The sequence below is a fragment of the Streptomyces sp. NPDC057486 genome (assembly GCF_042802415.1).
Taxonomy (GTDB): domain Bacteria; phylum Actinomycetota; class Actinomycetes; order Streptomycetales; family Streptomycetaceae; genus Streptomyces; species Streptomyces yanii.
The window spans coordinates 1-57,261 of the sequence record NZ_JBHVEE010000040.1; the positions used below are offsets into that span (position 1 = coordinate 1).

At 70.6% G+C, this 57,261-nt stretch carries 50 protein-coding genes (1 of these 50 only partly in view); 28 read left to right on the forward strand and 22 right to left on the reverse strand.

Annotated elements, in window-relative coordinates; genetic code table 11:
* Positions 1–58: 58 nt before the first annotated feature.
* The 4 genes from ACFU6I_RS19965 to ACFU6I_RS19980 all read right to left on the reverse strand — a co-directional run bounded on the left by ACFU6I_RS19965 (position 59) and on the right by ACFU6I_RS19980 (position 4,358).
* Positions 59–517 (reverse strand): MaoC family dehydratase, encoded by a 459-nt coding sequence (locus tag ACFU6I_RS19965; protein ID WP_384368274.1) that lies wholly within the window; start codon positions 515–517, stop codon positions 59–61.
* Positions 518–556: 39 nt separating this feature from the next.
* Positions 557–1,900, reverse strand: a complete 1,344-nt coding sequence (locus ACFU6I_RS19970) for an MFS transporter (protein ID WP_384368423.1) — start codon at positions 1,898–1,900, stop codon at positions 557–559.
* Between the two features lie 214 nt (positions 1,901–2,114).
* Positions 2,115–3,344, reverse strand: coding sequence for an acetyl-CoA C-acetyltransferase (locus ACFU6I_RS19975; RefSeq protein WP_384368277.1), 1,230 nt, complete (start codon positions 3,342–3,344; stop codon positions 2,115–2,117).
* Between the two features lie 102 nt (positions 3,345–3,446).
* A complete protein-coding gene (locus ACFU6I_RS19980) occupies positions 3,447–4,358 on the reverse strand; it encodes a LysR family transcriptional regulator (RefSeq protein ID WP_384368280.1) in 912 nt (303 codons plus the stop codon).
* Positions 4,359–4,525: 167 nt separating this feature from the next.
* On the opposite strand from ACFU6I_RS19980, the gene ACFU6I_RS19985 reads away from it, so the two are divergent.
* From ACFU6I_RS19985 to ACFU6I_RS20000, 4 genes are all read left to right on the forward strand, one after another.
* A complete protein-coding gene (locus ACFU6I_RS19985) occupies positions 4,526–5,443 on the forward strand; it encodes a CoA transferase subunit A (RefSeq protein ID WP_384368426.1) in 918 nt (305 codons plus the stop codon).
* Positions 5,444–5,475: 32 nt separating this feature from the next.
* On the forward strand, positions 5,476–6,252 hold the full coding sequence (locus tag ACFU6I_RS19990; protein WP_384368283.1) for a CoA-transferase subunit beta: 777 nt from the start codon (positions 5,476–5,478) through the stop codon (positions 6,250–6,252).
* Between the two features lie 62 nt (positions 6,253–6,314).
* The gene (locus tag ACFU6I_RS19995; protein WP_384368286.1) at positions 6,315–7,907 is read left to right on the forward strand and encodes a 3-hydroxyacyl-CoA dehydrogenase; all 1,593 of its coding nucleotides are present in this window, start codon (positions 6,315–6,317) and stop codon (positions 7,905–7,907) included.
* A gap of 156 nt (positions 7,908–8,063) precedes the next feature.
* Positions 8,064–8,726 (forward strand): hypothetical protein, encoded by a 663-nt coding sequence (locus ACFU6I_RS20000; RefSeq protein WP_384368289.1) that lies wholly within the window; start codon positions 8,064–8,066, stop codon positions 8,724–8,726.
* Between the two features lie 483 nt (positions 8,727–9,209).
* Here ACFU6I_RS20000 and ACFU6I_RS20005 read toward each other — a convergent pair whose 3' ends face one another.
* Both ACFU6I_RS20005 and sigJ read right to left on the reverse strand, forming a co-directional pair.
* The gene (locus ACFU6I_RS20005) at positions 9,210–11,321 is read right to left on the reverse strand and encodes an MMPL family transporter (RefSeq protein WP_384368292.1); all 2,112 of its coding nucleotides are present in this window, start codon (positions 11,319–11,321) and stop codon (positions 9,210–9,212) included.
* A gap of 16 nt (positions 11,322–11,337) precedes the next feature.
* Positions 11,338–12,237, reverse strand: coding sequence for an RNA polymerase sigma factor SigJ (gene sigJ / locus ACFU6I_RS20010; RefSeq protein ID WP_384368295.1), 900 nt, complete (start codon positions 12,235–12,237; stop codon positions 11,338–11,340).
* A 474-nt stretch (positions 12,238–12,711) separates the two neighbouring features.
* Here sigJ and ACFU6I_RS20015 point away from each other — a divergent pair, with 474 nt between their 5' ends.
* Entirely contained in the window at positions 12,712–13,158 is a 447-nt protein-coding gene (locus ACFU6I_RS20015) for a VOC family protein (RefSeq protein ID WP_384368298.1), read from the forward strand.
* Here the strand turns inward: ACFU6I_RS20015 and ACFU6I_RS20020 are convergent.
* A complete protein-coding gene (locus ACFU6I_RS20020; RefSeq protein WP_384368301.1) occupies positions 13,095–13,838 on the reverse strand; it encodes a DUF6597 domain-containing transcriptional factor in 744 nt (247 codons plus the stop codon). The two genes, ACFU6I_RS20015 and ACFU6I_RS20020, sit on opposite strands and share 64 nt — an antisense overlap.
* 190 nt (positions 13,839–14,028) lie before the next feature.
* Positions 14,029–15,204: a YihY/virulence factor BrkB family protein gene (locus ACFU6I_RS20025; protein WP_384368303.1), complete on the reverse strand. Its 1,176-nt coding sequence runs from the start codon at positions 15,202–15,204 to the stop codon at positions 14,029–14,031.
* A 17-nt stretch (positions 15,205–15,221) separates the two neighbouring features.
* Here ACFU6I_RS20025 and ACFU6I_RS20030 point away from each other — a divergent pair, with 17 nt between their 5' ends.
* The 14 genes from ACFU6I_RS20030 (at position 15,222) to ACFU6I_RS20095 (ending at position 28,946) form a co-directional block, all read left to right on the forward strand.
* Positions 15,222–16,859 carry an acyl-CoA dehydrogenase family protein gene (locus tag ACFU6I_RS20030; RefSeq protein WP_384368306.1) on the forward strand — a complete coding sequence of 546 codons (1,638 nt, stop codon included), beginning with the start codon at positions 15,222–15,224 and terminating at the stop codon, positions 16,857–16,859.
* A 291-nt stretch (positions 16,860–17,150) separates the two neighbouring features.
* Positions 17,151–18,392: a GAF domain-containing protein gene (locus ACFU6I_RS20035; RefSeq protein ID WP_384368309.1), complete on the forward strand. Its 1,242-nt coding sequence runs from the start codon at positions 17,151–17,153 to the stop codon at positions 18,390–18,392.
* Positions 18,393–18,470: 78 nt separating this feature from the next.
* On the forward strand, positions 18,471–19,061 hold the full coding sequence (locus ACFU6I_RS20040) for a GNAT family N-acetyltransferase (RefSeq protein WP_384368311.1): 591 nt from the start codon (positions 18,471–18,473) through the stop codon (positions 19,059–19,061).
* 342 nt (positions 19,062–19,403) lie between these two features.
* Entirely contained in the window at positions 19,404–19,487 is an 84-nt protein-coding gene (locus tag ACFU6I_RS20045; protein WP_309486338.1) for a putative leader peptide, read from the forward strand.
* Between the two features lie 115 nt (positions 19,488–19,602).
* On the forward strand, positions 19,603–21,300 hold the full coding sequence (locus tag ACFU6I_RS20050; protein WP_345514005.1) for a nitrite/sulfite reductase: 1,698 nt from the start codon (positions 19,603–19,605) through the stop codon (positions 21,298–21,300).
* A complete protein-coding gene (locus ACFU6I_RS20055) occupies positions 21,297–21,476 on the forward strand; it encodes a hypothetical protein (protein WP_384368314.1) in 180 nt (59 codons plus the stop codon). Before ACFU6I_RS20050 ends, ACFU6I_RS20055 begins: the two co-directional genes overlap by 4 nt.
* The gene (locus ACFU6I_RS20060; RefSeq protein ID WP_384368317.1) at positions 21,473–22,189 is read left to right on the forward strand and encodes a phosphoadenylyl-sulfate reductase; all 717 of its coding nucleotides are present in this window, start codon (positions 21,473–21,475) and stop codon (positions 22,187–22,189) included. Before ACFU6I_RS20055 ends, ACFU6I_RS20060 begins: the two co-directional genes overlap by 4 nt.
* A 33-nt stretch (positions 22,190–22,222) precedes the next feature.
* A complete protein-coding gene (gene cysC, locus ACFU6I_RS20065; protein WP_030917145.1) occupies positions 22,223–22,768 on the forward strand; it encodes an adenylyl-sulfate kinase in 546 nt (181 codons plus the stop codon).
* Positions 22,765–23,700 carry a sulfate adenylyltransferase subunit CysD gene (gene cysD / locus ACFU6I_RS20070; RefSeq protein WP_266980093.1) on the forward strand — a complete coding sequence of 312 codons (936 nt, stop codon included), beginning with the start codon at positions 22,765–22,767 and terminating at the stop codon, positions 23,698–23,700. The genes cysC and cysD overlap by 4 nt, the downstream gene beginning before the upstream one ends.
* Before the next feature lies 1 nt (position 23,701).
* Positions 23,702–25,048 (forward strand): sulfate adenylyltransferase subunit 1, encoded by a 1,347-nt coding sequence (locus ACFU6I_RS20075; RefSeq protein WP_384368320.1) that lies wholly within the window; start codon positions 23,702–23,704, stop codon positions 25,046–25,048.
* A gap of 245 nt (positions 25,049–25,293) precedes the next feature.
* Entirely contained in the window at positions 25,294–26,409 is a 1,116-nt protein-coding gene (locus tag ACFU6I_RS20080; RefSeq protein WP_384368323.1) for an ABC transporter substrate-binding protein, read from the forward strand.
* Positions 26,410–26,449: 40 nt separating this feature from the next.
* Entirely contained in the window at positions 26,450–27,241 is a 792-nt protein-coding gene (locus ACFU6I_RS20085) for an ABC transporter ATP-binding protein (RefSeq protein WP_384368326.1), read from the forward strand.
* On the forward strand, positions 27,228–28,148 hold the full coding sequence (locus tag ACFU6I_RS20090; RefSeq protein ID WP_384368329.1) for an ABC transporter permease: 921 nt from the start codon (positions 27,228–27,230) through the stop codon (positions 28,146–28,148). The genes ACFU6I_RS20085 and ACFU6I_RS20090 overlap by 14 nt, the downstream gene beginning before the upstream one ends.
* 33 nt (positions 28,149–28,181) lie before the next feature.
* Complete coding sequence (locus ACFU6I_RS20095) at positions 28,182–28,946, forward strand: sirohydrochlorin chelatase (RefSeq protein ID WP_384368332.1); 765 nt, start codon at positions 28,182–28,184, stop codon at positions 28,944–28,946.
* Between the two features lie 120 nt (positions 28,947–29,066).
* Here the strand turns inward: ACFU6I_RS20095 and ACFU6I_RS20100 are convergent, their stop codons facing one another.
* The 3 genes from ACFU6I_RS20100 to ACFU6I_RS20110 all read right to left on the reverse strand — a co-directional run bounded on the left by ACFU6I_RS20100 (position 29,067) and on the right by ACFU6I_RS20110 (position 31,432).
* Entirely contained in the window at positions 29,067–29,699 is a 633-nt protein-coding gene (locus tag ACFU6I_RS20100) for a DsbA family protein (RefSeq protein ID WP_384368335.1), read from the reverse strand.
* Between the two features lie 68 nt (positions 29,700–29,767).
* Positions 29,768–30,352 (reverse strand): TIGR03086 family metal-binding protein, encoded by a 585-nt coding sequence (locus tag ACFU6I_RS20105; RefSeq protein WP_384368338.1) that lies wholly within the window; start codon positions 30,350–30,352, stop codon positions 29,768–29,770.
* A gap of 78 nt (positions 30,353–30,430) precedes the next feature.
* Positions 30,431–31,432, reverse strand: coding sequence for a ketopantoate reductase family protein (locus tag ACFU6I_RS20110; protein ID WP_384368341.1), 1,002 nt, complete (start codon positions 31,430–31,432; stop codon positions 30,431–30,433).
* 294 nt (positions 31,433–31,726) lie between these two features.
* On the opposite strand from ACFU6I_RS20110, the gene ACFU6I_RS20115 reads away from it, so the two are divergent.
* Positions 31,727–32,596, forward strand: a complete 870-nt coding sequence (locus ACFU6I_RS20115) for an aldo/keto reductase (RefSeq protein WP_384349296.1) — start codon at positions 31,727–31,729, stop codon at positions 32,594–32,596.
* A gap of 14 nt (positions 32,597–32,610) precedes the next feature.
* Positions 32,611–33,447 carry an ABC transporter ATP-binding protein gene (locus ACFU6I_RS20120; protein WP_384368344.1) on the forward strand — a complete coding sequence of 279 codons (837 nt, stop codon included), beginning with the start codon at positions 32,611–32,613 and terminating at the stop codon, positions 33,445–33,447.
* A 26-nt stretch (positions 33,448–33,473) separates the two neighbouring features.
* On the opposite strand, the gene ACFU6I_RS20125 is transcribed toward ACFU6I_RS20120, so the two are convergent.
* Entirely contained in the window at positions 33,474–33,857 is a 384-nt protein-coding gene (locus ACFU6I_RS20125; protein WP_384368347.1) for a DUF4440 domain-containing protein, read from the reverse strand.
* A gap of 127 nt (positions 33,858–33,984) precedes the next feature.
* Positions 33,985–35,187: a S8 family serine peptidase gene (locus ACFU6I_RS20130; RefSeq protein WP_384368350.1), complete on the reverse strand. Its 1,203-nt coding sequence runs from the start codon at positions 35,185–35,187 to the stop codon at positions 33,985–33,987.
* Between the two features lie 727 nt (positions 35,188–35,914).
* On the opposite strand from ACFU6I_RS20130, the gene ACFU6I_RS20135 reads away from it, so the two are divergent.
* Positions 35,915–38,302 (forward strand): MMPL family transporter, encoded by a 2,388-nt coding sequence (locus tag ACFU6I_RS20135; RefSeq protein ID WP_384368353.1) that lies wholly within the window; start codon positions 35,915–35,917, stop codon positions 38,300–38,302.
* Positions 38,303–38,309: 7 nt separating this feature from the next.
* Here ACFU6I_RS20135 and mgt read toward each other — a convergent pair whose 3' ends face one another.
* Genes mgt through ACFU6I_RS20155 form a run of 4 tightly spaced genes read right to left on the reverse strand, consistent with a single transcriptional unit; the run spans position 38,310 to position 42,657 of the window.
* Positions 38,310–39,500 carry a macrolide-inactivating glycosyltransferase gene (mgt, locus tag ACFU6I_RS20140; protein WP_384368356.1) on the reverse strand — a complete coding sequence of 397 codons (1,191 nt, stop codon included), beginning with the start codon at positions 39,498–39,500 and terminating at the stop codon, positions 38,310–38,312.
* 54 nt (positions 39,501–39,554) lie between these two features.
* Entirely contained in the window at positions 39,555–40,862 is a 1,308-nt protein-coding gene (locus ACFU6I_RS20145) for an ABC transporter substrate-binding protein (protein WP_384368359.1), read from the reverse strand.
* The gene (locus ACFU6I_RS20150) at positions 40,862–41,701 is read right to left on the reverse strand and encodes a carbohydrate ABC transporter permease (protein ID WP_384368362.1); all 840 of its coding nucleotides are present in this window, start codon (positions 41,699–41,701) and stop codon (positions 40,862–40,864) included. The genes ACFU6I_RS20145 and ACFU6I_RS20150 overlap by 1 nt, the downstream gene beginning before the upstream one ends.
* Complete coding sequence (locus ACFU6I_RS20155; protein ID WP_384368365.1) at positions 41,698–42,657, reverse strand: carbohydrate ABC transporter permease; 960 nt, start codon at positions 42,655–42,657, stop codon at positions 41,698–41,700. The genes ACFU6I_RS20150 and ACFU6I_RS20155 overlap by 4 nt, the downstream gene beginning before the upstream one ends.
* Before the next feature lie 126 nt (positions 42,658–42,783).
* On the opposite strand from ACFU6I_RS20155, the gene ACFU6I_RS20160 reads away from it, so the two are divergent.
* Positions 42,784–43,650, forward strand: coding sequence for a phosphotransferase enzyme family protein (locus ACFU6I_RS20160; RefSeq protein ID WP_384368368.1), 867 nt, complete (start codon positions 42,784–42,786; stop codon positions 43,648–43,650).
* Between the two features lie 300 nt (positions 43,651–43,950).
* Here ACFU6I_RS20160 and ACFU6I_RS20165 read toward each other — a convergent pair whose 3' ends face one another.
* Together ACFU6I_RS20165 and ACFU6I_RS20170 are read right to left on the reverse strand one after the other, a co-directional pair.
* Entirely contained in the window at positions 43,951–44,679 is a 729-nt protein-coding gene (locus tag ACFU6I_RS20165) for a 3'-5' exonuclease (protein WP_384368371.1), read from the reverse strand.
* 105 nt (positions 44,680–44,784) lie between these two features.
* Entirely contained in the window at positions 44,785–46,017 is a 1,233-nt protein-coding gene (locus ACFU6I_RS20170; protein ID WP_384368374.1) for an SAV2148 family HEPN domain-containing protein, read from the reverse strand.
* 541 nt (positions 46,018–46,558) lie between these two features.
* On the opposite strand from ACFU6I_RS20170, the gene glgX reads away from it, so the two are divergent.
* Positions 46,559–48,712, forward strand: coding sequence for a glycogen debranching protein GlgX (glgX, locus tag ACFU6I_RS20175; RefSeq protein WP_384368377.1), 2,154 nt, complete (start codon positions 46,559–46,561; stop codon positions 48,710–48,712).
* Between the two features lie 97 nt (positions 48,713–48,809).
* Positions 48,810–51,185, forward strand: a complete 2,376-nt coding sequence (gene treY, locus ACFU6I_RS20180; protein ID WP_384368380.1) for a malto-oligosyltrehalose synthase — start codon at positions 48,810–48,812, stop codon at positions 51,183–51,185.
* A gap of 39 nt (positions 51,186–51,224) precedes the next feature.
* Here treY and ACFU6I_RS20185 read toward each other — a convergent pair whose 3' ends face one another.
* Together ACFU6I_RS20185 and ACFU6I_RS20190 are read right to left on the reverse strand one after the other, a co-directional pair.
* Complete coding sequence (locus ACFU6I_RS20185; RefSeq protein WP_384368383.1) at positions 51,225–52,274, reverse strand: cytochrome P450; 1,050 nt, start codon at positions 52,272–52,274, stop codon at positions 51,225–51,227.
* Between the two features lie 191 nt (positions 52,275–52,465).
* Entirely contained in the window at positions 52,466–53,059 is a 594-nt protein-coding gene (locus ACFU6I_RS20190; RefSeq protein WP_384037448.1) for a DUF1707 and FHA domain-containing protein, read from the reverse strand.
* Positions 53,060–53,241: 182 nt separating this feature from the next.
* On the opposite strand from ACFU6I_RS20190, the gene ACFU6I_RS20195 reads away from it, so the two are divergent.
* Positions 53,242–54,195, forward strand: a complete 954-nt coding sequence (locus ACFU6I_RS20195; RefSeq protein ID WP_384368386.1) for a GNAT family N-acetyltransferase — start codon at positions 53,242–53,244, stop codon at positions 54,193–54,195.
* Between the two features lie 214 nt (positions 54,196–54,409).
* Complete coding sequence (locus ACFU6I_RS20200; protein ID WP_384368389.1) at positions 54,410–55,321, forward strand: GNAT family N-acetyltransferase; 912 nt, start codon at positions 54,410–54,412, stop codon at positions 55,319–55,321.
* On the opposite strand, the gene ACFU6I_RS20205 is transcribed toward ACFU6I_RS20200, so the two are convergent.
* Complete coding sequence (locus ACFU6I_RS20205; RefSeq protein ID WP_384368392.1) at positions 55,293–56,423, reverse strand: alpha-L-fucosidase; 1,131 nt, start codon at positions 56,421–56,423, stop codon at positions 55,293–55,295. The genes ACFU6I_RS20200 and ACFU6I_RS20205 overlap by 29 nt on opposite strands.
* Positions 56,424–56,532: 109 nt before the next feature.
* On the opposite strand from ACFU6I_RS20205, the gene ACFU6I_RS20210 reads away from it, so the two are divergent.
* Positions 56,533–57,261, forward strand: partial view of an MFS transporter gene (locus ACFU6I_RS20210; RefSeq protein ID WP_384368395.1) — the 5' portion only. It continues 498 nt past the right edge of the window; only the first 729 of its 1,227 coding nucleotides appear in the window; the start codon lies at positions 56,533–56,535; its stop codon lies off the right edge, out of view.

Sequence of the window (57,261 nt, forward strand, 5' to 3'; positions counted from 1 at the left end):
GCCGGGCTCGGACGGAGCCCGGCCGAGGGGGTCGCGGCCATGGAAAGGCGGGGCGCGGCTACGGGTAGAAGTGCGTCAGCGACTCCGCCACGCACGCCGGCTTCTCCGACCCTTCGAGCTCGAAGGTGAAGGCCCGGACCATCTGAACGCCGCCCCGCGCGACCTCCTTCACCTCGGCGACCGAGGCATGCAGCCGCACCCGGCTGCCGACCGGCACGGGAGCCGGGTAACGGACCCGGTTGACGCCGTAGTTGAGGGCGCGGCCCACACCCTCGACCCGGAGCAGTTCGCCGAACATCGGGATGCCCCAGCTCAGCACCATGTATCCGTGGGCGATGGTGCGTCCGTACGGGCCGGACGCGGCGCGTTCGACGTCGGTGTGGATCCACTGGTGGTCCCCGGAGACGTGCGCGTACGCGTCGATCAGCTCCTGGGTGATCTCCTTCCAGCCGGAGTGCCCGAGGTCGCGCCCGCTCAGAGCGAGGATGTCCGGGATGCCGTTCACGGTCAGCGGCATGGCGGCCGGCCTCCGTATCTCTTCTCGCAGGGGTGGGGGTCAGGCGGTGGCGGTGGCGGCACGCGGTACGGAGACCGGCTCCGTCGCCTGCTCGTCGTGGTTGGGGCGCTTGAGCAGGAGCAGCATGCAGCCCAGGGTCAGCGCCACCTGGAAGATCGCGTAGACGATGACGGCGGTGATCGAGCCGGTACGGTTCAGCAGGTACTGGCCGATGATCGGGGTCGTACCGCCGAGCAGCGTGCCGCAGAGCTGGTAGCAGAGGGAGATACCGGTGTAGCGGAGGTGGGCCGGGAACCGGCTGGCCAGCATGCCGGCCAGGGCCGCGTAGTAGAGACAGTGCGGGATGGTGGCGACGGCCACGCCGACCATCGCGAGACCGTAGTTCTCGGTGCGGATCAGCAGGAACATCAGCGGCATCAGGATCAGTTCGGGCACCAGCATCACCGTCACCGCGCGGGACCAGCTCTTCATCCGGGTGGCGATGAGCGCACCGAAGGGCTGCACGACGATCTGGGTGATGTTGGCGACGAGGATGATCGTCAGGAACGAGCTGCGGTCGAAGCCGAGCGACGAGGTGGCCCAGGACAGGGCGAACGTCGACTTGAAGTACGTCGCCGACAGACCGATGGTGCAGGCGCCGATGCCGAGGACGATCAGCATGGGGTGGGAGCGCAGGACCTCGGTCAGCGGAACCTTGACGACCTCCTTCTTCTCGATGAGCTTCGCCATCGCCGGGGACTCGGCGACCTTCAGCCGGACGAGGAGTCCGACGACGACGAGGGCGGCGGAGAAGAGGAACGGCACACGCCAGCCCCAGGAGACGAACGCCGAGTCGGGCAGCTGGCTGATGGCGAGGAAGCTCAGGGTGGAGAGCGTGTTGCCGACGGGCGAGCCCTGCTGGGCGAACGCCCCGTACAGCACGGACTTGCCCTTGGGAGCGTGCTCGGAGGCGATCAGGACGGAGCCGCCCCACTCGCCGCCGAGGCCGATGCCCTGCACCATGCGGATGCAGATCAGCAGGATCGGGGCGGCGACGCCGATGGAGGCGTAGCTCGGCAGCAGACCGATCGCGGTGGTCGAGATGCCCATCATCAGCAGGGTGATGACCAGGGTCTTCTTACGGCCGAGGCGGTCGCCGTAGTGGCCGAAAATGATGCCGCCGAGGGGGCGGGCGAGGAAGCCGACCCAGAAGGTCGCGAAGGCGACCAGTGTGCCGATCGGTCCGTCCAGTTCGGGGAAGAACACCTTGTCGAAGACGAGCGCTGCCGCGGTCCCGTAGATGTAGAAGTCGAACCACTCGATGGTCGAACCGATGAAGGCACCGAATCCGGCCCGGTTGGCGGCTCTGGTTCGTTCTCGCGCGGTGGCGGTGGACGCACTCATGGTGGCTCCCGTGAACGTCATGGATCAAGCGGATGGCAGGGGGAAGGGAAGGGGCGTCGCCCGAGACGCCCGTTGCCGCACGGGGAAGTGGGGGACGGCGGCGTGGGTGATGGCGGTTACGGTGCCAGCCGGGACCCAGAGCGGTCCAATACCGAATTGCCGGGGCAGTGAGACGCTGTGCGTCTCACTGCCGATCGGCTGTCGTGCGTGCGCGTCAGGCCGCGATGCGTTCGAAGACTGCGGCGAGGCCCTGTCCGCCGCCGATGCACATGGTCTCCAGGCCGTAGCGGGCCTCGCGCCGGTGCAGCTCGCGGGTCAGTGTGGCGAGGATGCGGGCGCCGGTGGCACCGACGGGGTGTCCCAGGGAGACCCCGGAGCCGTTGACGTTGATCCGCTGCTCGTGGTCGATGTCGCCGAGTCCCAGTTCACGCGTGCAGGCGAGCACCTGGGCGGCGAAGGCCTCGTTCAGCTCGATCAGGTCGAGGTCGGCCAGGGTGAGTCCGGCGCGGGCCAGGGCCGCACGGGTCGCCGGGACGGGCCCTATGCCCATCGTCGCGGCCGGGACTCCGGCTCGCGCGAAGGAGACCAGCCGCACCAGCGGATTCAGCCCGAGACGTTCGGCGGTCGCCGCGCTCGTCACCAGACAGGCGGCGGCCGCGTCGTTCTGACCGCTGGCGTTCCCCGCGGTGACGGTGGCGTCCGGGTCGGACTTCAGCATGATCGGCCGCAGCGCGGCGAGCTGTTCGGCGGTGGTGTCGGGGCGCGGGTGCTCGTCCGCAATGACGGTCGTCTCACCCTTGCGGGTACGCACGGTGACGGGGACGGTCTCCGCGTCGTACCACCCCTCCGCCACGGCGCGGGCGGCGCGCTGCTGCGAGCGCAGGGCGAGGGCGTCCTGGTCGACGCGGCTGATGCCGTACTCCCGCCGCAGGTTCTCCGCGGTCTCGATCATCCCGCCGGGGACCGGGTGGTTGACGCCTCCCGCGGTGACCCGGCCGCGGGCCAGCGAGTCGTGGAGCTGCAGCCCGGGGCCCTTGATGCCCCAGCGGCCGTCCTGCGTGTAGTAGGGGGCGGCGCTCATCACGTCGACGCCTCCCGCGATCACGACCTCACTGAAGCCGGCCCGGATCTGCATCGCCGCGTCGAGCACGGCCTGCAGTCCGGAGCCGCAGCGGCGGTCGATCTGCGCACCGGTCACGGATTCCGGGAGCCCCGCGTCGAGGGCGGCGACCCGGCCGATGGCGGGGGCTTCGGCGGACGGGTAGGCGTGGCCCAGGATGACCTCGTCGACGGCGGCCGGGTCGACGCCGGTGCGGGCGACGATCTCGGCGATGACGCGTGCGGCGAGTGCGGCCGGGGTCTGCTGGGCGAATGCCCCGCCGAAGCGGCCGATGGGCGTGCGCAGCGGTTCACAGATGACGATGTCGAGCTGCTGGTCGGGCACGGCGGGACCTTCCGGTGGCAAGGGGTGTGTGCGCCGACCCTCGCACTTCGCGACTGAGTCGGTCCAATATCCACTTCGCCCTGGTTCAAGACGTTGCGCGTCTCAATCGACTGCGGCCGGGCGCACGGGTGTGGGCAGGGCGTCCTCCGCCACCGCGAGCACCGCCCGCAGAGCGGCGGACGGGTTGTCGGCCCGCCAGGCCAGCGCCGCCTGGAGCCGGATGGGCGGCCCGGTGAGGGGCCGGTAGACGAGCCCGTTCTGCTGGATGTGCTGGACGGAGGTGACCGTGAGCGTCACACCGACGCCCGCGGCGACGAGCGCCAGGATGGTGTACGAGTCGGGGGCCTCCTGCACCACACGCGGGTTGAACCCGGCCGCCTCGCAGGCCCCGACCATCGCGTCCCGCACGGTGGAGCCGGTGTTGGCGGGGAAGGAGACGAAGGGCTCCTCGGCCAGGACCCCGATGGGGACGCTGTCCAGCTGGGCGAGCCGGTGGTCGGAGGGCAGCGCGCACACCAGCTCCTCCTCGTCGATCACCCGGTACGCCACGCCGGGCTGGGTCACCGGGAGCCGGACGAACCCCAGGTCGAGCGATCCGTCGGCGACCCTGCCGAGGGCGACGTTGGCGTACGTCTGCCCCTTCATGACCAGTTCGAGTGCGGGGTGGGCGGCGCGCACGGCCCTCGTGAGGAGCGGCAGCGTCTCGTGACTGGAGGCGCCCGCGAAGCCGATGCTGACCCGTCCGTACTCGCCGCGCCCGGCCGCCTTCGCGGCCCGTACGGCGGTGTCGAGGTCGTCGAGGACGGTCCGCACCGGCTGCAGGAAGGACTCCCCCGCGCTGGTGAGCCGTACCGACCGGGTGTTGCGCTCGAAGAGCTGGACACCCAGCTCCTTCTCCAACTGGCGGATCTGCTGGCTCAGCGGCGGCTGAGCCATCTGCAGCCGCTTGGCGGCCCGGCCGAAATGCAGCTCCTCGGCCACGGCGACAAACGCGGACAGATGACGCAGCTCCATACCCGACCTTCCGCTCACCGGCCTCCGGACCGGATTAATTAATCCATCGTCTCGATGGGACCTTAATTTGGTATTGGACAGCAATCAATAGTCGCTGACACGGTGGGACGACGCGCACGCACCGGCAGAGGAGCACCGTGGCCACGACGGACCGCAGGGACAAAACGATGTCGATGAAGGCGGCGATCGCCGCCTTCGTCCACGACGGCGGCACCGTCTGCCTCGAGGGCTTCACCCACCTGATCCCGACCGCCGCGGGCCACGAGATCATCCGCCAGGGCCGCCGGGACCTCACCGTCGTCCGGATGACCGCGGACATCGTGGTGGACCAGATGATCGCCGCGGGCTGCGTCTCACGACTGGTCTCGTCCTTCGTGGGCAACTCCTCCGCCGGTTCGCTCGGCGAACTGCGGCGGCGCATCGAGACCGGCGACCCGGCACCGCTCGCCTTCGAGGAGTACAGCCACTACGGGATGATCTGCCGTTATCTCGCCGGTTCCCAGCGACTGCCGTTCTATCCGCTGCGCAGCTACGGCGGCAGCGATCTGCCGTCCGTCAACAGCGATCTCCGGAAGGTCACTTCGCCCTACCCGGGGCCGGACGGCGAGGCCGAGCAGATCTATGTCGTCCCGCCCGTCAACCCGGATGTGACGATCATCCACGCGCAGCGCGCCGACCGGAGCGGCAACACCCAGATGTGGGGCCTGACCGGCATCCAGGCCGAAGCGGTGTACGCGGCGGACAAGGCGATCGTCGTCGTGGAGGAGATCGTCGACGACGAGGTGATCCGCTCGGACCCGAACCGCACGCTCGTCCCCGCCCATGCGGTCGACGCGGTCGTCGCCTGCCCGCGCGGCGCCCACCCGTCCTTCGCGCAGGGTTACTACGACCGGGACAACGCCTTCTACCGGGCCTGGTCGCACATCAGCAAGGATCCGGAACGCCTCCAGGAGTGGCTGGACGAGTGGGTGCGCGGCACCGCCGACCATGCCGAGTACGTCGACAGGCTCGGCGAGGAGTTCTGGGCGGGGCTGGCGGTCGGCGAGGCGCTCAGCCGGCCCGTGAACTACGGACGCCGGCTGTGAGTACGGAAACGGGACACGAGAAGGAACGGGTCATGACCACCATCGCACCGGACACCATCACCACGTCTGAGCTGCTCTCCGTCGTCGCCTCCCGCGAACTGGCCGCGCGCCGCACCGTGTTCGCCGGGATCGGCCTACCGACGCTCGCCACCGAACTCGCGCATCTGACGGTGGCCCCGGAGATCGAGGTCGTCTACGAGTCGGGAGTCTGCGGCGCACACCCCTCGCACCTGCCGGAGACCATCGCCGACGCGGTCCTGATCACGGGCGCCGAAGCGGTTCTGTCGATGCCCGCCCTGTTCGGCTGTGTGCTGCAGGGTGGCCACATCGACGTGGGGTTCCTCGGGGCCGCGCAGATCGACCGGTGGGGCAGTCTCAACACGTCCGTGATCGGCGACTGGGACAGTCCGTCGGTCCGGCTGCCCGGCTCGGGCGGCGGTGTCGAGGTGATGGCCAACTCCCGTGAGGTCTTCGTGGTGATGCGCCGCCACAATCCGCGTTCCTTCACCGAAACGCTCGATTTCTGCACCACCCCGGGCCCCGACCGCGCGCTGGCCGAAGGCATCAGGCCGCTGGGCGCCGGTGTCACCCGGGTCATCACCGAACTGGGCATCCTGGCCCGCGAGGGCGTCGGCGAGGAGCTGCGGCTGGTCGCCGTCCACCCGGGCATCACCGTCGAGCAGGTACGGGCGGCCACCGGCTGGGATCTCGAGGTCGCCGACACGGTGGCGACCGTGCCGCCGCCTACCGCGGCCGAACTTCGGCTGCTGCGGGAGGACGTCGACCCCGAGCGCGTCTATCTTCGTTGAGTTCGGGGCAGGCCCCAGCCGTCCCGCCCACCGACAGCACCGCCGAGAGGACCCCAACCGCCATGCGTATCAGGATCGTCGGCGCCGGAGCCATGGGCCGCGGCATCGCCCAGTGGGCTGCGAGCGCCGGACACACCGTCGAGCTGTGCGATGTACGCCCGGAGGCGGTGACGGCCGCCGTCGACTTCGTGCGGTCCATGCTCGACCGCGCCGTACAGAAGGGCAGGCTCTCCGCCGAGGAGTCCGCCGCCACTGTGGAGCGGTTGGTGCCGCTGGACGACCCGTGGGCGGACGGACCGGACTGCGAGCTGGTCATCGAGGCGGTACGGGAGGACCTCGCCACGAAGGCGGAGGTCTTCGGCCTGCTGGAACGGGCGCTGCCCGCCTCTACGGTCTTCGCCACCAACACCTCCTCGCTGCCGGTCACCCGGATCGCGGCAGAGCTGAAGGACCCGACGCGCCTGGCCGGGCTGCACTTCTTCAACCCGGTGCCGCTGATGAAGATCGTCGAGATCGTGCCGGGCGCGGCCACCCGCCCGGAGATCCCGCCGCTGCTCACCGCGCTCGTCGAGGGCTGCGGCCACCGTGCGGTGACGGTCGCCGACACGCCCGGTTTCCTGGTGAACCACGCGGGTCGCGGCCTGGTGACCGAGGCACTCGCACTGCTGGAGGAGTCGGTCGCCGACCCGGCGGGCATCGACCGGATCGCGCGGGACGTACTCGGCCTGCGGATGGGTCCGTTCGAGCTGATGGACCTCACCGGTCTGGATGTGACGGCCGCCGTCATCGACTCGATCTGGCAGGGCTTCCGGTACGCGGACCGGCTCCGTCCCTCCTACCTCACCCCGAACCGGGTGGTTGCGGGGCTGCACGGCCGCAAGACCGGGCGCGGCTGGTTCGCGTACGGCCCCGACGCACCGGCCCCGGTTCCGGAGCCGCCGGTCACGGGGGATACGGACCGCCCGGTGTACGTGGTCGGGAGCGCGGCGGAGCCGGACGCGACCGCACTGCGGCGGACGCTGACCGTGACGGGCGCCGTCGTCGAGAGCGGTGCGGAGCCGTCCGCCGATGCGCTGGTGCTGGTCCCGGTCTGGGGTACGACGGTGGCCGCCGCGGTCGCCGCGCACGGCCTGCCCGCCGCACGCACGTTCGGCGTGGACCCGCTCGCGGCGGACGGGAAGCGCCGGGTACTGGCCGTGACCCCGGCGGCGGACCCGGCTGCCGCACGGGATGCCCGCGCGGTGCTGGCGCGGCCGCCGGAGGACGGCGGCGAGCCGTACGCGGTGTCGGTGGTACGGGACACGGCGGGTTCGGTCGCGCAGCGGCTGCTGGCCTCGATCGTCTCCGTCGCCGCGTCGATCGCCGAGCGTTCGCTCGCCACCCCGGCGGACATCGATCTCGCCGTCACCACCGGTCTCGGCTATCCGGTCGGGCCGCTGGCCTGGGGTGACCTGATCGGCGCGGACCGGATGCTGCGGCTGCACCGGTCGCTGCACACGACGACCGGCGACCCGCGTCACCGCCCGACCCGCTGGGTCACCGAACGCGCCCAGCTCGGCCTGGCGCTGGCGGACCCGGGCACGGTGCCCGCCGACTGCCTGGACCACGCGACGCGTGAGGAGGTGTCCGGCGGATCAGGGCCGGACACGCCCTAGTGCTGCGACCGGTACTCCTCCCGGCAATGTCCGCCTTCTTCGTGGTTGCCCGCTTCGTCGGCCGGGATTCCGGCGTATCCGGATCAAGCCTCCAGTGCTGCGACCGGCAATGTGCGACGGGGCAAAGCTTGCCGGGAGGGGCACTAGGATCGCGGCATGGCGAAGCGCAAGGTGCACCGCAAGGCCGAGAAGGTCCTGGGCAGGGAACCCTCGGCCCTGGTGTGGTGCAGCATCCCCCGGGCCATACCGAAGCCGCCCGAAGACGTGCACCGGGCGGCGGGAAAGGGGCGGTTGAAGGGGCGTCACCACTGGCTGGTGTACGTGGGCGCGGTGGTGTTCTGTGCCGTCGTCATCCCGATCTATCTGATCGACATGCTGGGGAAGCAAATCGACCGACGGTCCGAGGGCCGGTCGCGGCGCAGTGATCCCACCCGGAGGAGAGAGACGTCGGCCAGGGACCGCGGGCCCGGGGACGGTGTCTTCGACGGGGACTGGAATCTGATGGCCGGTCAGTTGCTGCTGCGCTGGTTCTCGCAGTCGCCCAGCCCCCGACGGCTGGTCCTGCTGAACCGGGACCGTATCTGTGTCGCGGCCTCGCCGCGCCGCCGTCTCGCGGCCACCAAGGCCGACGACTTCGAGATCGTGGCGGAATTCAGGGGCGACGAGGCGCGCATCGAGGCGGAGACGGGGCAGCCGCGAGGCTTCGCCGCGTTCCGCATCCGCTTCGCGGACGGCTCCTGGCTGGAGCTCGGTGGCCTGGCCGAGCCCGAGGACGCCGACCACTTCCTGCGGACGGCGGCGGCCGAAGCCGGAGCCTGATCTCGGCTGCGGATGCTCCGATGGTTGCGTCCACCGGTTCGCGGCTCCGGCTCAGGTCTTGAGGAGAGGGCTGTCCGTGGCCACATGCGGCCGGCGGTCGATCACGTGATCTGGGCGCCGCTCTTCCGGCACACCCGGAATCCGCTGATGCCCCGACGCCCGCACCGTCGACCGCAGCCCTTCCCGCCAGGGCGGCACCGTCGAGCCCGGCATGGTCGACGGTGCCGTTCCCTGCTCCGCCCCGGTCCCGGTCCCGGTCATGCATGGGGCCCAATCGCGGACACGGCCAGGGGCTCGACCAACTCCTCCCGCGCGACGACCCGCCGGTCCAGCTCGATCTCCGCGGTCTCCAACACCTCGGCCGACCGCGCGACTTCCTCCCGCAGACCCCACCCGCTCGGCAGGAATCAACGGAGGCCGGGTCCGCGTGTCTTCCGCCACGGGCCTCCCGGCCGGCGCCGGAAGGCCCGTGGCGGAAGGTTGTCACCTGCCCCTGAGAGCGGGTTCGAGGTCGGGCTCGCTCGCCAGTGGCTGGGGGGCGTCGTGATGCCTGAACAGTTTGCTGGGCCACCACATCCATCGACCCATGTCCAGGGTCAGCGCGGTGACCAGCACCGAGCGGACGATCATGGTGTCCAGCAGCACGCCGAACGCCACCGCGAACCCGAGTTCGGCCGCGAACACCAGCGGCAGCGAGGCCATCGCCGCGAAGGTACCGGCCAGCACCAGACCCGCTGAGGTGATCACACCCCCGGTGGTGGACAGACCCATCAGCGCGCCGCGCCGGGTGCCGTGCCGCAGTGTCACTTCGCGCACCCGGGTGACCAGGAAGATGTTGTAGTCGATGCCCAGGGCGACCAGGAACACGAACGTCAGGAGCGGGAAGGAGGCTTCCGCCCCGGCGAAGTGGAACACGTGGTTGAACATCAGACTGCTCACGCCGAGGGCCGCTCCGAACGACAGCACCACCGTCGCCATGAGCAGCAGTGGTGCGACGATCGCCCGCAGCAGCAGCGCGAGGATGACGAACACCATGACCAGCACGATGGGGATGATCACCTTGGAGTCGCGGGCAGCCGCTTCTTGCGTGTCGAGAACGATCGCCGCGTTGCCGCCGACCTGGGCATCCGCACCCTCGATCCCGTGGACCGCGGTTCTGGCCCGCTCGACGGTGCGCATCGCGGCCGTGCTGCTGGGAGCGTCCTTGAGCTCCCCGAGCATGATGGCCTCACCATCCTTGATCATCGGCGTCGAGACGTCAGCGACTCCCGGGATGCCGGACAGCACGGTTCTCACCTGCTCCGCCGAGGCGGCCTCGGCCACGACGTAGACGGGGTCGCCCGACCCGGCCGGGAAGTGCCTGGACTGGATCTCCTCGCCGACGGCCATCTGCGGCTTGTTTGTGAACTGGTCCTTGTTGGAAAGCCCGTCGGCCTTGAGCCCGAACACCCCGATCGCCATGACGCCGAGGGCGAGCGCGGTGCCGATCCACACCATCCGCGGCCGGCCGGAGACGGCGGTGCCGACCCGGGTCCAGATGCCCTCCTTGGCCGCCCCGGCCGATCCGTACGACGGCTTCACCGGCCAGAAGATCCAGTGGCCGCAGATGACCAGCAGGGCCGGCATCAGGGTGACCATGGCGAGCAGCCCGACGAGGATGCCGACGGCACAGGCCGGCCCGAGCCCTTGGGTGGAGTTGAGGGTGGCCAGCATCAGCAGCATCAGGCTGACCGCGACGGTCGCGGCGCTGGCGATGATCGCGGGACCGGAGCGGTGCAGGGCCTCGGCCATCGCCTCGTGCCGGTCCTCGTGCCGTTGCAACTCCTCTCGGTACCGCGAGGTGAGCAGGAGGGCGTAATCGGTGGCGGCCCCGAACACCAGCACGGTCAGGATGAAGCTGGTCTGCTTGTTGACGGTGAGTCCGGCGTTCTTCGCCAGCAGGTAGATCACCGCTTCCGACGTGACCAGGGCACTGCCCACGGTCAGCAGCGGCAGCAGCGGCAGGAACGGGCTGCGGTAGGTGAACAGCAGGATCACGACCACCACCGACGCGGTGATCGTCGTCAGGCCGCCCCCTCCGCTGAAGGCCTTGATCGAGTCGGATGCGTAACCGGCCGGTCCGGTGACGTGGAACCCGAGACCGTTGACGTTCTCTTCGCCGACCTCGTTCATCGCGTCGACGACCTTGCCGATCCCCTCCCAGCCCGTCTTGTCCTTGTGAACCTGGACCACGGTCTGGATGGCCTTGCCGTCTTGGGCCTTCACGGGGCCCTGCGCCTGTCCCACGACGTTCTTGATGCGTGTGAAGGCTTCGGCGTCGGCTCGGGCCTTTGCCATGTCGGCAGGGGTGATGCCCTCGGGCCGGTCGTAGATCACGATCGCGGGCAGGGTGTCGGCGGGCTGGAACTTCTCGGCTCGGTCGACGACCTTGGTCGACTCCGCGTTACCGGGCAGCCAGGCCGAATTGTCGTTCTCCTCGACGTCGCCGAGCCGGCCGGCCAGCAGGAGGGCCGGGACCAGCAGGGCCGCCCAGAGGGCGAGGACGACCCACTTCGCCACCCTGCCACTGGGCAATGACGCCATTTTTCGCACCATGTGGATTCCTCGGTGTTCAGTCGACGTGAGAGAGCTTGTCGGGATTGGCGACGGCGTAGATCCCGCACACCTGACTGCCGTCCGGAGTGAGGTCGAGGACCATGACGGCGTAGGGGGTGTCGCCGGCGAACAGCAGCACCGCCGGGTCGCCGTTGACGCTGCGGTAGGCGATGTCGAGGCCCTCGCCGGAACGGGAGGCGACGGCGGCGAGCAGGCGGGCGACCTTGTCCCGGCCGTGGAGCGGCCGCAGGCCTCCCGCGGCCTTGCCTCCGCCGTCCCCCCACAGCGCCACTCCCGGCGCCAGGATCTGCAGGAGGGCGTCCAGGTCACCGCCGATCGCGGCGGCCAGGAACCGTTCGGTCACCTGCTGCCGGACGTACGGGGCGGGCTCGTAGCGGGGGCGTCGGGCGTGGACGTGCTCGCGGGCACGATGGGCGAGCTGGCGAATCGCCGAAGGACTGCGGCCGAGGATCGCTGCGATCTCGGTGTGGGCGTAGCCGAACACCTCGTGCAGGACGAACACCCCGCGTTCCAGTGGAGTGAGGGTTTCCAGGACCACCAGCAGCGCCATCGACACCGACTCTGCGCGCACTGTCGCATCGGCGGCATCAGCGGGGACGGGAGTGTCGGTGAGGGGGCTGACGAGCGGTTCAGGCAGCCATGGCCCGATGTAGGTCTCACGGCGGCGGCTGATGGCGGCCTGGTGGGCGAGGGCCCGGTTCACCGCGATCCGCACCAGGTAGGCGCGCGGGTTGTCGATCCGCTCCGCGCTCGATGCCCGGTTCCTGGTCGTCCACGACAGCCATGTCTCCTGCAACACGTCCTCGGTGTCGGCGACACTGCCGAGCATGTTGTAGACGATGGAGAACAGCAGCTCACGGTGGTCGTTGAACACCTGTGTCGCGGTGTTCGCCACCGGATCCGACGCCACCTCCCGCGGGCCGCCCTCGGACAAGGCTGCCGGTGAGTCTGGCGGTGGGTAGTACATCGCAGGGCCTCCCGTCGCGGATGCGTTCCGAACTGAGAGCGACCCAGGCACCCGGAGTGTGACATCCACCCCGGAAATGTGATCCACATCTCACCGACGGCCTGCGATGTCATGCTGAGGCGCCGTCCCGATCGGCGGCCGGACGTCTGACTCCGGTAGGCGAAGAGGAGTCTGGTTGCGATCTTGCAGAAGCGCGATCCATGCGTCGGGACCGGTTCGGTGGTGGTTCGGCGTCCTGTCGTCGGCGTCCTCGGCGTCAGGGTCCGGGATGACGTTCACGGTGAACCGGATGGTCCCGCGGGCGATGCCAAGCGGTACTTTGCGGACACCTTGGGCGAGCCCCCTGGTCGCCACCGAAAATCCAGGCCGCCCGACCCGACGCCCCCGCAGCCCGGCGAGGTCATGACCGATTCGTACAAGACCCGTGGTGCGTGTCCGTTCTACGTTCGGACCATGACTCCACAACTCGACGCGATCGGCATCACGACCGCGGATCTGACCGCATCGCTCGCCTTCTACCGCCGGCTCGGGCTCGACATCCCGGCCGAGGCGGATTCCGCACCCCATGTCGAAGTGACCCTGCCGGGCGGGCAGCGCCTCATGTGGGACACCGAGGACGTCATCCGCTCCTACGACCCCGAGTGGTCCGGTGCGCGGGGCGGCGACCGGGTCGGGCTCGCGTTCCGCTGCGACGGTCCCGCGGAGGTGGACGCGGTGTACGACGATCTGACCGGCGCCGGGTACCGGGGCCATCTGAAGCCGTGGGACGCCGTGTGGGGGCAGCGTTACGCGGTGGTCCTCGACCCGGACGGCTGCGCGGTGTCGCTGTTCGCCAACGCCTCGCAGTAGGCGGTCAGGGTGGTACCGGCCAGTTCGCGCATCTCGCGCGCAAGATGCGCCTGGTCGGTACAGCCCGCCGCGAGCGCCGCCTCGGCGTAAGGCGTTCCGCACCGTACGAGAGCGAGCGCACGCTGCAGCCGCAGGACCCGGGCCAGGGTCTTGGGCCCGTAGCCGAAGGCCGCCAGGGAACGGCGGTGCAGTTGGCGGGCGCCGAGACCGGCCGTGTGCGCGGTCTCGGCGACGGACCGGCCCCGCGCCAGCTGCCGGGCGACGAACCGCATCAGCGGGTCCGCCGGCCCGGTCTCGGCCGCCTGCCGCAGCGCCACGGACTCCAGGGCCGCGGCAGGGTCGGCGGCATCGGCGATGCGCTCGGCGAGTACCCGCACCTGGGCGGCGGACCACAGATCAGCGAGCTCGACCCGCTGGTCACGCAGTTCGTCCGCCGGTACACCGAGGAGCGCCGGCGCGGTGCCCGGGGCGAACCGGATGCCGGTGAACCGCCCGCCGGTCGCCCCGGCGGGCTCGTACGCGTGGGTGTCGGGCCCGGCGACGAGCAGCCGACCGTCGATCCAGAGCAGGTCCATGCAACCGTCGGGCAGTACCGGTCGGAGAGGCCCCTCGGGCGCCTGCCGGGTCCAGACGATCGCTCCGCCGAACCGGGACTCCCGCTCCTCGTACGTTTCGACCACGGCTCCACGCTAAGGGTTGTCCGGCACCAAGGGCCGTCCCGTGATCCCTGGCGGGCGCACGACGACAGCCACGGCACCTCGCGGCATTGCCGGAACGCCCTGATACATCCGGTATGAGGGCGCTCCTCCGCCTTGCGATGCACCGCACCCGACGCCGCGCGCTGATCCACCGGGGATTACGGGACAGCCCTCAGGAATGGGACTCCCGGGACCGCTTCGTCCCCTGCTCCGCCTCCTTGGCCGGGTCCTTGGCCATGTCCTTCTCGCCCCTCGGCTGCAGCAGCCGGGACTTCACATCGTCCGGCGGCAGGAATCGCGACCACCGCTCCGGGAACTCGGACGGCATATAGGGACTGTCACCGTCCTCGTCGCAATCCGCCTGTGTCCGCGCCACCAACTCCGCGGCCTGGGCGGCCCGCGCCCGGTCGTTGGCCGCGCGTGCCGCCGCCGTCGCCACCGACGGCCACACCCGGTCGATGGCGGCGTTGACCGCCGCCCCCACCAGTACCGCGAACGCGGAGATACCGATCCACAGCAGCACGGCGATGGGGGCGGCCAGCGACCCGTAGATCGTCGGCCCCTCGACCGTACTGGTCAGATAGATCCGCAGCACGAAGCTGCCGACCACCCACATGGCGAGCGCCACGAGCGCGCCCGGTACGTCCTCCATCCAGGGCGACCGGACCGGCACGGACACGTGGTAGAGCGTCGTCAGGAACGCGATCGACAGCACGATCACCAGCGGCCAGTACAGGACGCTGATGACTTCCGTGCCCCACGGGACGAACTCCACGACCCGGTCGGGGCCCACCACGAGCAGCGGCAGTACGACCGCGCCGAGCAGCAGCGCGACGATGTACAGCAGGAAGGAGAGCAGCCGCGTCTTGACGATGCCTCGCTGGCCGTCGAGGCCGTACATCACGGTGATCGTGTCGATGAAGACGTTCACGGCGCGGGACCCCGACCAGAGCGCGATCGCGAAACCGATCGAGATGACATCGGGCCGGGCACCGGTCGTGACGTCCGCCAGGAGCGGTTTCGCGAAGTCGTTGACGCCCCGCTGGGACAGGACCGTCTGCGCGGCGTTGAGGATGTTGCTCTCGATGGACGCGACCGTGGTGGTGTTCGTCCACGCATCGACGTAACCGAGCAGTCCGATGAGTCCGAGCAGCAGTGGCGGCAGGGACAGCAGGGTGAAGAACGCCGCCTCGGCCGCGAGCCCCAGAATGCGGTACTCCATGCACGAGTTGACGGTGTCCTTGAGCAACTGCCAGACCATCTGCCGCTTGGATACGTTGCGGTAGAGGACTCGGGCCCGGTGGAGCCGACCCGGTGGCCGCTCGGGTGTTTCATTTGCTGCCTGCACATCTTTACCGTAGCGGCATGGCAGCCACCACCCACACCGTGTCCAATCAGGTCCCGCCGCTGGTCGGCTACGACGTCTTCGCGGCCGACCGCGCACTCACCGAGGCCGTGGAGCGGCATCTCGCGCCCGAGCTGCTCGACGACGCACGGAACGAGCTCACCGAGCTGGGCCGGTCCGCGGGGTCGGCACAGGCCCAGGAGTGGGGTGCGCTGGCGAACGAGTATGCGCCGAAACTGCGCACTCATGACCGTTACGGGCATCGCATCGACGAGGTGGAGTTCCATCCCGCCTATCACCGGCTGCTGGGGCACGCGGTCGGCGCGCGGCTGACCGATGCCTGGGACCGACCGGGCGGTCATGTGCGTCGCGCGGCCGGGTTCCTCGTGTGGACGCAGGCCGAGGCCGGGCACGGCTGCCCGCTGTCGATGACGCACGCGGCGGTGCCCGCGCTGCGGACCGATCCGGTGCTGGCCGCCGAGTGGGAGCCGCGACTGACGTCGTCGGTGTACGAGCGGGAGCTCCGCCCCGCCGCGCAGAAGGCCGGTGTGCTCTTCGGGATGGGCATGACGGAGAAGCAGGGCGGCACCGATGTGCGGTCCAACACGACACGGGCCGAGCCGCTGTCCACCGACGGCGAGTATCTGCTCACCGGGCACAAGTGGTTCTGTTCGGCGCCGATGTCCGACGGTTTCCTGGTACTGGCGCAGGCACCAGGCGGGCTGACGTGCTTCCTGCTGCCCCGGGTGCTGCCCGACGGCACCCGTAACGTGTTCGCGATCCAGCGCCTCAAGGACAAGCTGGGCAACCGGTCCAACGCGTCGAGTGAGGTCGAGTTCGACGGGACGTGGGCACGCCGGGTCGGCGAGGAGGGACGTGGGGTCCGCACCATCATCGAGATGGTGGCGGCGACCCGGCTGGACTGTGTGACCGGGTCGGCGGCGCTGATGCGGCAGGCGGTGGCGCAGGCTATCCACCACTGCACGTATCGCAGCACGTTCGGCGGGGTGCTGATCGAGAAGCCGCTGATGCGGAACGTCCTGGCCGATCTGGCGCTGGAGTCCGAGGCGGCGACGGTGCTGGCACTGCGGCTGGCCGCCGCGTACGACGCCGGTACGGAGGCGGAGGCCGCATTCCTGCGGATCGCGGTGCCCACGGCGAAGTACTGGGTGACGAAGCGGTGCACACCCATGGTGGGCGAGGCGCTGGAATGCCTGGGCGGCAACGGTTACGTCGAGGAGTCCGGGATGCCGCGGCTGCTGCGCGAGGCGCCGCTCAACTCGATCTGGGAGGGCTCCGGGAACGTACAGGCCCTGGACGTCCTGCGGGCGCTGCAGCGTGAACCCCAGGCCCTGAACGCGTTCCTCCAGGAGGTCGGCAGGGCGCGTGGTGCCGATCACCGGCTGGACGGAGCGATCAAGGGCATGCTGACCGAGCTCGCCGATCTGAACGGGATCGAGGCGCGGGCCCGTCGGCTCGTCGAACGGATGGCGCTGGTACTGCAGGGGTCGCTGCTGGTCCGCTGGGCGCCGCCGGAGGTCGCCGACGCGTTCTGTGCCTCGCGGCTGGGCGGGGACTGGGGCGCCGCGTTCGGGACGCTGCCGCACAGTCTGGACCTGGCATCGATCGTGGAGCGAGCGCGGCCCGTCGCGCACTGATCCGCCCGGAACAGCGACGGAGGGTGGTGCTGCGCCGACACGGCACCACCCTCCATGCTGTGCACACCGAACAACAGGGCACAGGCTCCGCCGTGCGGTGATACGCCACTCTCGTACGCACCTGTGGGTCCGCGCCAGAGTTGCAAAGGGTTGCAACCATTGTGTGGAGTGCGCGGTATCGGGAACCCCACAACGGCAGGATGGGCCCCGTGGGCCGCCGACACGGCCCTCGTGTCTGGGGGGATTTCGACAGTGGAGACACATGCTGCCGAGCTGACAAGGCTGACGGCCATGGACTCGGACCGGGCCACGCGCCATCTCCACAGGGCCCGGGAGACGAGGCCGGCGGGCGACCGGATGCCGGTCGCGCCGCGGGCCGAGATCGGTGCCTCGTGGGAGCGGGTGCTGCGCAGGGGCATCGATCCGGAGCAGTCCACGGAGAGCGTGCTGCTGGATCTCGACGAGATCGAGCACCGACGCCGGAGTTCGGCGCTGGGTGAGGTGATGCCGCTGCTCAGCGAAGGGCTGGTCTCCGTCGCCGACGCCGCGCAGCAGATCATGGTCGTCGCCGATGTCGAGGGCCGGGTGCTGTGGCGGGAGGGCAATCCGGGGGTGCTGCGCCGGGCCGACGGCATCTGCCTGGAGGAGGGTGCCGCCTGGTCCGAGGCCGACACGGGCACGAATGCGATCGGTACGGCAATCGCCGGGCGCGCCCCGGTACAGGTCCACTCGTCCGAACACTTCGTCCACAGCCTGCACACCTGGACGTGCGCGGCGGCCCCGGTCCGTGACCCGCGGGACGGCCGGATGATGGGCATCGTCGACGTCAGCGGGCCCGCGTCCACCTACCATCCGACGACGCTCGCCCTGGTCGGTTCGGTGGCCCGGCTCGCCGAGAGCGAGATCCGGAACCGGCATCTGATCGCGATCGACCGGCTGCGGTCGGTGGCCGCGCCGCTGCTCGCCCGGCTGGGCGGCCGGGCGATGGCGGTGGACGCGCAGGGCTGGCTGGCGGCGGTCACCGGGATGCCGCCGGTGGACCGGCTGCCCCTGCCGAAGTCGCTGCAGCCGGGCCGGGTGTGGCTGCCGTCGCTCGGCATGTGCCGGGTGGAGCCACTGCTCAGCGGCTGGCTCGTGCAGGTGGCGGACGGCCCGTCGGATGGTCCGCCGCGCCGGGTGGTCCTCGACCTGAGCCGGCCGCGCGGCCTCGCGGTCAATGTGGTGGGCCCGGTCGGCACCTGGACCCAGCGGCTCTCACCGCGCCATGCCGAGCTGCTGTACACGCTGGCGCTGCACCGCGAGGGGCGGACGGCGTCCGAGCTGGCGGAGGACATCTTCGGCGATGCGACCCGCACCGTGACGGTCCGGGCCGAGATCTCGCGGATGCGGCGCCACTTGGCCGAGGTGCTGGCGCACCGCCCGTACCGTTTCGGCGAGGGCGTCGAGGTGGAGGTGATCCACCCGGAGCATCCGGGCGATCTGCTGCCGCGCTCGACGGCTCCGGTGGTGGTCAGGGCCCGTCCGACGGGGTGACCTGAGAACCGGAATGCTCCAGTGCGTACCGGGGGGCAGGCTTTGGCCAAAGCTGCACGGCATGGTTCCCTGACAGCCATGAGCAACACGGAACCCACAGCTGCCGCCACCGAGGTGACCGTCTGGTCCCTGGAACAGACCTCCCCCGACGACCTGCGGCCCGCCGCAGCCCCCGAGGGCGACATCCGGATCGTACGGTCGGCGGTGCCGCTGCCCGAGTTCAGCCGGTTCCTGTACACGGCGGTCGGGGGTGACATCCAGTGGACCGACCGGCTCTCGATGACGTACGCACAGTGGCGGGAGGCGCTGGACCGGCCCGGCGCGGAGACCTGGGTGGCGTACGAGAACGGGACCCCGGCCGGGTACATCGAACTGGACCCGCAGGACGACGGCGTCGTCGAGATCATGTACTTCGGACTGATCCCGGCGTTCCGCGGCCGCCGGATCGGGGGCCATCTGCTCGCCTACGGGGCCGCGCGCGCCTGGGACCTGGCGGAGCGCTGGCCGGAGCGGACGCCGACGAAGCGGGTGTGGCTGCACACCTGCTCCAAGGACGGCCCGCACGCGATGGACAACTACCTCCGGCGCGGGTTCCGGCTCTTCGACACGAAGGTGGAGCTGGAGCCGGACGTGGCCACGCCGGGGCCTTGGCCGGGGGCGCAGCGGTAGGAGTCGGGCCGGCGCCGTGCGCGCCGAGGGGCCGTCCCCGGACCGCGGCCAGGCCGTCCGGGGACCGCGGCCAGGCCGTCCGCGGAGCGTGGCCCCCTGTTGCGCCCCGCCGCGCGAGCCGCCGCGCCGGATCGCCGCGCGTTTGCCGGTGCCTGCGGCCGCCCGGGGGCGGCGATCCGACCGGACCCCCATACGGACACACCGGGAGCTAGCGGCCCATTCGGATCGGAACGCCTCCGCCCCGGCGTGACCGACACCACATCATCTCATCTTTCGGGACAGTCTCGTCCACATCATGGATAGTGGTGGACTGCTCCGAGATGCGCGTGACACGCTTCCGTCATGTCTGGAACTGGGATTGCCTTGGTGAGTCGACGCCACGTCGACCTCGGCCGCATGTCCAGCGCCATCTGTCCGGCGAGCTGAGAGTCCCAGCACCCGCCGCGTTCCCCTTTTCTCTGCAACTCCTGCGCACCGCCGCGCCTCAGCGCGAGTGTGCAGTTCAGAGCCGCCCTCCCGCAGTCCCGAAGGACGTACTGTCATGGCCGCCACCCCGGAACAGCCTGCGACCACCACGCCCCGCCGCAAGGCCGGACGCCACCGTGGCGAGGGCCAGTGGGCCGTGGGACACCACACTCCGCTCAACGGCAATGAGCAGTTCAAGAAGGACGACGACGGTCTCAATGTGCGGACACGCATTGAGACGATCTACTCCAAGCGCGGATTCGACTCGATCGACCCCAACGATCTTCGCGGGCGCATGCGCTGGTGGGGTCTCTACACCCAGCGCAAGCCGGGGATCGACGGCGGCAAGACCGCGATCCTGGAGCCCGAGGAGCTGGACGACAAGTACTTCATGCTGCGGGTCCGGATCGACGGCGGCCGGCTGACCACCGCGCAGCTGCGCGTCATCGGCGAGATCTCGCAGGAGTACGCACGCGGCACCGCGGACATCACCGACCGGCAGAACATCCAGCTGCACTGGATCCGCATCGAGGACGTCCCGGCGATCTGGGAGAAGCTGGAGGCCGTCGGGCTCTCCACCACCGAGGCATGCGGCGACTGCCCGCGTGTGATCATCGGTTCGCCGGTGGCGGGGATCGCCGCCGACGAGATCATCGACGGCACGCCCGCGGTCGACGAGATCCACGACCGGTACATCGGCAACAAGGAATTCTCCAACCTGCCGCGCAAGTTCAAGACCGCGATCTCCGGCTCACCGGTGCAGGACGTGGTCCACGAGATCAACGACATCGCGTTCGTCGGCGTGGTCCACCCCGAGCACGGTCCGGGTTTCGACGTCTGGGTCGGTGGCGGGCTCTCCACCAACCCGCGGCTCGCCGAACGCCTGGGCGCCTGGGTGCCGTTGGACGAGGTCCCGGACGTCTGGGCCGGTGTGGTGGGGATCTTCCGTGACTACGGCTACCGGCGGCTGCGTACCCGCGCCCGTCTGAAGTTCCTGATGGCCGACTGGGGCCCGGCGAAGTTCCGCCAGGTACTGGAGGACGAGTACCTCGAGCGCCCGCTGATCGACGGGCCCGCCCCCGAGCAGCCGAGCAGCCGCTGGCGCGACCACGTGGGTGTCCACCAGCAGCAGGACGGACGTTTCTACGTCGGGTTCGCGCCCCGGGTCGGCCGGGTGGACGGCTCCACGCTGGCCAAGATCGCCGACCTGGCGGCCGCACACGGCTCGGACCGGCTGCGCACCACCGTCGAGCAGAAGATGCTCATCCTCGACGTCGAGCAGGACCAGGTGGACTCCTTGGTCACGGGACTCGAGGCGCTCGACTTCCAGGTGAAGCCCTCGCCCTTCCGGCGCGGCACGATGGCCTGCACCGGCATCGAGTTCTGCAAGCTGGCGATCGTCGAGACGAAGGCACGCGGTGCCTCGCTGATCGACGAACTGGAGCGCCGCATGCCGGAGTTCGACGAGCCGCTCACCATCAACATCAACGGCTGCCCCAATGCCTGCGCCCGCATCCAGACCGCGGACATCGGCCTCAAGGGTCAGCTCGTCCTGGACGCAGACGGCAACCAGGTCGAGGGTTACCAGGTGCACCTCGGTGGCGCACTGGGCCTGGAGGCCGGCTTCGGCCGCAAGGTCCGTGGCCTGAAGGTCACTTCCGCCGAGCTGCCCGACTACGTCGAGCGGGTGCTGGGCCGATTCCAGGCGGAGCGTGAGGACGGCGAGCGGTTCGCGACCTGGGCGGCGCGGGCCAGTGCGGAGTCACTGTCATGAGCGAGCGCGCCGCACCGTTCTACTGCCCGTACTGCGGCGACGAGGACCTGCGCCCGCACGAGACCGGGCACGGCGCCTGGGAATGTGCTTCCTGCAACCGCGCGTTCCGGTTGGGGTTTCTGGGCCTGCTGACCCGGGGACTGCAGCGCAACGACGTCGAAGGGGACGGGATATGACGGAGACTCTGCAGACCGGACGGCTCGGGGCCGAGGAGCTCAGGGAGCTGGCCGAGCGGGCGGGCCGGGAACTCGAGGACGCCTCCGCGCCGGAGATCCTGCAGTGGGCCGCCGACACCTTCGGCAAGCGGTTCTGTGTCACCTCCTCGATGGAGGACGCGGTCGTGGCGCACCTCGCGTCCCGCGTCCTCCCGGGTGTCGACGTGGTCTTCCTCGACACCGGTTACCACTTCGAGGAGACGATCGGCACGCGTGACGCCGTCGAGGCCGTGATGGACGTCAACGTCATCACGCTCACCCCGCGGCAGACGGTGGCCGAGCAGGACGCCGAGTACGGGCCGAAGCTGCACGACCGGGACCCCGATCTGTGCTGCAAGCTGCGCAAGGTCAAGCCCCTCGAGGAGGGTCTGACGTCGTACACGGCCTGGGCGACAGGGCTGCGCCGCGACGAGTCCCCGACCCGGGCGAACACCCCGGTCGTCGGCTGGGACGAGAAGCGGCAGAAGGTCAAGATCTCGCCGATCGCCCGCTGGACGCAGGACGACGTCGACGCGTACGTGGCGGAACACGGCGTTCTCACCAACCCGCTGCTGATGGACGGATACGCCTCCGTGGGCTGTAGGCCGTGCACCCGCCGGGTGCTGGAGGGCGAGGACGCACGCGCCGGACGCTGGGCCGGCCGGGGCAAGACCGAGTGCGGGCTGCACGACTGATGACGACTGATGACGACTGATCAGGAGATACCGATGAGCGTGACGGAGACGGGTGCCACCATCTGGCTGACCGGTCTGCCGAGCGCGGGCAAGACCACCATCGCGTACGAACTCGCCGGGCGGCTGCGCGGCGAGGGCCACCGCGTGGAGGTGCTCGACGGCGACGAGATCCGGGAGTTCCTCTCCGCGGGTCTCGGCTTCTCCCGCGAGGACCGCCACACCAACGTCCAGCGGATCGGCTTCGTCGCCGAACTGCTGGCGGCCAACGGCGTGAAGGTGCTGGTCCCGGTCATCGCCCCGTACGCGGACAGCCGGGACGCGGTACGCAAGCGTCACCAGGCGGAGGGCACCGCGTACCTGGAGGTGCATGTCGCGACTCCGGTCGAGGTGTGCTCCGTACGTGATGTGAAGGGCCTCTACGCCAAGCAGGCGGCGGGCGAGATCAGCGGACTCACCGGGGTCGACGACCCGTACGAGGCGCCCGAATCGCCGGACCTGCGGATCGAGTCGCACCAGCAGACCGTGCAGGAGTCCGCGGCGGAGCTGTACGCGCTGCTGAGCGAGAGGGGTGCAGCGTGACGACCGTCGCGACTGTGTCGGAAGGTACCGACAATCCGTACGCACTCAGCCACCTGGACTCCCTGGAGTCCGAGGCGGTGCACATCTTCCGTGAGGTGGCGGGAGAGTTCGAGCGACCGGTGATCCTGTTCTCCGGCGGCAAGGACTCGATCCTGATGCTGCACCTGGCGCTCAAGGCGTTCGCGCCGGCACCGGTGCCGTTCACGCTGCTGCACGTCGACACCGGGCACAACTTCCCCGAGGTCCTCGACTACCGCGACCGCACGGTCGCCGAGCACGGGCTGCGGCTGCACGTCGCCTCCGTGCAGGAGTACATCGACGCCGGGAAGCTCCGCGAGCGCCCGGACGGCACCCGCAACCCGCTGCAGACCGTGCCGCTGACCGAGGCGATCCAGGAGCACCGCTTCGACGCCGTGTTCGGCGGCGGCCGCCGTGACGAGGAGAAGGCACGCGCCAAGGAGCGGGTCTTCTCGCTGCGCGACGAGTTCTCCCAGTGGGACCCGCGCCGCCAGCGTCCCGAGCTGTGGCAGCTGTACAACGGCCGCCACGCCCCCGGCGAGCACGTCCGGGTCTTCCCGATCTCCAACTGGACCGAGCTCGACGTCTGGCAGTACATCGAGCGTGAGGGCATCGAGCTTCCGGAGATCTACTTCGCCCACGAGCGGGAGGTCTTCAACCGCTCCGGGATGTGGCTGACCGCCGGTGACTGGGGCGGCCCCAAGGAGGGCGAGCGGGTCGAGACCCGGCAGGTGCGCTACCGCACCGTCGGCGACATGTCCTGCACCGGCGCGGTCGACTCGGACGCCACGACGCTCGCCGCCGTGATCACCGAGATCGCCGCCTCCCGGCTCACCGAGCGGGGCGCGACGCGCGCCGACGACAAGATGTCCGAGGCCGCGATGGAAGACCGCAAGCGCGAGGGGTACTTCTAAGATGTCCGCACTCACCCAGCACGCAGAGCAGTTGTCGACCACGACCCTGCTGCGGTTCGCCACCGCGGGGTCCGTCGACGACGGCAAGTCCACCCTCGTCGGACGCCTTCTGCACGACTCCAAGTCGGTCCTCACCGACCAGCTCGAGGCCGTCGAGCACGCCTCGCGCAGCCGGGGCCAGGAGGCGCCGGACCTGGCGCTGCTGACCGACGGACTGCGGGCCGAGCGCGAGCAGGGCATCACCATCGATGTCGCCTACCGCTACTTCGCCACGCCGCGCCGACGGTTCATCCTTGCCGACACCCCGGGGCATGTGCAGTACACCCGGAACATGGTGACGGGGGCCTCGACGGCCGAGTTGGCCGTCGTCCTGGTGGACGCCCGCAACGGTGTCGTCGAGCAGACCCGCCGGCACGCCGCCGTCGCCGCGCTGCTGCGGGTGCCGCACGTGGTCCTGGCCGTCAACAAGATGGACCTGGTCGACTACGCGGAGCCCGTATTCGCCGCCATCGCCAAGGAGTTCACCGCGTACGCCGCCTCGCTCGGCGTCCCGGAAATCACCGCGATCCCGATCTCCGCGCTCGCGGGAGACAACGTCGTGGAGCCGTCCGCGCACATGGACTGGTACGGCGGCCCGACGGTCCTCGAACATCTGGAGACGGTGCCGGTCAGCCACGACCTCACCGGCTGCCACGCACGCTTCCCCGTCCAGTACGTGATCCGGCCGCAGACCGCCGAGCACCCCGACTACCGGGGCTACGCGGGCCAGATCGCCGCCGGTGCGTTCCGCGTGGGCGAGGCCGTCACGGTCCTGCCCTCGGGCCGCACGTCGACGATCGCCGGGATCGACGCGCTCGGCGAGAGCGTCGACATCGCCTGGGCTCCCCAGTCGGTGACCATCCGGCTCGCCGACGACATCGACGTCTCGCGCGGTGACCTCATCGCACCGGCCGACGACGCGCCGGCGGTCACCCAGGACGTCGAGGCAACCGTCTGCCACGTCGCGGACCAGCCGCTCGTGGTCGGCCAGCGGGTGCTGCTCAAGCACACCACCCGCACGGTCAAGGCGATCGTCAAGGACATCCCGTCGCGGCTGACGCTGGACGACCTCTCGCAGCACCCGGCGCCCGGCCGGCTCGTCGCCAACGACATCGGCCGGGTCGTCGTCCGTACCGCCGAGCCGCTCGCGCTGGACGCGTACGCGGACTCCCGGCGCACCGGCTCGTTCCTGCTGATCGACCCGGCGGACGGCACCACGCTGACGGCCGGCATGGCAGGCGCCTCGTTCGCCGCCGAGGCCCAGACCGAGGCCGACGCCGCCGACGACGACGCCGAATGGGACTTCTGATGGTTGTCGACATCTACGCGACGTTCGCGAAGGAGGGCGGCCGCATCGGCAGCGGCGCCCTCGGCAGCGGCCAGGGCGGGGTTGCGCGATGTGCGTGATGACGTACGCGCACTGCCTGCGCGCCCGCTTGCACCAGCCGCACCGCCTGCACCGCCAGTTCAGACGAAGACATGCCGACTTCCCGGCTGCGTCCCCGTAACCGATCGAGGGACGTGAGCACCGGGCCAACGAGAGGAAAGCCTCCCGTGCCTGCCACCCGTACCACCCTGCGCCGCGGCCTCGCCGCTTCCGCCGCCCTGCCGCTGCTCGCCGTTGCGCTCACCGCCTGCGGCTACGGCGCCGCGGCGAAGGACGACGACGCCAAGAAGGCGAACGTCTCCGCCGACGGCAAGAAGCTCTCCGCGGACACCGTGAAGATCGGCTATTTCCCGAACCTCACGCACGCCACCGCCCTGGTCGGCATCCAGGAAGGCATCATCGCCAAGGAGCTCGGGGGCACGACGGTCAAGCCGTCGACGTTCAACGCGGGCCCGTCCGAGATCGAGGCGCTCAACGCCGGTTCGATCGACATCGGCTTCATCGGCCCCTCCCCTTCCATCAACGGCTTCACCAAGTCCAAGGGCAAGAGCCTGCGGATCATCGGCGGTGCGGCGTCCGGTGGTGTGAAGCTGGTCGTCGACCCGAAGAAGATCAAGAGCCTGGACGACCTCAAGGGCAAGAAGATCGCCACCCCGCAGCTCGGCAACACCCAGGACGTGGCGTTCCTCAACTGGATCTCCGAGAAGGGCTGGAAGGTCGACGCCCAGAGCGGCAAGGGCGACGTCTCCGTGGTCCGCACGGACAACAAGGTGACCCCGGACGCCTACAAGTCCGGTTCCATCGACGGCGCCTGGGTTCCTGAGCCGACCGCATCCAAGCTGGTCGCGCAGGGCGCGAAGGTGCTCCTCGACGAGTCGACACTCTGGCCGGACAAGAAGTTCGTGATCACGAACATCATCGTGTCGCAGAAGTTCCTCACGGAGCACCCGGACGTCGTCGAGGCGGTACTGCGCGGTTCGGTCAACACCAACGCGTGGATCAACGCCAACCCGGACGAGGCGAAGGCGTCCGCCAACACGGCGCTCAAGGAGTTGTCCGGCAAGGAGCTGCCGGCCGAGGTCCTCGACCCGGCGTGGAAGTCGATCCAGTTCACCGATGACCCGCTGGCGGCCACGCTCGACACGGAGGCCAAGCACGCGGTGAAGGCGGGCCTGCTGGAGCAGACGGACCTGACGGGCATCTACGACCTGAAGCCGCTGAACAAGATCCTCAAGGCCGCGGGCAAGCCCGAGGTCGCCGACGCCGGTCTCGGCGTCAAGTAAGCCACCCGACCGTTCCAGGATCTCCCAGGAGGTGACGACCATGGCGACGACCACGCTCACCAAGGCCGAGGACCGTACGGCGGTCGGGCACGCCGCCCGTATCGACCACGTCTCGAAGTCCTTCGGCGGACCGGAGGGACAGCAACTCGTCCTGGACGACATCACGCTCGATGTCGCCCCCGGCGAGTTCGTCACCCTCCTGGGAGCTTCCGGCTGCGGTAAATCGACACTGCTCAACCTGGTGGCCGGACTCGACCGCCCGACCGCGGGGTCCATCGAGACCCCCGGCGGGCGGCCGGCCCTGATGTTCCAGGAGCACGCCCTCTTCCCCTGGCTGACCGCGGGCAAGAACATCGAACTCGCGCTTCGGCTGCGCGGCGTACCCAAGTCCGACCGCCGCCGGGAGGCGGAGCGGCTGCTCGAACTCGTGCGGCTCGGCGGGGCGTACGGGAAGCGGGTGCACGAACTCTCGGGCGGCATGCGGCAGCGGGTGGCGATGGCCCGCGCGCTCGCCCAGGACAGTCAACTGCTGCTGATGGACGAGCCGTTCGCCGCTCTCGACGCCATCACCCGGGATGTACTGCACGACGAGCTGACCCGGATCTGGCGCGAGACGAACGTCTCGGTCCTCTTCGTCACGCACAACGTGCGGGAGGCGGTCCGGCTCGCCCAGCGGGTCGTCCTGCTGTCGTCGCGGCCGGGCCGGATCGCCCGGGAGTGGGCGGTCGGCATCGACCAGCCGCGCCGCATCGAGGACACCGCGGTGGCGGAGCTGTCCGTCGAGATCACCGAACAACTGCGTGGGGAGATCCGCCGACATGGCCAGCACTGACACCACCGCCGAGGACGGCACCGCCTCGTCCGGCTCCGTCAAGGCCGCCGCCCAGGACCTGGCCGGGCTGGAGGCGGGGCTCGACGCGCTCGACGCGGTGCGGGTGAGCCGGACCCCGGTGCGCCAGGTGCTGGTGCGGAAGGTTCTGCCGCCGGTCGTGGCCGTCGCGCTGGTGCTCGTCGTCTGGCAGATCCTCATCTGGGCGAAGGTCACCGACGACTACAAGCTGCCGTCGCCGTCGCAGGTCTGGGGCGAGGTGACCAACGCGTGGGCGCAGGGCACCTTGCTCGACTACATCTGGACGAGCGTCTCGCGCGGCCTGCTCGGCTTCCTGCTGGCGCTCGTCATCGGTACCCCGCTCGGGCTGCTGGTGGCGCGCGTGAAGGTGGTGCGCGCGGCCATCGGCCCGGTGCTGTCCGGTCTGCAGTCGCTGCCGTCGGTGGCGTGGGTGCCGCCCGCGGTGATCTGGCTGGGCCTCGACGACAGGATGATGTACGCGGTGATCCTGCTGGGCGCCGTCCCGTCGATAGCCAACGGTCTCGTCGCCGGTGTCGACCAGATCCCACCGCTGCACCTGCGGGCCGGACAGACACTGGGCGCCACCGGGCTGCGCGGCACCTGGCACATCGTGCTGCCCGCCTCGCTGCCCGGCTATCTGGCGGGTCTGAAGCAGGGCTGGGCGTTCTCCTGGCGCTCGCTGATGGCAGCCGAGATCATCGCCTCGTCGCCCGATCTGGGCGTGGGTCTGGGGCAGTTGCTGGAGCAGGGCCGCGAGACCAGCAGCATGTCGATGGTGTTCCTCGCCATCTTCCTGATCCTGATCGTCGGCATCGCCATCGACCTGCTGATCTTCAGCCCGCTGGAACGGTGGGTGCTGCGCAGCCGCGGTCTCCTCGTCAGTCGCTGATCCACGAAACCGAACCAGGAACCGAGTACCGTCATGGCTTCCCCCGTTCTTCTCGTCATCGCCCACGGCAGCCGCGATCCGCGGCACGCGGCGACCGTGCACGCGCTCACCGCGCGGGTCCGGGCGACGCGCCCCGGACTGCGCGTGGAGACCGGCTTCCTGGAATTCAACGCCCCGGCCGTGCCGCGGGTGCTGGAGCGGCTGGCCGCGGAAGGCGCCGGCGAGGTGGTGGCCCTTCCGCTGCTGCTGACCCGGGCCTTCCACGCCAAGACCGACATCCCCGCCGTGCTGCACGAGGCACAGACCCGGCTGCCGCGGCTGCGGATCCGGCAGGCGGAGGTGCTCGGCCCTTCGCCGCTGCTGAACTCCGCCCTGGAACGGCGGCTGTACGAAGCCGGGGTCTCCCCCGGCGACCGAAGCTCGACCGGGCTCGTCCTGACCTCGGCGGGCTCCACGGACCCGGAGGCGATCGCAGTGATCGCTGAAATCGCGCGGGAGCTGCGGCACACCGGTTGGTGCGCCGTGCGGCCTGCGTTCGCCTCCGCTGCATCTCCCGCAGGGTTCCCCCGCACCGAGGACACGGTACGGGCGCTGCGGGCCTCCGGCGTCGACCGCGTCGCCGTGGCCCCGTACGTCATCGCGCCCGGCCGCCTCCCCGACCGTATCGCCGCGGGCGCCCGGGAGGCGGGGGCGGATGTACTGGCCGACGTGCTCGGTCCTTCGCGGGAGCTGGCGCGGCTGCTGCTGCGCCGCTACGACGAGGCGTGTGTGCCGCGCGTGGCGGCGCTCACCGCCTGACAGCGATGCGGGACCCCCTTCGTCTGCCGACTGCCGACCGCGATCCGGCGCGGGGAGGCGGGCTCCGCGCCCGGAGCGCCATGAGAAGTGCCCTCCGCGGTCCCGGAGGGGTACGGGCGGTCAGCCGACGTCGAGGCTGCCGGTGCGGGTGCGCTTGAGCTCGAAGAAGTCCGGGTATCCGGCCAGCACCCGGAAGCTGTCGAAGAGCCTGCCCGCCTCCTCGCCGCGCGGTGCTGCGCGCAGCACCGGGCCGAACCACACCGTGCCGTCGACATGGATCGTCGGCGTGCCGACATAGCCGTCCGCCTCCGGGTCCTTGCCCGCGTCATGGCTGCGTCGCAGTGCTTCGTCATAGCTCTCCGCGTGCGCGGCAGCGGCGAGCGCGGCGGGCAGGCCGAGCTCGGCGAGGGATTCGACGATCACCTCGTCGAAGTCCTCGTTCTTCTGCTGGTGGATGCGGGTGCCGAAGGCGGTGTAGAGGTCCCGGAGCACGCCGTCGCCGTGCTCGGCCGCCGCGGCGACCGCGACCCGTACCGGACCGATCGACTTGTCGACCAGTTCCCGGTACCAGTCGGGCAGTTCGTTGCCGGTGTTGTGCAGATGGAGGCTCATGACGTGGAAGCGGAGCTCGATGTCGCGCTGCTGCTCCACCTCCAGCATCCAGCGGGAGGTGATCCAGGCGAACGGGCAGGCCGGGTCGAAGTAGAAGTCGACGACGGCCCGGTCGGTAGCGTGATTCCGATGAGTGGTCATGGCCCGAGCGTAGCCAGTCAATGGCGTACGACAACGGGCCAATCATCACCACTTCCAGTGGGCCACTTTCAGGCCGCGGTCCACTGCGGATCGCGTCCGCTGCGGGCCAGTGCGCGCGCGAGGGCGGGCGCCGATCCGGGCACGTCGACCTCGTCGGCGAAGCCGCCGTACTGCCGGTAGAGCTCGGCGGACCCGTCGATGACGCAGAGGATGTACGCGGCAGCCCCTTCGGAGAGCTTGAGTTCCTGACCGGTCGCGCGGGCCACGTCCCAACTGTGCAGAGCCGTCTCCTCGATGAGCATCGCGGCGATCTCGGCCGCGGGGGAGGACGCATGGCCCAGGTCGATCTCGCCCTCCCAGACGGCCGGGTCCGACCAGGCGGCGACGGCCCGGTCCAGTTGTGCCGCGTACTGCTCGGCCCAGTCGGCGTCGGCGGTGAAGTCACGGGCGACGAGCTCGTCGGGGAGGGGCGTGCGCCGGGCGCGGTGCTCCAGGCCGTGCGAGGTGTAGAGCACCCAGTGGTTGATCAGTTCCCGCAGATCCCAGTCACCGCAGGGAGTGGTGGCCGCGGTCAGCTGTTCGGCGCTGATGCCACGGGCGATACGGGCCGCCTCGACGGCGCATTCGGTCATATGGGCGTGCTCGGTCTTCATGCACCGGACGGTACGGCCGGCCGCCGTCGCCCGTATTGAAGAAATGCGACAGCGGCCCGCGCCGACCGTCCGGCTCGCTCAGGACGTGGCGTCGACCAGTGCGGTGAGTTCGGCCACGGACATCGATCCGGGCTCCCGCCGCTCACGCGCGAACGTGTTCGCCGTGCGCTGCAGCACGTCGTTGACCGGTGTGGGGACCCCGTGCAGGCGCCCGAGCAGCGCGATCTCGCCATTGAGGTAGTCCGCCTCGATCGTGCCCGTACCGCGGCTGAGGCTCTGCCAGGACGAACCGCCGTCGCGCGGCGAGCCGTCGAACGGTTCGAAGCGGATCCGGCCGCCCCGCGCCTTCGCCTGTTCCTCCTGACCGACCGCGTCGATACCGGCGGCCTCCAGGACCGCCTTCCCCTCGGCGAGCGCCCGCTTGAACAGGGCGACGGCGTCGTCCCCGGTGAGCAGTCCGGTGACCGCCTCGATCGCGTTGGCGAGATTGGACAGGAGCTTGCCGTACTTCCAGCGCATCACGTCCGGCACGACCGGGGCGAGCAGCATCGACTTCTCCAGATCGGCGTCGATCCGCTCGGCCGTCCCGTCCGTGCCGGCGGGGTAGCGCCCGAGGTGCAGGATGCCGGTCAGCGGAGTGCCGGCCGCGGACACCTCACCGGGCCGGACGAAGGTGGCCGGCAGCCAGACGCACATCCCGTACACGTGCTGGAAACGTCGCAGCGCGAGGCGTTCGCTCTCCACACCGTTCTGTGCGCAGACCAGGGGCAGTTGCTCGCCGGCGGTACCGCCGCCCGCCACCGGCCGGGCGCTCCAGGCGTCGAGCGCGGCGGTGCTGTCCTGCGTCTTCACGGCGAGTACGAGGACGTCGTCGAGGGTCAGATCGACGGCTTCGGGCCGGTCGACGACGGGGAGGCGGTGGGTGCGGGGGCCGTCCGGCGTGGTGAGCCGGAGGCCGCCCTCGCGCAATGCCTCGTACTGCACGCCGCGCGCCACGAGGACGACGTCGTGGCCGGCCTCGGCCAGACGTCCCCCGATGGCTCCTCCGACGGCACCCGCTCCCACGATGATGTAGCGCATTCCTGCTCCCGTTCGGTGCGGCCGTACGTCACATGGTGGCGGTCAGATCCTATGCGCGGGCCCGGGAGCTTGTTCAGGGCGCCCGGTACCGGAACGGCTCACGCCCTGTGCCCGCACTCTCGGCGCTCTCCCGCGAGCAGTTCGGCCGAGGTGCCGTCCGGGGTCCGAGCCACGGGCTCCATCAGCCGCAGGGCTCGAGGCCTCCCGCTCGGTACCTCGGGACGGGCATCGCGCGGCAGCGTACTGGTGCCCCTCCCGGCAAACATTGCCGGTCAAGGCACTAGTCTCCCCGTTGTGTCCGATGCTTCGCGTGCTTTTGATGATTCGTTCCTGCTCGGGGGCGAGCTGCCTGTGCGGCGGCTCGGTTTCGGCACGGCCCAGCTGACAGGCCCGGGTTACTGGGGACCTCGCGGCACCCGGCAGGATGCCGTCGCGGTGCTGCGGCAGGCGGTGGAGCGCGGCGTGACCCTGATCGACACCGCCGACAACTACGGCCCGGAGCTGGCCGAGGAACTCGTCGCCGAAGCACTCCACCCGTACCGCGACGGTCCGGTGATCGCCACCAAGGGCGGCGTGGTGCGGACCAGCGACAGCGCCTGGCACATCGCGGGGCGCCCCGAACAGCTGCGGGCGATGTGCGAGGCCAGTCTGCGGCGGCTCCGGACCGAACGGATCGACCTCTATCAGCTGCATCGGCTGGATCCGGAGGTGCCCCTCGCCGAGCAGCTCGGGGCCCTGGACGCGCTGAGGCAGGAGGGTAAGATCCGTTTCATCGGCCTGGACACCCTCACCGCCGGCCAACTGCAGGAGGCCCTCTCCCTGACCGGGATCGCCTCGGTGCAGAACCGCTTCAATCTTCTCGACCGTTCGTCGGACGCGGTGCTGAGACTCTGCGAGACCCATGGCCTCGCCTTTCTGCCCTGGTTCCCGCTGGCGAACGGCGCCCTGACCGGTGAGTCCGCCGCCGCGCTCTCCGGTATCGCCGAACGGCATGGTGCCACCCGCGGGCAGATCGCCCTCGCCTGGCTGCTGCACCGCTCGCCCGTGCTGTGCCCGACCCCGGGCACGGGTTCGCCCGTCCATCTGGCGGAGAACCTCGGGGCTGCGGCGATCCGGCTGTCCACCGAGGACATGAGCCGCCTGGAGGCGCTCGCCCCCGCATGAAGGAGTACCCGCCGGTGACCATCACCTCCGCTTCCGTCCCTGCCTCTCCCGCCGCGCCGGTGCCGGTGATCCGGGCCCGTGACGTGCGGCTCGTCCGGGACGGCGACGTCCTGCTCGACTCGGTGTCGCTGACCGTGCGCAGCGGTGAGCACTGGGCCCTGCTCGGCGCCAACGGCGCCGGGAAAAGCACGCTGCTGGGGCTGCTCGGCGCGGTCACCCATCCCACCGACGGGTCGGTGGAGATCCTGGGACGGACGATCGGACGGGTCGACCTGCGGGAACTGCGGACCCTGCTGGGGCATGTCAACCCCCGCCATCCGCTGCGCTCACCGCTGTCGGTGCGCGAGGTGGTGCTGACCGGTCTGACGAACTCGGTCGAGCCGGTGCCGCGTTGGTCCGCGAGCGACGAACAGGCGGCGCAGGCCGACCGGTTGCTGAAGATGCTGGGCATGGAGGCGAAGACCGGTTCGCGCTGGCCGTCGCTCTCGCAGGGCGAGCGGGGCCGTACGCTCATCGCCCGCGCGCTGATGCCGCAGCCCCGGCTGCTGCTCCTCGACGAGCCGGCCACCGGGTTGGATCTCGCCGCCCGCGAACAGTTGCTGGACGCCCTGGACGCCTTGCGCGAGGAACATCCGGAGCTGGCGACGGTCCTGGTCACGCACCATCTGGAGGAGCTGCCCGCCTCCACCACACATGCGATGCTGCTGCGGGCGGGACGCTCCGTGGCCTCGGGTCCGGCCGACGAGGTGCTCACCACGGGCCGGGTCAGCGACTGCTTCGGACATCCGGTGCGGATCGCCCGCACGGACGGCAGGTGGACGGCGCGTGCGCAGCGTGTCCCCCGCGGCTGAGGACGGTCACGCGCCTTCGTGCACCGTCACTCGTCATCGGAGGGCCCGACGGCGAAGAGCGTCGCCTGATGGAAGTAGAGCAGCCAGCTCCGGCCGGTCAGCCGCCACAGCGAACTGCGGTGCGCCCGAAGCCCCTTGGACTCGGTCTCGAAGGTCAGATGGACGAGTCCGTCGGCCAGCTCGACCCCGTGCATCCGGGACGCGGTGAGCGGTCCGGGCCGTGGTGCGTCGTCGGCGATCAGCAGGGCGATGATCGCGTCACGGTTCCAGCAGCGGCCGGTGGCGTCGATCTCGCGGTACTCCGGGTGCAGTACCTGGGCGAGGAGTTCGGTGGAGGCGCGGACCAGCGGGTCGAGGAGGCTGAGCTCGCCCTCGATGGCCGCGGCGACACCGGGCGACGGCTCAGGCACGTGTCATCTCCCCGAGTTCGGTGACGGTGTTCCGGTCATGGGCACACCATAGGGCGCTCTGCCCGAGCAGCGCGGCCGCCGCGCCCCGTGGGGGAGAGCACGGCGGCCGCCGATTCGGTGGTGTCTGCTACTCAACGACCTTCAGCAGCTTGTTCGGCGTGCCCTCCGTCGCATTGGAGATCGCGTCGGGGGTGGCGCCGTCGGTGAGCGCCGTGGCGACCTCCGCCGGGGTGGCGTCCGGGTGTCCGGCGAGGTAGACGGCGGCGGCACCGACGACGTGCGGGGTCGCCATGGACGTGCCGGAGATGGTGTTCGTCCCGTCGTCGCTGTCGTTCCAGGACGAGGTGATGTCCGAGCCCGGGGCGTAGATGTCCACGATCGAGCCGTAGTTGGAGAACGACGACTGCTCGTCGTCCACCGTGGACGAGGCGACCGTGATGGCCTCCGGGACGCGGGCCGGGGAGCCCTCGCCCGCATCTGCGGACTCGTTTCCGGCGGCCACCGCGAAGGTGACTCCGGAGGCGATGGCCTTCTGGACCGCGGCGTCCAGAGCCGGGTCGGCGCTGCCGCCGAGGCTCATGTTGGCGACGGACGGGCCCTCGTGGTGCTCGGTGACCCAGTCGATGCCGGCGACGACCTGCTCGGTGGTGCCCGAGCCGGAGTCGTCGAGGACGCGGACGGCGACGATCTCCGCCTTCTTCGCGACGCCGTACGTCGCACCGGCGATGGTGCCGGCCACGTGGGTGCCGTGGCCGTTGCCGTCGTCGGCGCTGTCGTCGTTGTCCACGGCGTCGAAGCCCGAGGTGGCCCGGCCCTCGAACTCCTTGTGCGTGATCCTGACACCGGTGTCGATGACGTACGCCGTGACACCCTCACCCGCACTGTCCGGGTAGGTGTACGCGTTGTCGCCCGCGGTCTCGGTCTGATCGATCCGGTCGAGACCCCAGGACGGCGGGTTGTCCTGGGTGGCGTCGATGTGGAACTTCTTGTTCTGGACGACCTTGGACACGGCCGGGTCGGCCGCGAGCCGCTTGGCCTCCGTCAGCGAAAGTCCGCTGGCGGAGAAGCCGTTGATGGCGGAGGTGTAGTTGCGCTGCAGCTTGCCGCCGTACTCCTTGGCGAGCTTCGCCTTGTCGGCCTTCTGGTCCAGCATCACGATGTAGCTGCCCTGGACGGCGGTTGCCGCGTCGGCGCCGTAGACCGTCCCCATCGTCGGGGCGGGTGCGGCTCCGGCGAAGGACGTGCCGAACAGGGTGACTCCGGCGGCTGCGGCGACGGCGGTGATCGCCGCGGTGAGCTTGGTCCGGCGTGCGCGCTTGTGTATGGCCATGAAGAGGGATCTCCTCGTCATTCTTTGTGGGGGGATTGGCCCTCGGCCGGAAGATCTCCGGGGGCTGGCTCGACCCTCACCCATTGACGCGCGCAGATCAACCCCTTCACGCAGCTGTGACTTACTCAACAACCTTTCGTAATAAGGAACCGGCCAGCCAGTTTCAAGTCGGGCACCCAACCTGCCAACGACCTTTACATACAGGGTGCTTGCGCCGTCCCCGGACGGGAATGAAACCGTGTCCCTGCTCCCCTGCTCCCCTGCTCCCCTGCTCCCCTGCGTTGCGGGCAGGAGCGGACCGGCCGCCCGCGCTCACTCCGCATCAGCGAGGCGTCCACCGGCTCGCCGACCTCCTCCTCGCGCCAGGCGGCCGGGTCGGTCGAGAGGGTGACCGCGGACCCGCTCAGCGGTGGGCGAGGACGCGGGCCGGGGCCACCGAGGCCGACCGAGCCATGCCCGCTCACCGAGATTGCCGACGTACCGGGCAGGATGCCGAACAACCCGGTGAAGCCCTGAGCGTGAGGCCGAAGCACGGGGGCACGCCCGACAGCCTTTTACGTGTAAGGGCCTTGGACCGCCCCTCTCAGGGATCCACTGGCCCGCAAGGTGGAGAACGGTCCCCGCAGGTTCACCGGAGAGCATGAGGAGACGACTCGATTCCGCCCATAACTTCGGAGCAGCGACGGTGGCAGGGAGCCGACGTCGGTCACGAGGGGGCAGGTCCGTCATGAGAACAGTGGATTCGGCGCGCGCGGGGGCGCCACGCGTACGCGGCATCGCCGCCCGGGCCGGCGGCTGGAGCGCACGGCACCGATGGGCGGCGGTGACCGTATGGGTGCTGTTCGTCGTTCTCGCGATGGGACTCGGCTCGGCGACCGGCCGCGTCGACGTGAAGGAGAGCGATCAGCTGTCCGGCGAGGTGGGCCGGGCCGTGCAGATCACCGAGGACGCCGGGCTGAAGGATCCGGCGGGCGAGACGGTGCTCATCCAGGCCGACAGCCCCTCGGTGAAAGCCACTTCACCGGAGTTCCGCTCGGCCGTCGACGCCGTGATGCAGGCGGTCCAGTCCACCGGTGAAGTGACCGCCGTGACCTCCCCGTACGTGACGAAGACCATCTCGGCCGACGGTCGCAGCGCGCTCGTACAGTTCGAGATGCGGGGGGATCCCGAAACGGCGAGCGCGCGCGTCGAACCGGTGCTGAAGGCCGTCGACAAGGTCCAGGGCGAGCACGACGGTCTCGTGATCGAGGAGATCGGCAGCGCCAGCATGGGCAAGACCTTCGAAGACGCCTTCGGCGACGACTTCCAGCGGGCCGAACTCTCCGCCGTACCGGTCGCCCTGGGCATTCTGCTGATCGCGTTCGGGGCCCTCGTCGCCGCACTGCTGCCGGTGGCTCTGGCCATCACGGCGATCATCGCGACGATGGGGCTGATGGGCGTGGTCAGCCATCTCCAGCCGATGAGCGAGACGGCGAACTCGGTGATGCTGCTGGTCGGTCTGGCCGTCGGTGTCGACTACTGCCTCTTCTATCTGCGGCGCGAGCGCGAGGAACGGGCCAAGGGGCGCGACGCCCGGACCGCCCTGATGATCGCTGCGGCAACCAGCGGGCGCGCGATCATCGTCTCCGGTGTGACGGTCTGTGTCGCGATGGCGGGCATGCTCTTCACCGGTCTCGCCGAGTTCGAGGCGATGGGACTCGCCTCGCTCATGGTCGTTGCGGTCGCGATGGTCGGCTCGGTGACGGTCCTTCCCGCCCTGCTCTCGCTGCTCGGCGAGCGGGTCGAGAAGGGGCGGGTGCCGTTCCTCAACCGCCTCAAGCGGTCCTCCGGCACCCAGCGGAAGTCGACCGCTCACGACAACCACCCGCACCCGTCGGCCGTGCGACCGGGCGACGCGAGCGGCGAGAGCCGGGTGTGGCGTGCGGTACTCGACTCGGTGCTGCGCCGCCCCTGGACGGCGCTGGTGATCGCGGCGGGCGCACTCACCGCGATTGCGCTGCCCGCCGTCGGCATGCACACCCAGAACCTCACCCTGGACCAGGAGTTCGGCAGCTCGCTCCCGATCGTGCGGACATACGAGCGGCTCAACGCGGCATTCCCCGGCGGCGCCGACCCGGCCCGGGTCGTGGTGAAGGCCGACGACATCAACGCCGCTCCGGTACGTCAGGCGCTCGCCGACTTCCGCGAGCAGGCCGTCGCGTCGGGCGCCTCCAAGGGCCCGGTCGACATGGTGACACACGACGCGGAGAACATCGCGGTCATCGATGTACCACTGGTCGGTGGATCCGATCAGAGCAGGGCCGTCAAGAGCCTGGATCTGCTCCGTGACCAGGTGCGCCCGGACACGCTCGGCAAGGTCGACGGCGTCGAGGCGCCGATCACCGGTCAGGTCGCGGGGTCGAAGGACTTCAACGACCAGATCGTCGGCGCGGTGGTGCCGGTATTCGCCTTCGTCGTCGTCTTCGCCTTCCTTCTGATGCTGCTCTGCTTCCGTTCACTGACGATCGCGGTGACGTCCATCGTGCTCAACCTGCTGTCGGTGGGCGCCGCGTACGGCATCCTGACCGCCGTCTTTCAGCACGGCTGGGGCGCCTCTCTGGTCGGTGCGGAAGGGGTGGGGGCCATCATCTCCTGGCTGCCGCTCTTCCTTTTCGTGATCCTCTTCGGGCTCTCGATGGACTACCACGTGTTCGTGGTGTCCCGGATCCGCGAAGCCCGGCTGCAGGGCCGCTCGACCAGGGACGCGATCGCCCATGGCGTGGTGACAACGGCAGGCGTGGTGACCAGCGCGGCGGTCATCATGGTCGCGGTGTTCGCGATCTTCGGCACGCTGTCGATGCAGTCCATGAAGCAGATGGGCGTGGGCCTGGCCGCTGCGGTGCTGATCGACGCGACGATCATTCGCGGGGTGTTGCTGCCGGCCGTCATGGCGCTGCTCGACGAACGCAACTGGTACCTGCCTCGGTGGCTGAGGTGGCTGCCGGACCTGACACACGACGAGTCGGCCGTCGCGGACGGGGTGCGCGACGACCGGACCTCCGGTGCGATTCCCTCCCGTGCCGTTGGAGCCGCGGGGGAGACCCAGGACAGCACGCTCACGGGGCAGTCCCGGTAATCCCTGCTCAGGCGGGCAGTTCGGCTTCGATGAGGTCGGCTGCCCGCCGCGTGCCGCCCTCCCCCGCCATCCGTTCCCGTACCGCCGCCGCCTTCGCCGCCACCGCAGGGTCCCCGGCCAGAGCGAGCACAGCGGTGCGCAGCGCCTCCGGCGTCACCTCGTCCCTCGGCAGATGACGGGCGACGCCCAGCGCCTGCAGCATGTCGGCGTTGCCGAACTGATCGACCGCCTGCGGGACGGCGACCATCGGGGTGCCGGTGGCGAGCCCCTCCTGACTGCCGCCCGCACCCGCGTGGGTGATGAAGGCGTCCGCCTGCTTGAGCACGGAGAGCTGCGGCACCCAGGAGCGCACCTCCACATTCGCGGGTACGTCCCCGAGTTCGGCGATGTCGACGAACGCACCGATCTGGAGCACGACATGCCAGCCGGGCAGGTCACCGAACGCCTCGATGCAGTCGCGGTAGAAGCTGGGCTGCTGGGTGAAGGCCGAGCCGAGCGACACCAGCAGCACCTTCTCGGCATCCGCGGGCCGCTGCCACTCCCCCTGGTCGGTGCGGTCGCCCAGGCAGGCACCGACGAAGGTGTGGACCTCGCGGTCCACCCTGTCCGCGTTCGGCTGGAGCACCTCGGGGATCAGGACGACCGAACGGCGCGGTCGGCCGACGAACGGGTCGGGATGCTGGTCGATGCCGTTCTCCGCAAGCCAGTCCGCGAACCGCTTGCGGTACGCCCGCCCGCGTTCACTGCGCATCAGTTCGGCGGTCATCGGCTCGCCGACCTCCTCCTCGTATCCGTCCCAGGCGACCAGGTTGGGCGAGAGGGAGACCGCGGGCACGCCCCAGCGGTGGGCGAGGACGCGGGCCGGGTAGGAGGTGATGTCGTGCAGGACGAGGTCCGGCTCGTCCCCGTCGAAGGCCTTGACGAGTTGGGGCAGCGCCTGGACGGCGTCGTCGAGGAACGGCTCCAGGTGGTCGATCGGCTCGGTGCCCCAGTCCTCCGGTGAGGTGGGCAGGACCGAGGTGTAGAGCACCGGTTCGGCTCCGGTGGCGGCGACCTTCTCGGCGAAGGACGGCGGGATGGCATAACTGACGCGGTGCCCACGGCCGACGAGTTCCCGGATGACTTCGAGGCTCGGGTTCACGTGTCCGTGGGCGGCGATGGAGAACATGGCGATGTGGGCACGCCGGATATCCGTCATGCCCACACCATAGACGAGACGATACGTCTCGTGCAGCCAGGATTTCTTTTCCTGTCAGCGCTGATACCGCGCCAGGACCCGGTTCCCGTCGTCGACCAGGCGTTTCCTCAGTTCGTCCCGTCCGATCGCCCCGCTGTAGTACTCCTGGAGTGCCGGCGTGGCGACCTTGTCCTTCCACTCGGGGTAGCCGCGCACCGACTGGGCGGGCGCCGGACGTAGCCCCTTCGCGAGTGCGGCGCCGGTCGCCCAGCCGTTCTCGGCCGTGTGCAGAGCCGGGTCCGCGAGCGCCGCAGTGCCGGTCGGGAGCATCCAGTCCCCCTTCGCCAGGCGCACCATGTTCTCCGGGCGCAGCAGGAAGTCGATGAACTCCACGGCCGCCTTCTTGTGCGGGCTCGCCTCGGCGACGGAAAGGGTCTGCGGACTCACGCCCTGGGCGAGCCCGTCGCTGCCCGCAGGTGCGGGCAGCACGGTCCACTCGAAGCCCTTCGGGGCCTGCTCGACCACCTGCTGACGGTACGAGAAGCCCAGCGGAACCATCGCGTACCTGCCGCCGAACAGCCCCGGAAGGGTGTCGGAGCCTCCCATGCCGAGCGTGGTGCGGGCGGCGCTGTGGTCGGTGTTGACCTGGTCGCGGATGGTGCCGGGCATGACCTCGTCGCCCTCGTCGAGACGGATGGTCACCTTGCCGTCGGCGCCGCGATGGAAGAGCCGGCCGCCGCTGGAGACTCCGAGGTTGAGGGTGACGGAGACCGGTTCCCGGAGCGGCCAGGCGACTCCGTACGCCGCCTTCCCTTCCCCCTTGCCTGTCAGCTCCTTGGTGACCTGCCGGAATTCCTCCCAGCTCCAGGGCTTCTCGGGGCTCGGGATCCGGACCCCGGAGGCCTTGAGGATCTTGGTGTTGGCGATCAGGACCCGGGGTTCCTGGAGGAACGGCACCCCGTAGACACCGTCGCCGAACGTTGCGGTCTGCCAGCTCTGCTGCGGGATGTCGGCGGCCAGCCGGCTGGGAAGCAGTGTGCGCAGATCGGCGAGATAGCCACCGTACGCGAAGTCGGCGAGGTCGTCGGAGGCGTCATGGATGACATCCGGCGCCTCGTCGCCCTCGAAGGAGGTGAGCAGCTGGTCGTGCACGCTGTCCCAGCTGCCCTGGACGTACTCGACCTGGATGTCGGGGTGGGCCCGGTTCCACTCCTCGACCAGCTGCTTGTTGGCGTCGACGGACTCCTTCTGCCAGGCCAGCGACTGGAAGCGAAGCTTGATCTTCCCGCTGTTGTCCGTTCCGCCGCCGGAGCCGCTGCAGCCGGTGAGGAGCAGAGCGAGTGTGGTGGCCGCGGCGGCTGCGGTACGCACGAGTGCCCGCATCAGCTCTTCACCGCCCCGGCGAGCATGCCCCCGGTGATCCGGCGCTGGATGATCGCGAAGAGGACCAAGGAGGGCAGGGTGGCGAGAAATGCGGCGGCGGCGAGCGGCCCGAGCTCGGCCGCGCCCTCCGCGCCGAGGAAGTGGGTGAGTACGACCGGCAAGGTCTGCTTCTCCGGTGTCTTGAGCAGGACGAGCGCGAAGAAGAACTCGTTCCATGCGGTGATGAACGCGAAGAGTGCGGTGGCGACGATGCCGGGGGCCAGCAGCGGGACGGTGACCGAGACGAGTGTCCGCAGTCTTCCGGCGCCGTCGACCGAGGCGGCCTCCTCGAGTTCGGGCGGCACGGCGCGGACGTACCCGACCAGCATCCACAGCGCGAACGGCAGCGCCCAGACGACGTACACCGCGATCAGCCCCCAGAGGGTGTTGATCAGATGCAGATTCTTGAGAATCAGGAAGAGCGGAATGATCAGCAGGACGAAGGGGAACGCCTGGCTGACGACGACCCAGCCGGTGGCGGCCGCCGTGAGCCCGGTGCGCCGCCGGGCCATCACATAGGCCATGGGCGTGGCGACGACGACGGCGATCAGAGCGGCGGAGACCGCGGCGACCAGCGAGTTGGCGGCCGCCTGCAGCAGGGGCTGCTCGTCGAAGGCCTGCCGGAAGTTGTCCAGGGTCGGATGCTCCGGGATCCAGGTGGGGTGCAGGGAACCCAGTTCGCGCGCCGGCTTGAAGGCGGTGGAGATCAGCCAGAGAAACGGGAACGCCAGGAAGACGAGGTAGCCCAGGAGCGCGACGTACTGTCCCGCGCGGGCGGATCTGCCGGTCCGGAGACTCACTGGCCATCCCCTCCCCTGAGCCGCCCCGCGAGGTGGACGGCGAGAACCACGGAGATCACCGCGACCATCACACAGCCCATCGCCGCGGCGTAGCCGAACTGGCCGTAACGGAAGGCTTCCTCGTACGCGAAGAGCATCGGCAGCCGGGTCCTGCCACCGGGACCGCCGTTGGTCAGGACGTAGACCAGGGCGAAGGAGTTGAAGTTCCAGATGAAACTGAGCGCGGTGATCGAGAGCGCGACCGGCCTGAGGGCCGGCCAGGTGACGGTACGGAACCGGCGCCAGGCACCCGCGCCGTCCAGGGCGGCCGCCTCGTGGAGTTCGTGCGGGGTGTTCTGGAGCCCGGCCAGAAGGGCGACGGTGGTCTGCGGCATGCCCGCCCAGATGCCGACGACGATCACGGCGGGCAGCGCGGTGGCGAGTCCGGTCAGCCAGTCCCGGCCGTCACCGAGCCCGAGATCGCGGATGGTCTCGTTGAGGACGCCCGCGTCCGGGTTGTAGACCAGCCGCCACATGATGCCGACGACCACTTCGGGCATGGCCCACGGGATGATCGCGAGGGCCCGCGCCAGCCAGCGCATCCGCAGGTTCTGGTTGAGCAGCAGGGCGAGGCCGAGGGCCAGGACGAACTGCGGGACGGTGACGCCGACCGCCCAGACGAGGCCGATCCGGAACGAGTCCCAGAAGAGGGCGTCGTGGAGCAGGTCCTGGAAGTTGAGCCCGCCGACCCACTGGGTGGAACGGGTACGGCCGGACTGGGCGTCGGTGAACGCCAGCGCGATGCCGTAGAGCAGCGGGCCTACGCTCAGGACAAGGATCGGGATCAGGGCGGGCAGCACAAGGAACCACGTACCCGGGTGCCGGTTGATCCGCGGGGCTGCTCCACCGCGCCTGGACTCCGGGCTCCCGGGCGGGCCATGCCGCCCGGACTGTACCGTTGCATTCGCTAACGTCATGAATTCGACCCCCTTGCGTCATTGGATCGGTTTCACCCGGATCTGGCCGCTCAGGTGGCCCCCGCCATGGTGCTGACGGGTCGTCGGTTCGTCAAGGTCGCCTGCACAGATGCGAAAATTGGATCCATGAACGAAATGCGTGCGCGCGAGGTGCTGACCGCTGCCGGACTGTCCGACGGCGCGGAGCTGCTCGCGCTGGGTGAGAACGCGGTGTTCGCCGTCAAGGGCCTGGTGGTCAAGGTCGGCCGGAACGCCGTGCAGAACCCGGAACTGCTGGCCCGGGCCGAGCGCGAGGTGGCCGTCGCGGAGTGGCTGGCCGGATCGTCGGTTCCCGCGGTGCGGGCGGCCGAGCCGAAGGCGCGGCTGGTCGAGGGGCACCCGGTGACGGTCTGGCACCGGCTCCCCGACGCGGTACGTGCTGCTCAGCCGCGGGATCTGGCGCAACTGCTCACCCTGGTGCACGCACTGCCCGCCCCGGAGGGCTTCACGCTGCCGCGGCGTGAGCTGCTCGGCGGGGTGGAGCGGTGGCTCCGGCTCGCGGGCGACGCCATCGATCCGGCCGACGCACAGTATCTGCGGGAACGGCGGGACGGATTCGCGGCTGCGGCTGCGGCACTGGTACCGCATCTGGTGCCGGGGCCGATCCACGGGGACGCGCTGCCGCGCAATGTCCATGTCGGTCCGGACGGGCCGGTGCTGGTGGACCTGGAGACGTTCTCCACGGACCTGCGCGAGCACGATCTGGTGGTGCTGGCACTGTCCCGGGACCGGTACGGGCTGGCGGCGGAGGCGTACGACGGGTTCACGGACGCCTACGGGTGGGACGTCCGCGAGTGGGACGGGTGTGCGGTGTTGCGGGGGGCCCGGGAAACGGCGAGTTGCGCGTGGGTCGCGCAGCATGCGCCGGGGAATCCGGCGGCGCTGGCGGAGTTCCGACGCAGGGTCGCGTCCTTGCGCGACGAGGCCCCCGAGGTGCGTTGGTATCCGTTCTAGGGCGTGTGTCGGAAGTCCCGCCGTCCGCCCGAAGGGTGGGCCCGGCGGCGTCCGGTGCGTGCGATCGCAAGGCGGAGGATCGCCCTCGTACCGGACAGCACAGCCTGCAGGACGCGGAGTTGACCCGCATCGAGCCGGCAGCGGACCCCGCCGTGGCCCTTGGAGGGGCGGGGTGGGTGACCGGCTCGCATCGGTCCCGGTCACCCGGTGACCGGTCCGGCCCCGGACGCCGGACGGGCTCGGGTGTGCGGTCGGACTCGATCGGTGCGGGCGCGCTCGCCCTGGCCCCGAGGCATGCGCTCAGGTGGTGACCTGGGCCGGTTCGCGTACGGGCCAGTGGGGGTCGATCACCGCGTCCGCGGTGCCCTTGCGGCGCAGGAAGGACTGGAACTCGGCTGCCCAGTCCGCGTACCACGTGATCTGACGCTCGTGGAGTTCGCCCGCCGTCAGCGCGGCGACCGAGCCGTGGCGTGCGGCTATCGCGTACGCCACCCGTACCGCCGCCAGCGCGTCCGCGCCCGCGTCATGCGCACCGCCGTGCACCACCCCGTATTCGACGCAGACCGCCTCCAGCGTCCGCTTGCCCTTGCGGTAGCGGTCGACCGCCCGGTCGATCGTGTACGGGTCGACGACCGGACCGATCGCGGCACCGCCGAGACGCTCGCTCAGGGACGGCAGCCCGTGCCGGCGCAACTCCGCCGTCAGCAGCGTCAGATCGAAGGCGGCGTTGTACGCGACGACCGGCACTCCCTGGCGCCAGTAGTCCGTGAGCGTCTCGGCGATCTCGTCCGCCACCTCGCGCACCGGCCGGCCCTCCGCCGCTGCCCGCTCGCTGCTGATGCCATGGATCGCCGAGGCCTGTGCGGGAATCCGGATCCCCGGATCCGCCAGCCAGGTGCGCTGCCGCACCGGCTCCCCGTCCCTGCCTCCGACGCCGACGACCGCGGCCGTCACGATCCGGGCCTCCAGCGGCTCCGTGCCCGTCGTCTCCAGGTCGAAGCCGACCAGCGCCTCCCGGTGCCAGCTCATCCCGTACCTCCTTCGTGGTGCTCTCCCCCAGGTGATGACCACCCTGCCATGCACCACTGACAACGCGTACCACAGGTGACGCGTACGGCGGGCGGGGCGAGGGGCTCAGGAGACGGGCCGGGAGTCCGTCCACACGGACTCGAACTCCTCGCGGTACGTCTCGAAGAGCCCGTGCTCGTTGTCCTGCCCCGCCCGGACCACCGCCCGGCCCCCGCCTCGCAGCACCAGCACAGGCGCCTCCATGCCGCGTGCGCGCCGCAGATAGGGCTGGACGACGCCCACCGCGTCCGCCCCGTCGCCGTCCACCAGATAGGCCGTGAAGCGCGGCGTCTCGTCGAAGACGTGGATCTCGAACGCGCCCGGATCACGGAGTTTGGAACGGACCCGGCGCATGTGGAGGATGTTCATCTCCACCGACCGGCTCAGCTCGCCCTTCTTGAGCCCGAGTTCCCGTTCGCGCCGCTTGACCGCGCTGCTCGCCGGGTTGATGAACAGCAGCCGGATCCGGCAGCCCGATTCGGCGAGCCGGACCAGCCGGCGGCCGGAGAAGTTCTGCACCAGCAGATTGAGGCCTATGCCGATCGCGTCGAGGCGGCGCGCACCGCCGAACAGGTCCTCGGCGGGCAGCTGGCGCTGCAGCCGGACCCGGTCGGAATGGACGGAGACCACATCCGCGTACCGGTCGCCGACCAGTTCCTCGACGGCGTCGACCGGCAGCCGGTCCGCGGACGGCACCGCGGCGCCGCTGCCCAGGATCTCCAGGAGACGCGCCGAGGCGCGCTCGGCCTGGGCGAGGACCGCCTCGTTCAGCGCACGGTTGCGGGAGACGACATTGCGGGCCACCTCCAGTTCGTCGAGTGCCAGCTCGACATCGCGCCGGTCGTCGAAGTAGGGCTCGAAGCAGGGCCAGTGCTGGATCATCAGCTCCCGCAGCTGCGGGAGCGTGAGGAAGCTGAGAACGTTGTCGTCGGCCGGGTCGAGCAGATAGCCCTTGCGGCGGGAGACCTCGCGCACGGCGACGGCGCGCTGCACCCATTCCTGTCCGGCGGGCCCCGCGGCGGCCACCACCCAGTCCTCGCCGTGCACCGGCTCGTAGATCGGCCGCAGCACCGCGGCGACCACGGACCGCAACCGCTGTTCCACGAGATTCAGCCAAATATAGGCGCGTCCGGCCCGCTGGGCCCGGGTCCGGACCTCGCTCCAGGCGTCCGCGCCCCAGCCCAGCTCGGCGCCGATCTCCATGGGCTGCGCAAGCGATACCGCCCCGGGCGGGGCGTCGACGGATTCCCCCTCGTGACCTGGGTCACCCGGGGGCAGCTCGAACCCTCCCGAGCTCAACCGCGCACCGCCTTCCGCTCCCCCACCAACGATCAAGGAAGGGTACTCCGGGAGCGGGAGCCGGTGCAGCAGGATGGACAGGCTCCTTTCTCAACTCCCCGAGCTGTCAGGCGCGTTCCCTGCGGCAAGATCTGCCGTAGTGAGCTGATTCATAGCGATTGGGCACCCCGTCGGGGCCGCATTCCGGACGTGTGCCCCGGACAGGTTCTCGGATCCGGTTCCGGGCGACACGGAGAGGCCCGATGTTGACCGGTCCGGCGGACGTGGCCGACCGGACCGTGCGACGTGCCGGTGCCCCTCCCGGCGAGCCCTGCCCCGTCGCACCGCCCGGCACGCCCGCTCGCGGCGTCGGCCAAAAGCCCTGGTGGCTCCGCCACAAGGACGTCCGGCCGCCTTGCGGTCGCATGCACCGGACGACGCTGCTCAGGGGCCGACATGGCCGGTCACGGCGCTGGGTGCGGGGCACTCTTTCGGGGAAGATCTGACCGGGTCGGTCCCAAGTGCTCCCAGCACCCGGAGCAGAAGTGGAAGAGTCATATCTATGCAGGTCTGGCCGGGACAGGCGTATCCCCTCGGCGCCACGTACGACGGCGTCGGCACCAACTTCGCGGTCTTCTCCGAGGCCGCCAACCGAATCGAGTTGTGCCTGCTGCACGACGACGGTTCCGAGACGGCGGTGGAGCTGAGGGAGACCGATGCCTTCGTCCGCCATGCCTATCTGCCCGGGGTGATGCCCGGTCAGCGGTACGGATTCCGGGTGCACGGACCGTACGAGCCGCAGCGCGGAGCCCGCTGCAACTCGGCGAAACTGCTCCTCGACCCGTACGCGCGGGCGGTCTCCGGGCAGATCCGGTGGGGCGAGGCGGTGTACGGCTATCCGTTCGGCCGGCCCGACGCGCGCAACGATCTGGACTCGGCGCCGCACACCATGAGCTCGGTGGTGGTCAACCCGTACTTCGACTGGGGCGACGACCGGCGCCCCCGTACGGACTACCACCGCACGGTGATCTACGAGGCCCATGTGAAGGGGCTGACGATGCTCCATCCGGGGCTGCCGGAGGAACTGCGCGGTACCTACGCGGCGCTGGCGCATCCGGAGGTCATCGCGCATCTGACGGAGCTCGGGGTCACGGCGATCGAGCTGATGCCGGTGCACCAGTTCGTCCAGGACCACCGGCTGGTGGACGCGGGACTCGCCAACTACTGGGGCTACAACACCATCGGTTTCTTCGCCCCGCACAACGCGTACGCCTCCCGCGGCGACCGCGGAGAGCAGGTGAGCGAGTTCAAGCAGGCCGTACGGGCCCTGCACCAGGCGGGCGTCGAGGTCATCCTCGACGTGGTCTACAACCACACCGCGGAGGGCAACCACCTGGGGCCGACACTCTCGTTCCGGGGGCTCGACAACGCCTCGTACTACCGCCTCGCAGATGATCAGCAGTACTACATGGACACCACGGGGACCGGGAACTCGCTGCTGATGAGGTCCCCGCACGTGCTGCAGCTGATCATGGACTCGCTGCGGTACTGGGTGACCGAGATGCATGTGGACGGCTTCCGCTTCGATCTCGCCGCCACCCTGGCCCGGCAGTTCCACGAGGTGGACCGGCTGTCGTCCTTCTTCGACCTGGTGCAGCAGGACCCGGTGGTCAGCCAGGTGAAACTGATCGCCGAGCCGTGGGACGTGGGCGAGGGCGGCTATCAGGTGGGGAACTTCCCGCCCCTGTGGACCGAATGGAACGGCAAGTACCGGGACACGGTCCGGGACCTGTGGCGGGGCGAACCGCGGACCCTCGCCGAGTTCGCGGGGCGCCTGACGGGATCCTCGGACCTGTACCAGGACGACGGCCGGCGTCCGCTCGCCTCGATCAACTTCGCCACCTGCCACGACGGCTTCACACTGCACGACCTGGTCTCGTACAACGAGAAGCACAACGACGCGAACGGCGAGGACAACCAGGACGGCGAGAGCCACAACCGGTCGTGGAACTGCGGCGCGGAGGGCGAGACGGACCAGCCGGAGGTGCTGGAGCTGCGCGAGCGGCAGATGCGGAACTTCGTCGCCACTCTGATGCTGTCCCAGGGGGTGCCGATGCTGAGTCACGGCGACGAGTTCGCGCGGACGCAGCGGGGCAACAACAACGCGTACTGCCAGGACAGCGAGCTGTCGTGGGTGCACTGGCCGGAGCCTCGCAAGGCCGGTACGGAGGACGACGAGGGGGAGGGCCGGGAGTCCCGCAGCAGCCTGCTGGAATTCACCCGGGCGATGGTCTGGCTCCGCCGCGACCACCCGGTCTTCCGGCGCCGCCGGTTCTTCCACGGGCGGCCGGTGGAGGGCACGCACGACGAGCTGACGGACATCGCCTGGTTCACTCCCGAGGGCGGTGAGATGACACAGCGGGACTGGCAGGCGGCGCACGCCAAGGCACTGACGGTCTTCCTGAACGGGCACGCCATCTCGGAGCCGGGCCCGCGGGGCGAGCGGATCTCCGACGACTCGTTCCTGCTGATGTTCAATGCGAGCGCCGACACGCTGGAATTCGCCGTTCCGGTGAACCATGGCCGGCAGTGGTCGGTGGTGGTCGACACGGCCCGCCCGGAGGGGGTGCAACCGGGAGCGGGTCCGAAGGTGTCCGCGGGCGACCGGGTGAAGCTGGTGGGGCGGAGCATGGCGGTGCTGCAGCGACCGGCGTAGTCGTCCGGGCTGCGCGCCCGGAGAGGCGACCCCTCGTCCGGATGGATCGGCCGGATGCCGTGTCACAGTCGGCTCCAGGCTGGGTACGTACGTTCGCATGACGCCCACCGCCACGTACCGGCTGCAGCTCCAGCCGGACTTCCCGTTCTCGGCCGCCGGGCACGCGGTGCCGTATCTCGCCGCGCTCGGCGTCTCCCATCTGCACCTGTCGCCGGTCCTCGAAGCCGTGCCCGGCTCCGGACACGGCTACGACGTGGTCGACCACAGCCGTGTCCGGGCCGAGCTCGGTGGTGAGGAGGGGCTGCGGCAACTGGCGGACACGGCGCGGGAGCACGGACTCGGGCTGGTGCTGGACATCGTGCCGAACCACATGGCCGCCGTCCCGCGCCACAACCGGGCCCTGTGGGAGGTCCTCCGCGACGGCCCGGAATCGCCGTACGCCCGCTGGTTCGACATCGACTGGGCGGCGGGCGACGGGCGGGTGCTGCTGCCGGTGCTCACCCGGCGGATCGGCGACGAGATGGAACGGTTCCAGGTGGACGGGGAGGTGCTGCGCCACGGCGAGCAGGAGTTCCCGCTCCGGGCCGGCACCGCCGGTCTTCCGCTGCCGAAGTTGCTGGATGCCCAGCACTACCGGCTCGGGTGGTGGCGGCTGGCCCGTACCGAGCAGAACTACCGGCGGTTCTTCACCATCTCGGACCTCATCGGGGTCCGGGTGGAGGACCCCGAGGTGTTCGCGGCCACCCACGGCAAGATCCTCGAACTGGTCCGGGACGGCGTCGTCGACGGACTGCGCATCGACCATCCCGACGGGCTCGCCGACCCCGCCGGCTATCTGGAGCGGCTCGCTGAGGCGACCGGCGGGCGGTGGACGGTCGTGGAGAAGATCCTCACCGGTACCGAGCCGCTCCCCGCGGGCTGGGCCGTCGCGGGGACGACGGGGTACGACACGCTGCACCGGATCGACGGGCTGTTCACCGATCCGACGGGCGCCACCGAGCTGCTCGGCCGGTACCGGGAGTTCGCCGGCCCGGCCGGGGACCGCGGCGGCTACTGGTCGACGACGGTCCGCCGGGCCGCGTACCGGGTGGTGACGCATGAACTGGCCGCGGAGACCGCGCTGCTGACCCGTCTCGCCGTACGCATCTGCGCCGAGGACACCGCACTGCGCGACCACGCCCCGTGGGCGCTGCGCACCGCCATTGACGAACTGCTCGTCCGCGTCCCGGTCTACCGCCCGTACGTCACGGCGGGTGGGCCCTGCAGCGAGGCGGCGGAGGCGGCGCTGCCGGACACGGCCGTACGGGACGCCAGGGCGTTGTTCTCCGTGCCCGAGGAGGCGACGGCCGTCGATGTGGTGCGGGACCTGGCGCTGGGGCGGCTCGGTGACGGGCCGGACCGGGCGGCCTTCTGCGCCCGGTTCGCGCAGACCGCGTCGGCGCTGCGGGCCAAGTCGGTCGAGGACACGGCCTTCTACCGGTACGTGCCGCTGATCTCGGCGACCGAGGTGGGCGGTGATCCCGGGTGCCCGGCGGTGGCTCCGGAGGAGTTCCACGCCTTCTGCGCCCGGCTGGCGCGCGACTGGCCCGCCACCGGCACCGTGCTGACCACGCACGACACCAAGCGCAGCGCGGATGTGCGGGCCCGGATCGCGGTCCTGTCGGAGTGTCCGCAGCAGTGGTCGGAGCTGCTGACGGAGCTGGCGCGGACGGCCCCGACGGCGGTCGCGCCCGATCCGCAGCTGGCCTGGCAGGCCTGGCAGACGGCGTTCGGCTGCGCGGGGCTGCCCGCCGACGAGCTGGCGGGCCGTCTGGAGCCCGCGCTGTTGAAAGCCGTACGGGAAGCGGGTCTGTTCACCAGCTGGACGGAGCCCGATCCGGTGTACGAGCGAGCGGTGTCGGACTTCGTCGCGGCCGGTCCCGCCGCCGCCACCGGGCCGGCACGGGAGGCGTTGCAGCGGTTTGCGGACTCCCTGGAACCCTTCGTCCGGGCCAACGCGCTCGGCGCGGCCCTGCTGCAGCTGACCATGCCGGGGGTACCGGACCTGTACCAGGGGACGGAGCAGGAGTACGTGGCACTGGTCGACCCGGACAACCGGCGGCCGTTCCGCCGCCCGCCCGAGAACGGTCCCGCCGGCGAGAAGGCGGCGCTCACGGTGGCGGCACTGCGGATGCGGCGGAATCGGCCGGAGCTCTTCGGCGAGTCGGGGACGTACACCCCGCTGACCGCGCAGGGCCCGGCGACCGCGCACTGTCTGGCCTTCTGCCGCTCCGGCGAGGTCGTCACGGCGGTGACCAGGCTGTCGCTGCGGCTGGCCGGGGCGGGCGGCTGGCGCGGGACGACGCTGGCGCTGCCGGGCGACGGTCCCTGGGAGGATCTGCTCACGCCGGGGCGGGAGTTCCCGGGCGGTCCGGTCGCGGTGGCCGAGTTGTTCGCCGAGCGACCGGTGGCGCTGCTCCGCGCCTGTCGTTGAACCCGGGGGCGGAGCAGTCCCGGGGCCGAAGCCCGGCACTCAGCCGGGTCGTACGAGGAGGGTCCGCGGGCCGCGGGTGAGCAGTCCGGCACTGGCCGGACGGAATCCGTCCGCCCAGCGGAGCCGGGGCATGGCGTCGAGCAGGGCACGCACCCCCAGTTCGGCCTCCAGCCGCCCGAGCAGGACGGCCGGACAGGACTCCGGTCCCCCGGCGGACCGGTCCTGGTCGGTCCGGAAGGGGTCGAAGAGATCGGGGGCGGCGTACCGCTCGGGGTCGCGGCCCGCCGCGCCGATCAGACAGGCGACGGGCGCCCCGGCGGGGAGTGTGCCGCCGCTGACCCGCACCTCGGCGACGGTGCGGCGCAGCACGACCTGCACGGGTGGGTCGCGGCGCAGCGACTCGGTCCACGCGCGGTGGGCGAGGGCGGGTTCGATGCGCAGGGCGGCCAGGAGGTCGGCGTCGTCCAGCAGATTGGCGAGGAAGGAGGCGAGCGCCGTCTCACGGAGGCCGGTCCGGCTGGTGCAGGGGGTGATGGGGGGACCGGGCGGCTGCGCCGGATCCGCGAAGGCGCCGGGGACCGCGGCGCCCACGGGCAGCCAGCGACAGAACTCCTCGACCAGATCGGCCTGTTGCCGCCCCGCGATGCGGCGCGCGAGGACGTAGGCGGTCCGTTCGACGCGCTCGGAAAGGTGTCGGGGCGCGGCCGCCGCCGACCGCGCGATGTCCTGCGGCCGGGGCGCGCAGAGCCTGCTGCCGTGGCAGAGCCCGCGCGGCGCGGGGCCACCGCGGGGCGCGCCGTCGTGCGGGAAGCCGGTGAACCGTGGGTCCGTGAGAGCGGTCGACACGTCGGCGTGCCTGCTGAGCAGCCAGGCGCCGAGGGGGGCGTCGTAGCTGAGCGGGTACTCCTCGCGCAGCACGCGGTAGAGCCGGTACGGATCGTGCGCGGCGCCGGGCGCGAGCAGGCTGGGGCCGGTGCCGGGCCGAGCGGTCCTGTCGGTCCGGCCGGGACGCGCGGTCCGGGCGACGCGGCGACCGCGGTCCGGCGCGGAGATGGGCGGGGGTATGCCGTCGGGCGCGTCGGCCTGCATCCTTGCCCCCCGGGTTCGGTGCGCCGCTGTGTGGCGCGGATGAACCAAGGGGACCACGGCGCAGAGCTCGGCGCAGCAAAGACACGGCCGTTCGGGTGAGGGTGCCCGTCGCCCGCAGCAGCTCCGCGAACACCGCCGCGGCCCCCGTCGGCTCCGGCCGGGAGAGCATCGGGTGTGAACCACGCCCACGCTCAGGCCGGACTCCCGGGAAGCCCCGGCGCCCCGGGCGGCTTGAGTGCGGGCGCGGACAGCCGGAAGGTGATCCGGCCGAAGCTCACCTGGTCCCCGTCGCGCACCGACACCGCGCCGGTCACCCGCTGCCCGTTCACACACGTGCCGTTGGTCGAGCCGAGGTCACGAAGGATCCAGCGGCCGCCCTGCACGGTGAGTTCGGCATGCTTGCGCGAGACGGTCTCATGCGTGAGCCGCAGCCCGTTCGCCGGATCGCGGCCGATGAACACGGGGTACGGGCTCGGGGCGGGCAGCAGCAGTTTCGGCAGCCGCTCGGCCTGCCAGGCCCTCCGTACCCGGGCCGGGAACCCGGACACCTCGCCGACCACCCGGAACAGCCCCCGCGTCCAGCGGCCTTCGCTCCGCAGGTCGGCGGTGAGTGCCGCCAGCTCCTCCGGACGGCGGGCGGCCAGGGCCAGTTCCATGCGCCGTACGAACGTGTCGTGGGAAAGCCTGCCCTGCGCGGCGCCTTCTCTGAGCACACCGAGAACACGGTCGCGCTGAGCATCGGAAACCCGCGCGGGATAGGTGTGGAACTCGAAGGACGACGTCACACGGTCGATTGTCGCGGCGACCGCCCCCGAGTGTCCAGAACAACCCCGCCTGCCACCCGCCTGACCAGCGCGGAAGGGACCGGCCGAATATTCGCGGTGGTGTCCGGAGAACGTTGTTACTGTCTGCCGCCGCGGGCCGTGCGGTGCTCACCGCACGGCAGACCGCGCCTCAAGGAGACTCTGTGACCGCTGTACCACCGGCCCTGACTGTCCGTCCGCTCACCGGGCCGGACGAACTGGCCCTCTTCTGCCGTCTGTCGTACGTCCTCGACCACGAACTGGCCGACGACCTCGCGACGGGCCGCCGCCGCCCCGAGTGGATGTGGGTGGCGCTTCGCGGGGACCGGGTGGTCGCCCGCGTCGCCTGGTGGAGCCAGGGCGGCGACATACCCCTCGCGCTCGACTTCTTCGACCTCGACGACACACTGCCCGAGCCCGAGCGCACCGAGACGGGTCTGCAACTGCTGCGGGCGGCAGCGGCGGCCGTCCTTCCCGCCGGCGCCCCGCGTCCCGAGTACGGCCGTTTCGTACCGCCGGACTGGCGCGAGGACCCGGTGGCCCGCGATCTCGTCGAGGCACGGATCCGGGTGATGGAGCGCACCGGTGCGCGCATGCTCGTCGAGCGGCTGCGCCTGGAGTGGCGGGCCGGTACACCGGTGCCCGCCGACAGCGGCCGGCTGCGGTTCCGCCCGGTGACCGGGCGCGAGGATCTCCTCGCGCTGATGGCTCCGGTGATGGAAGGCACGCTCGACGCGCACGGCCAGGAGGACCTGGCGTCAGGGCTGTCCGCCCGCGAGGCGGCTGAGAAGCATTACGACGAGGAACTCGACGCGTACAGCACCCCGCGCGAGTGGTGGCGCATCGCCGAACTCCCGGGCGGCGAGCCGGTCGGGTTCGTGATCCCGGCCCGCAACAGCTACAACCCGATCATCGCGTACATCGGCGTGCTGCCCGCGCAGCGCGGTCACGGCTACATCGACGACCTGCTCACCGAGGGCACCCGGGTGCTCGCCGCGCAGGACGGGGTGGAGCGGATCCGGGCGGCGACGGACCTCGGCAATGTGCCGATGGCGAAGTCGTTCGCGCGCCTGGGGTACGTCAATTTCGAGCGCGCGTTCAACATGGTCTGGGACTGACGACCTGATCCGGTCCCTCTCGTGCACCGGGTCGTAATCCGGTGGACGGGCCGCCGCAGGGCGGGTTACGGTGACCACCCGCCCGAAGGCCGAGGAAGGAGGCGAGAACAGTGCGTACGTGTACCGCTTCATTCCCGCGCTCCCGTCCCGTTCGCCGGGCGGTTTCGGTTTCGGTCTGACCGGGAGCGCATCGCTTCTTCCGGAGGACTCTTCCATGACCGATCTGGTCATCCGCGCGCTCACCGAGAGCGACGCACAGCTTTTCCGCACCCTGCCCGACCCCGGTCTCGTCGGCCGCGCCGCCTTCGGGCACAGCTATGCCACCGTGCGCGAGGGTGGTGAGTACCGCCCCGAGTGGACCTGGATCGCCGAGCGCGACGGTGTCGTGGTGGCCAGGGCCGCCTGGTGGTCGGGGCCCGCGGACACCGCACCCGTGACGCTCAACTGGTTCGACTTCGCCGAGGGCGAGGACGAGGCGGGCGCCGAACTGCTGCGGCAGTCACCGCTGTACGCCGAGTACGAGCTGATCCTGCCCGCCGGCTGGCGGGACCGGCCCGACGTCGCGGCCGCCGCCGAGGCCAGGATCGCCGCCGCCCGCGCGGCCGGGATGAAGCCGCTGGTCGAGCGGTACCGGTACCTGTGGACGCCGGAGTGCGGGCTGCCCGAGCGGCCCGGCCGGCTCACCTTCCGGCCGGAGCCGGACGACGCGGTGATCCTCGACGTGCTGCGCCGGGTCCACTCCGTCACGCTGGACGCGCACGCCCGCCGGGCCATCGAGGGGCCCGGCGGGCTGGAGCAGGCGGCGCAGGAGGAGCTCGACTTCTTCCACTGGTGCCCCTCGCCGCGCTCCTGGTGGCAGCTGGCGTACACGCCCGAGGGCGAGGTGGCCGGACTCCATGTGCCCGCCCGTAACCCGGGCGGTCCGTGCATCGGCTTCATCGGGGTCGTACCCGAGCAGCGGGGCCACGGCTACGGGTACGACCTGCTCGTCGAGTGCACGCACTTCCTGGCCGCCGAGGGCGCCGAGTTCATCGCGGGCGCCACTGATCAGGGCAATGCGCCGATGGCGGCCGCGTTCGCCCGGGCCGGCCATCCGGTCACTCAGGAACGCATCCATCTGGTGTGAGGTCGGGGGTGAGCTCCGCCAGCCAGTCCAGGCGGAGCTGCTGCTCGGCGGGGATGGTCGCATCCTCGCCGCGCGGCCCCACATTGAGCAGCAGGTTGCCGCCCGCGGCCGCGGTCTCCGTGACCAGTGAGGTCAGTGCGGGACGGCTGAGGAAGGCGTCGGGTGAGGAGTTCCGGTTGTAGCCGAAGCTGTGGTCGATGCCCCGGGTGATCTCGTACGGGTCCGGGCCGGTGTAGCGGGCGAACTCCGGGGTGCGGAAGTCGTAGTACGGGGGCTTGCGCGGCACGAACCCCTCGCCCTGCGCGATCGTGCGGCGCTCCCACCGGTCGTACAGGGCCTTGGCGCCCGGCAGGGCGAGGGCGCGCCACATCGGCGCGTAGGGGAACAGCCGGTCGTTGACGACGCCGTGCGGGTCGGTGAAGCGGAAGTACTCGATGAGCCGCTGGACGTCGGTGCGCGAGCCGGGCCAGGCGATGTCGTTCCACAGGATGTCGGGCCGGTAGCGGCGTATCAGTTCGCGCATCTGGGCGTCGGCGTACGCGGGGTAGTCGCCGCGCGGCACGGCGGAGACGGTGTCCGCGCCGGTCCCGATGGGCCGGTCGTCGAAGGTCCAGTCGAGCCCGCCGGAATAGTAGACGCCGAACCGCAGCCCTTCGGCCCGGACCGCTTCGGCGAACTCGCCGACCACGTCTCGGGTGGTGTGCCAACCGGTGCGGTGCGGGTTGCGGACCTCGGAGGGCCACAGGCAGAACCCGTCGTGGTGCTTGGTGACGAGGACGGCGTAGCGGGCGCCGGCAGCACGGAAACTGCGGGCCCAGGCCGCCGGGTCCCAGCCGTCCAGACCGTCGTTGAAGTCGTTGCCGAAGTCGGTGTACGGCCGGGTGCCGTAGGTTGCCCGGTGGTGGGCGGAGACGGGGCTGCCGGGGAAGCGGAGCGCGTTCTCGTACCACTCGGCGTACGAGGTCCAGCCGAGTGGCGTCCGGCGGCCGGCGAGGGGCAGCTCGTCGGCGGGAACGTACGGCGGGGCCCAGCCCGGTATGGACGCGGGTGTCCAGTGCACAAAGATCCCCAGCTGGGCCTGGGACCACCATGAAGCAACCATGGCGCGAAGTATTGATCATTGAGGGGGTCGTTCGTAAGATCCGGGCACCCCCGGGCCTGATCCGAAGGAAAGGCCCCGCGGGTATCACCGAGCTGATGGCGAGCGGCCGATGACCGTGGACGACACCCGCACGGAACCGCGGACCCGGGTGGGCGGCGGCTGGATCAGTGGTCTGGTGCTGGCCAACCTGGGCCTTTACATGGCCTTTCTCACCCCGATCCAGGTGCTGCTCGCCGAGCAGATCGACGATCTGACCTCGTCCGGCAAGGAGGTCGCGCTCGGCTGGGCGACCGGCGTCGGGGCGCTGGTCGCCGTGGTCGCCAACCCGCTCGCGGGTGCGCTGTCCGACCGGACGGGCGGGCGGTTCGGCCGCCGCCGCCCGTGGATCCTGGGTGGTGCGCTGGTCGGTGCGGCCGGTCTGGTGGTGACGGCGGCGCAGACGACGGTCGTCGGGGTGGCACTCGGCTGGTGTCTGGCGCAGCTGGGGCTGAACGCGATGCTGGCGGGCACGAACGCGGTGGTGCCGGACCAGGTGCCGGTGCGGCAGCGGGCGGCGGTCTCGGGGTACATCGGGATACCGCAGACGCTGGGGCTGGTTCTCGGGGTGCTCCTGGTGTCGGTGGTGGTGACCGGGATCGGCGCCGGATATCTGCTGCTGGCGGGGCTGGTGGTGCTGTGCGCGCTTCCGTTCGTCCTGCTGACCCGGGATCCGGGTCCGGCGGGAGCTCCGATGGCCGCGGTACGGCTGAAGGACTTCCTGGTGAGTCCGCGGCTGCATCCGGACTTCTGCTGGGCGTGGCTGACCCGGTTCCTGGTCCAGCTGGGCAATGCGATCGGC

What these genes read in the sequence shown, in the direction of transcription:
- ACFU6I_RS20000 (WP_384368289.1), top strand. Translation starts at nt 8,064, where the DNA reads ATGGCGAAGCGCAAGGTGCACCGCAAGGCCGAGAAGGTCCTGGGCAGG.
- ACFU6I_RS20200 (WP_384368389.1), top strand. Translation starts at nt 54,410, where the DNA reads ATGACCGATCTGGTCATCCGCGCGCTCACCGAGAGCGACGCACAGCTT.
- ACFU6I_RS20110 (WP_384368341.1), bottom strand. Translation starts at nt 31,432, where the DNA reads ATGCGCTACATCATCGTGGGAGCGGGTGCCGTCGGAGGAGCCATCGGG.
- cysC (WP_030917145.1), top strand. Translation starts at nt 22,223, where the DNA reads ATGAGCGTGACGGAGACGGGTGCCACCATCTGGCTGACCGGTCTGCCG.
- ACFU6I_RS20135 (WP_384368353.1), top strand. Translation starts at nt 35,915, where the DNA reads ATGAGAACAGTGGATTCGGCGCGCGCGGGGGCGCCACGCGTACGCGGC.
- ACFU6I_RS20145 (WP_384368359.1), bottom strand. Translation starts at nt 40,862, where the DNA reads ATGCGGGCACTCGTGCGTACCGCAGCCGCCGCGGCCACCACACTCGCT.
- ACFU6I_RS19995 (WP_384368286.1), top strand. Translation starts at nt 6,315, where the DNA reads ATGCGTATCAGGATCGTCGGCGCCGGAGCCATGGGCCGCGGCATCGCC.
- ACFU6I_RS19970 (WP_384368423.1), bottom strand. Translation starts at nt 1,900, where the DNA reads ATGAGTGCGTCCACCGCCACCGCGCGAGAACGAACCAGAGCCGCCAAC.
- glgX (WP_384368377.1), top strand. Translation starts at nt 46,559, where the DNA reads ATGCAGGTCTGGCCGGGACAGGCGTATCCCCTCGGCGCCACGTACGAC.
- ACFU6I_RS20155 (WP_384368365.1), bottom strand. Translation starts at nt 42,657, where the DNA reads ATGACGTTAGCGAATGCAACGGTACAGTCCGGGCGGCATGGCCCGCCC.
- ACFU6I_RS19965 (WP_384368274.1), bottom strand. Translation starts at nt 517, where the DNA reads ATGCCGCTGACCGTGAACGGCATCCCGGACATCCTCGCTCTGAGCGGG.
- ACFU6I_RS19985 (WP_384368426.1), top strand. Translation starts at nt 4,526, where the DNA reads ATGTCGATGAAGGCGGCGATCGCCGCCTTCGTCCACGACGGCGGCACC.
- ACFU6I_RS20090 (WP_384368329.1), top strand. Translation starts at nt 27,228, where the DNA reads ATGGCCAGCACTGACACCACCGCCGAGGACGGCACCGCCTCGTCCGGC.
- ACFU6I_RS20205 (WP_384368392.1), bottom strand. Translation starts at nt 56,423, where the DNA reads ATGGTTGCTTCATGGTGGTCCCAGGCCCAGCTGGGGATCTTTGTGCAC.
- ACFU6I_RS20055 (WP_384368314.1), top strand. Translation starts at nt 21,297, where the DNA reads ATGAGCGAGCGCGCCGCACCGTTCTACTGCCCGTACTGCGGCGACGAG.
- ACFU6I_RS20030 (WP_384368306.1), top strand. Translation starts at nt 15,222, where the DNA reads ATGGCAGCCACCACCCACACCGTGTCCAATCAGGTCCCGCCGCTGGTC.
- ACFU6I_RS20085 (WP_384368326.1), top strand. Translation starts at nt 26,450, where the DNA reads ATGGCGACGACCACGCTCACCAAGGCCGAGGACCGTACGGCGGTCGGG.
- ACFU6I_RS20160 (WP_384368368.1), top strand. Translation starts at nt 42,784, where the DNA reads ATGAACGAAATGCGTGCGCGCGAGGTGCTGACCGCTGCCGGACTGTCC.
- ACFU6I_RS20045 (WP_309486338.1), top strand. Translation starts at nt 19,404, where the DNA reads ATGTCTGGAACTGGGATTGCCTTGGTGAGTCGACGCCACGTCGACCTC.
- ACFU6I_RS20095 (WP_384368332.1), top strand. Translation starts at nt 28,182, where the DNA reads ATGGCTTCCCCCGTTCTTCTCGTCATCGCCCACGGCAGCCGCGATCCG.
- ACFU6I_RS20075 (WP_384368320.1), top strand. Translation starts at nt 23,702, where the DNA reads ATGTCCGCACTCACCCAGCACGCAGAGCAGTTGTCGACCACGACCCTG.
- mgt (WP_384368356.1), bottom strand. Translation starts at nt 39,500, where the DNA reads ATGACGGATATCCGGCGTGCCCACATCGCCATGTTCTCCATCGCCGCC.
- ACFU6I_RS20005 (WP_384368292.1), bottom strand. Translation starts at nt 11,321, where the DNA reads ATGGTGCGAAAAATGGCGTCATTGCCCAGTGGCAGGGTGGCGAAGTGG.
- ACFU6I_RS20040 (WP_384368311.1), top strand. Translation starts at nt 18,471, where the DNA reads ATGAGCAACACGGAACCCACAGCTGCCGCCACCGAGGTGACCGTCTGG.
- ACFU6I_RS20100 (WP_384368335.1), bottom strand. Translation starts at nt 29,699, where the DNA reads ATGACCACTCATCGGAATCACGCTACCGACCGGGCCGTCGTCGACTTC.
- ACFU6I_RS19990 (WP_384368283.1), top strand. Translation starts at nt 5,476, where the DNA reads ATGACCACCATCGCACCGGACACCATCACCACGTCTGAGCTGCTCTCC.
- ACFU6I_RS20105 (WP_384368338.1), bottom strand. Translation starts at nt 30,352, where the DNA reads ATGAAGACCGAGCACGCCCATATGACCGAATGCGCCGTCGAGGCGGCC.
- ACFU6I_RS20060 (WP_384368317.1), top strand. Translation starts at nt 21,473, where the DNA reads ATGACGGAGACTCTGCAGACCGGACGGCTCGGGGCCGAGGAGCTCAGG.
- treY (WP_384368380.1), top strand. Translation starts at nt 48,810, where the DNA reads ATGACGCCCACCGCCACGTACCGGCTGCAGCTCCAGCCGGACTTCCCG.
- ACFU6I_RS19980 (WP_384368280.1), bottom strand. Translation starts at nt 4,358, where the DNA reads ATGGAGCTGCGTCATCTGTCCGCGTTTGTCGCCGTGGCCGAGGAGCTG.
- ACFU6I_RS20130 (WP_384368350.1), bottom strand. Translation starts at nt 35,187, where the DNA reads ATGGCCATACACAAGCGCGCACGCCGGACCAAGCTCACCGCGGCGATC.
- ACFU6I_RS20035 (WP_384368309.1), top strand. Translation starts at nt 17,151, where the DNA reads ATGGACTCGGACCGGGCCACGCGCCATCTCCACAGGGCCCGGGAGACG.
- ACFU6I_RS20185 (WP_384368383.1), bottom strand. Translation starts at nt 52,274, where the DNA reads ATGCAGGCCGACGCGCCCGACGGCATACCCCCGCCCATCTCCGCGCCG.
- ACFU6I_RS20015 (WP_384368298.1), top strand. Translation starts at nt 12,712, where the DNA reads ATGACCGATTCGTACAAGACCCGTGGTGCGTGTCCGTTCTACGTTCGG.
- ACFU6I_RS20165 (WP_384368371.1), bottom strand. Translation starts at nt 44,679, where the DNA reads ATGAGCTGGCACCGGGAGGCGCTGGTCGGCTTCGACCTGGAGACGACG.
- ACFU6I_RS20050 (WP_345514005.1), top strand. Translation starts at nt 19,603, where the DNA reads ATGGCCGCCACCCCGGAACAGCCTGCGACCACCACGCCCCGCCGCAAG.